The organism is Paenibacillus sp. J31R120 (genome assembly GCF_056269225.1).
This window is the reverse complement of record NZ_JBWDNN010000016.1, coordinates 1-53,437: the sequence shown is the minus strand read 5'-3', so window position 1 is coordinate 53,437 and position 53,437 is coordinate 1. Positions and strand designations below refer to the sequence as shown.

32 protein-coding genes, 12 tRNA genes and 1 rRNA gene are annotated in these 53,437 nt (G+C 50.2%); 9 read left to right on the top strand and 36 right to left on the bottom strand.

The window, feature by feature from the left end:
* The coding region (locus tag AC0YNW_RS29100; protein ID WP_475834799.1) for an immunoglobulin-like domain-containing protein at nt 1-4,962 on the bottom strand (4,962 nt) is incomplete at its 3' end.
* Nucleotides 4,963-5,543: 581 nt separating this feature from the next.
* A complete protein-coding gene (locus AC0YNW_RS29095) occupies nt 5,544-6,530 on the bottom strand; it encodes an aldo/keto reductase (RefSeq protein WP_475834798.1) in 987 nt (328 codons plus the stop codon).
* A 113-nt stretch (nt 6,531-6,643) separates the two neighbouring features.
* Here AC0YNW_RS29095 and pdxR point away from each other — a divergent pair, with 113 nt between their 5' ends.
* Nucleotides 6,644-8,053 carry a MocR-like pyridoxine biosynthesis transcription factor PdxR gene (pdxR, locus tag AC0YNW_RS29090; RefSeq protein WP_475834797.1) on the top strand — a complete coding sequence of 470 codons (1,410 nt, stop codon included), beginning with the start codon at nt 6,644-6,646 and terminating at the stop codon, nt 8,051-8,053.
* Nucleotides 8,054-8,118: 65 nt separating this feature from the next.
* On the opposite strand, the gene AC0YNW_RS29085 is transcribed toward pdxR, so the two are convergent.
* The 4 genes from AC0YNW_RS29085 to AC0YNW_RS29070 all read right to left on the bottom strand — a co-directional run bounded on the left by AC0YNW_RS29085 (nt 8,119) and on the right by AC0YNW_RS29070 (nt 18,904).
* A complete protein-coding gene (locus AC0YNW_RS29085) occupies nt 8,119-12,243 on the bottom strand; it encodes a DUF4855 domain-containing protein (RefSeq protein ID WP_475834796.1) in 4,125 nt (1,374 codons plus the stop codon).
* Between the two features lie 29 nt (nt 12,244-12,272).
* On the bottom strand, nt 12,273-16,589 hold the full coding sequence (locus tag AC0YNW_RS29080; protein WP_475834795.1) for an S-layer homology domain-containing protein: 4,317 nt from the start codon (nt 16,587-16,589) through the stop codon (nt 12,273-12,275).
* Between the two features lie 299 nt (nt 16,590-16,888).
* Nucleotides 16,889-18,064 carry an MFS transporter gene (locus tag AC0YNW_RS29075; RefSeq protein ID WP_387470624.1) on the bottom strand — a complete coding sequence of 392 codons (1,176 nt, stop codon included), beginning with the start codon at nt 18,062-18,064 and terminating at the stop codon, nt 16,889-16,891.
* A gap of 21 nt (nt 18,065-18,085) precedes the next feature.
* Nucleotides 18,086-18,904, bottom strand: coding sequence for a MerR family transcriptional regulator (locus AC0YNW_RS29070; RefSeq protein WP_475834794.1), 819 nt, complete (start codon nt 18,902-18,904; stop codon nt 18,086-18,088).
* Nucleotides 18,905-19,151: 247 nt separating this feature from the next.
* On the opposite strand from AC0YNW_RS29070, the gene AC0YNW_RS29065 reads away from it, so the two are divergent.
* A complete protein-coding gene (locus tag AC0YNW_RS29065; protein ID WP_475834793.1) occupies nt 19,152-20,768 on the top strand; it encodes an AraC family transcriptional regulator in 1,617 nt (538 codons plus the stop codon).
* 133 nt (nt 20,769-20,901) lie between these two features.
* On the top strand, nt 20,902-21,828 hold the full coding sequence (locus AC0YNW_RS29060; protein WP_475834792.1) for an ABC transporter substrate-binding protein: 927 nt from the start codon (nt 20,902-20,904) through the stop codon (nt 21,826-21,828).
* A gap of 75 nt (nt 21,829-21,903) precedes the next feature.
* Here AC0YNW_RS29060 and AC0YNW_RS29055 read toward each other — a convergent pair whose 3' ends face one another.
* The 3 genes from AC0YNW_RS29055 to AC0YNW_RS29045 all read right to left on the bottom strand — a co-directional run bounded on the left by AC0YNW_RS29055 (nt 21,904) and on the right by AC0YNW_RS29045 (nt 25,197).
* Entirely contained in the window at nt 21,904-22,986 is a 1,083-nt protein-coding gene (locus AC0YNW_RS29055; protein ID WP_475834791.1) for an efflux RND transporter periplasmic adaptor subunit, read from the bottom strand.
* A gap of 139 nt (nt 22,987-23,125) precedes the next feature.
* Complete coding sequence (locus AC0YNW_RS29050; RefSeq protein ID WP_475834790.1) at nt 23,126-24,487, bottom strand: ABC transporter permease; 1,362 nt, start codon at nt 24,485-24,487, stop codon at nt 23,126-23,128.
* The gene (locus tag AC0YNW_RS29045; RefSeq protein ID WP_475834789.1) at nt 24,484-25,197 is read right to left on the bottom strand and encodes an ABC transporter ATP-binding protein; all 714 of its coding nucleotides are present in this window, start codon (nt 25,195-25,197) and stop codon (nt 24,484-24,486) included. Before AC0YNW_RS29045 ends, AC0YNW_RS29050 begins: the two co-directional genes overlap by 4 nt.
* A 427-nt stretch (nt 25,198-25,624) precedes the next feature.
* On the opposite strand from AC0YNW_RS29045, the gene AC0YNW_RS29040 reads away from it, so the two are divergent.
* From AC0YNW_RS29040 to AC0YNW_RS29030, 3 genes are all read left to right on the top strand, one after another.
* Nucleotides 25,625-27,229: an AraC family transcriptional regulator gene (locus AC0YNW_RS29040; protein ID WP_475834788.1), complete on the top strand. Its 1,605-nt coding sequence runs from the start codon at nt 25,625-25,627 to the stop codon at nt 27,227-27,229.
* Nucleotides 27,230-27,327: 98 nt separating this feature from the next.
* Nucleotides 27,328-28,296, top strand: coding sequence for an ABC transporter substrate-binding protein (locus tag AC0YNW_RS29035; protein ID WP_475834787.1), 969 nt, complete (start codon nt 27,328-27,330; stop codon nt 28,294-28,296).
* Nucleotides 28,297-29,343 (top strand): NAD(P)/FAD-dependent oxidoreductase, encoded by a 1,047-nt coding sequence (locus tag AC0YNW_RS29030; RefSeq protein ID WP_475834786.1) that lies wholly within the window; start codon nt 28,297-28,299, stop codon nt 29,341-29,343.
* Between the two features lie 83 nt (nt 29,344-29,426).
* Here AC0YNW_RS29030 and AC0YNW_RS29025 read toward each other — a convergent pair whose 3' ends face one another.
* The 3 genes from AC0YNW_RS29025 to AC0YNW_RS29015 form a co-directional block, all read right to left on the bottom strand.
* Nucleotides 29,427-30,806 carry a hypothetical protein gene (locus tag AC0YNW_RS29025; RefSeq protein WP_475834785.1) on the bottom strand — a complete coding sequence of 460 codons (1,380 nt, stop codon included), beginning with the start codon at nt 30,804-30,806 and terminating at the stop codon, nt 29,427-29,429.
* Nucleotides 30,803-31,384: a sigma-70 family RNA polymerase sigma factor gene (locus tag AC0YNW_RS29020; RefSeq protein WP_475834784.1), complete on the bottom strand. Its 582-nt coding sequence runs from the start codon at nt 31,382-31,384 to the stop codon at nt 30,803-30,805. The genes AC0YNW_RS29025 and AC0YNW_RS29020 overlap by 4 nt, the downstream gene beginning before the upstream one ends.
* Nucleotides 31,385-32,021: 637 nt before the next feature.
* On the bottom strand, nt 32,022-32,519 hold the full coding sequence (locus AC0YNW_RS29015; protein WP_475834783.1) for a MarR family transcriptional regulator: 498 nt from the start codon (nt 32,517-32,519) through the stop codon (nt 32,022-32,024).
* Between the two features lie 183 nt (nt 32,520-32,702).
* Here AC0YNW_RS29015 and AC0YNW_RS29010 point away from each other — a divergent pair, with 183 nt between their 5' ends.
* Nucleotides 32,703-34,145 carry a DHA2 family efflux MFS transporter permease subunit gene (locus AC0YNW_RS29010; protein ID WP_475834782.1) on the top strand — a complete coding sequence of 481 codons (1,443 nt, stop codon included), beginning with the start codon at nt 32,703-32,705 and terminating at the stop codon, nt 34,143-34,145.
* 492 nt (nt 34,146-34,637) lie between these two features.
* Here the strand turns inward: AC0YNW_RS29010 and glmS are convergent, their stop codons facing one another.
* Nucleotides 34,638-36,470 carry a glutamine--fructose-6-phosphate transaminase (isomerizing) gene (gene glmS / locus AC0YNW_RS29005; protein WP_475834781.1) on the bottom strand — a complete coding sequence of 611 codons (1,833 nt, stop codon included), beginning with the start codon at nt 36,468-36,470 and terminating at the stop codon, nt 34,638-34,640.
* A 133-nt stretch (nt 36,471-36,603) separates the two neighbouring features.
* Nucleotides 36,604-36,918 carry a hypothetical protein gene (locus AC0YNW_RS29000; protein WP_475834780.1) on the bottom strand — a complete coding sequence of 105 codons (315 nt, stop codon included), beginning with the start codon at nt 36,916-36,918 and terminating at the stop codon, nt 36,604-36,606.
* Nucleotides 36,919-37,307: 389 nt separating this feature from the next.
* Between AC0YNW_RS29000 and AC0YNW_RS28995 the strand changes: the two genes are divergently transcribed.
* Nucleotides 37,308-38,480 (top strand): NAD(P)/FAD-dependent oxidoreductase, encoded by a 1,173-nt coding sequence (locus tag AC0YNW_RS28995; protein WP_475834779.1) that lies wholly within the window; start codon nt 37,308-37,310, stop codon nt 38,478-38,480.
* Between the two features lie 136 nt (nt 38,481-38,616).
* On the opposite strand, the gene glmM is transcribed toward AC0YNW_RS28995, so the two are convergent.
* The 12 genes from glmM to AC0YNW_RS28935 all read right to left on the bottom strand — a co-directional run bounded on the left by glmM (nt 38,617) and on the right by AC0YNW_RS28935 (nt 49,939).
* Entirely contained in the window at nt 38,617-39,957 is a 1,341-nt protein-coding gene (gene glmM / locus AC0YNW_RS28990; protein WP_475834778.1) for a phosphoglucosamine mutase, read from the bottom strand.
* Between the two features lie 64 nt (nt 39,958-40,021).
* Nucleotides 40,022-41,503, bottom strand: a complete 1,482-nt coding sequence (locus AC0YNW_RS28985) for a CdaR family protein (protein WP_475834777.1) — start codon at nt 41,501-41,503, stop codon at nt 40,022-40,024.
* Between the two features lies 1 nt (nt 41,504).
* Nucleotides 41,505-42,338 carry a diadenylate cyclase CdaA gene (gene cdaA, locus AC0YNW_RS28980; RefSeq protein WP_387470586.1) on the bottom strand — a complete coding sequence of 278 codons (834 nt, stop codon included), beginning with the start codon at nt 42,336-42,338 and terminating at the stop codon, nt 41,505-41,507.
* A 173-nt stretch (nt 42,339-42,511) separates the two neighbouring features.
* Complete coding sequence (locus AC0YNW_RS28975) at nt 42,512-43,153, bottom strand: zf-HC2 domain-containing protein (RefSeq protein ID WP_387470584.1); 642 nt, start codon at nt 43,151-43,153, stop codon at nt 42,512-42,514.
* Nucleotides 43,154-43,337: 184 nt separating this feature from the next.
* Nucleotides 43,338-43,904: an RNA polymerase sigma factor SigW gene (gene sigW / locus AC0YNW_RS28970; RefSeq protein ID WP_119802405.1), complete on the bottom strand. Its 567-nt coding sequence runs from the start codon at nt 43,902-43,904 to the stop codon at nt 43,338-43,340.
* A 345-nt stretch (nt 43,905-44,249) separates the two neighbouring features.
* Nucleotides 44,250-45,308, bottom strand: a complete 1,059-nt coding sequence (locus AC0YNW_RS28965) for a S1C family serine protease (RefSeq protein WP_475834776.1) — start codon at nt 45,306-45,308, stop codon at nt 44,250-44,252.
* 170 nt (nt 45,309-45,478) lie between these two features.
* A complete protein-coding gene (gene ppc / locus AC0YNW_RS28960) occupies nt 45,479-48,283 on the bottom strand; it encodes a phosphoenolpyruvate carboxylase (RefSeq protein WP_475834775.1) in 2,805 nt (934 codons plus the stop codon).
* Nucleotides 48,284-48,546: 263 nt separating this feature from the next.
* A tRNA-Gly gene (locus tag AC0YNW_RS28955) sits at nt 48,547-48,620 on the bottom strand.
* An 11-nt stretch (nt 48,621-48,631) separates the two neighbouring features.
* A tRNA-Pro gene (locus AC0YNW_RS28950) sits at nt 48,632-48,708 on the bottom strand.
* A gap of 26 nt (nt 48,709-48,734) precedes the next feature.
* A tRNA-Arg gene (locus tag AC0YNW_RS28945) sits at nt 48,735-48,811 on the bottom strand.
* Nucleotides 48,812-48,819: 8 nt separating this feature from the next.
* Nucleotides 48,820-48,894 (bottom strand) — tRNA-Gly (locus AC0YNW_RS28940).
* Between the two features lie 187 nt (nt 48,895-49,081).
* Nucleotides 49,082-49,939 (bottom strand): ABC transporter ATP-binding protein, encoded by an 858-nt coding sequence (locus AC0YNW_RS28935; RefSeq protein WP_475834774.1) that lies wholly within the window; start codon nt 49,937-49,939, stop codon nt 49,082-49,084.
* Between the two features lie 225 nt (nt 49,940-50,164).
* Between AC0YNW_RS28935 and AC0YNW_RS28930 the strand changes: the two genes are divergently transcribed.
* Nucleotides 50,165-50,560, top strand: coding sequence for a DUF2203 family protein (locus AC0YNW_RS28930; protein WP_475834773.1), 396 nt, complete (start codon nt 50,165-50,167; stop codon nt 50,558-50,560).
* Nucleotides 50,561-50,615: 55 nt separating this feature from the next.
* Here AC0YNW_RS28930 and AC0YNW_RS28925 read toward each other — a convergent pair.
* The 10 genes from AC0YNW_RS28925 to AC0YNW_RS28880 all read right to left on the bottom strand — a co-directional run.
* Nucleotides 50,616-50,698 (bottom strand) — tRNA-Leu (locus tag AC0YNW_RS28925).
* Between the two features lie 132 nt (nt 50,699-50,830).
* The gene (locus tag AC0YNW_RS28920) at nt 50,831-52,168 is read right to left on the bottom strand and encodes a hemolysin family protein (RefSeq protein WP_475834772.1); all 1,338 of its coding nucleotides are present in this window, start codon (nt 52,166-52,168) and stop codon (nt 50,831-50,833) included.
* Nucleotides 52,169-52,480: 312 nt separating this feature from the next.
* Nucleotides 52,481-52,563 (bottom strand) — tRNA-Leu (locus AC0YNW_RS28915).
* Nucleotides 52,564-52,587: 24 nt separating this feature from the next.
* Nucleotides 52,588-52,663, bottom strand: a tRNA-Lys gene (locus AC0YNW_RS28910).
* A 9-nt stretch (nt 52,664-52,672) separates the two neighbouring features.
* A tRNA-Gln gene (locus AC0YNW_RS28905) sits at nt 52,673-52,747 on the bottom strand.
* An 11-nt stretch (nt 52,748-52,758) separates the two neighbouring features.
* Nucleotides 52,759-52,834: transfer RNA gene (locus tag AC0YNW_RS28900), tRNA-Val, on the bottom strand.
* A 4-nt stretch (nt 52,835-52,838) separates the two neighbouring features.
* Nucleotides 52,839-52,913: transfer RNA gene (locus AC0YNW_RS28895), tRNA-Glu, on the bottom strand.
* A 66-nt stretch (nt 52,914-52,979) separates the two neighbouring features.
* A tRNA-Thr gene (locus AC0YNW_RS28890) sits at nt 52,980-53,055 on the bottom strand.
* Between the two features lie 5 nt (nt 53,056-53,060).
* Nucleotides 53,061-53,136: transfer RNA gene (locus AC0YNW_RS28885), tRNA-Asn, on the bottom strand.
* 190 nt (nt 53,137-53,326) lie between these two features.
* Nucleotides 53,327-53,437, bottom strand: a 23S ribosomal RNA gene (locus AC0YNW_RS28880); the annotation flags it as partial.

The following is a 53,437-nucleotide window of genomic DNA, read 5'->3' as shown; positions in this document are numbered from 1 at the left end:
AGTCAAGTTTTGGGTCACACTTTCATCATTGTCGCCATTGCCATAGTTAAGCTCCAAAGCCGCTTTAGCTTGGGCTACAGCTTCGGCATCGGTATTGGACTCCGGCTGTGCCTTCACCGTAACGGTGAACGTCTTCATTTCCGTTTCACTGCCCTTCGTAATCGTTGCCGTGAGCGTTACCGTTTTATCCCCTGCTGTTGCAGATGGACGGCTAACGGTCCCGTCATTCGCAATGACGATCGGATCGCTGGATGACCAGCTGACTGTAGTGCCGCTTGCTCCCGTTGCAGGCAGAGTCAGGTTTTGGGTTACACTCTCCGTGCTGTCTCCACCCTTAAAGCTGAGCTCCAAAGCTGCTTTGGCTTGGGCTACAGCTTCGGCATCAGACTCTGGCTGCGCCTTCACCGTAACGGTGAATATCTTCGTTTCGGTCTCGCTGCCTTTCGTAATCGTTGCCGTGAGCGTTACCGTTTTATCCCCTGCTGCTGCAGATGGGCGACTAACGGTGCCGTCATTCGCAATCAAGGTCGAGTCATTGGATGACCAGCTGATTGTGGTGCCGCTTGCTCCCGCCACCGGCAGAGTCAGGTTTTGGGTTACACTCTCCGTGCTGTCTCCACCCTTAAAGCTGAGTTCCAAAGCTGCTTTGGCTTGGGCTACAGCTTCGGCATCGGTATCGGATTCCGGCTGTACCTTTACCCTAACGGTAAATGTCTTCGTTTCGGTTTCGCTGCCCTTCGTAATCGTTGCCGTGAGCGTTACCGTTTTATCTCCTGCTGCTACAGAAGGACGGCTGACGGCTCCGTCATTCGCAATGACGGTCGAGTCACTGGATGACCAGCTGATCGTGGTGCCGCTTGCTCCCGCCACCGGCAGAGTCAAGTTTTGGGTCACACTTTCATCATTGTCGCCATTGCCATAGTTAAGCTCCAAAGCCACTTTAGCTTGGGCTACAGCTTCGGCATCGGTATTGGACTCCGGCTGTGCTTTCACCGTAACGGTGAACGTCTTCGTTTCCGTTTCACTGCGCTTCGTAATCGTTGCCGTGAGCGTTACCGTTTTATCCCCTGCTGTTGCAGATGGACGGCTAACGGTCCCGTCATTCGCAATGACGATCGGATCGCTGGATGACCAGTTGATCGTGGTGTCGCTTGTTCCCGTTGCAGGCAAGGTTAGGTTCTGAGTCACACTCTCCGTGCTGTCTCCACTTTTAAAGCTGAGTTCCAAGGCCGCTTTAGCTTGCGCTACAGCCTCAGCATCAGACTCCGGCTGTGCCTTCACCGTAACGGTGAATGTCTTCGTTTCGGTCTCGCTGCCTTTCGTAATCGTTGCCGTGAGCGTTACCGTTTTATCCCCTGCTGCTGCAGATGGGCGGCTAACGGTGCCGTCATTCGCAATGACGGTCGGATCGCTGGACGACCAGCTGATCGTGGTGCCGCTTGCTCCTATTGCAGGCAAGGTCAGATTCTGAGTCACACTTTCATCATTGTCGCCATTGCCATAGCTGAGTTCCAAAGCTGCTTTAGCTTGTGCTACAGCTTCGGCATCGGTATTGGATTCCGGCTGTGCTTTCACCGTAACGGTGAATGTCTTCGTTTCGGTCTCGCTGCCTTTCGTAATCGTTGCCGTGAGCGTTACCGTTTTGTCCCCTGCTGATGCAGATGGACGGCTGACGGTTCCGTCATTCGCTATGACGATCGGATCGCTGGACGACCAACTGATCGTGGCGCCACTTCCTCCCGTTGCAGGCAGAGTCAAGTTTTGGGTCACATTCTCAGTGCTATCTCCGCTCTTAAAGCTAAGTTCCAAAGCTGCCTTGGCGTTTGCCACTGCTTCAGCATCGGACTCCGGCTGTGCTTTCACACTAACGGCAAATGTCTTCGTTTCGGTTTCGCTGCCCTTCGTGATCGTTGCCGTGAGCGTTACCGTTTTGTCCCCTGCTGTTGCAGATGGACGGCTGACGGTTCCGTCATTTGCAATAACGGTCGGGGCGCTGGACGACCAACTGATCGTGGTGCCACTTGCTCCCGTTACAGGCAGAGTCAAGTTTTGGGTCACATTCTCAGTGCTATCTCCGCTCTTAAAGCTTAGTTCCAATGCTGCCTTGGCGTTCGCCACTGCTTCAGCATCGGACTCTGGCTGTGCCTTCACCGTAACGGTGAACGTCTTCGTTTCCGTTTCGCTGCCCTTCGTGATCGTTGCCGTGAGCGTTACCGTTTGATCCCCTGCTGTTGCAGTTGGACGACTAACGGTGCCGTCATTCGCTAGGACAGTCGGATCGCTGGACGACCAGCTGATCGTGGTGTCGCTTGCTCCCGCTACAGGCAGTGTTAAGTTTTGGGTCACACTTTCATCATTGTCGCCATTGCCATAGCTAAGCTCCAAGGCCGCTTTAGCATTCACCACTGCTTCAGCATCTGATTCTCCCTGTGCTTTCACCGTAACGGTGAACGTCTTCGTTTCGCTCTCGCTGCCTTTCGTAATCGTTGCGGTGAGCGTTACCGTTTTGTCCCCTTCTGTTGTAGATGGACGGCTGACGGTTCCATCATTCGCTATGACGGTCGGATCGCTGGACGACCAGCTGATCGTGGTGCCGTTTGTTCCCGTTACAGGCAAGTTCAGGTTCTGAGTAACGCTCTCGTGATTATCTTCGTCCTCATAACCGAGTTCCAATACCGTTTTAGCGTTCTCCACAGCTTTGTCATCGGTTACATCCCATTTCGCATACAACACAATATGTCCTGCATCCATTTCGACCGTACTTTCGGGAGCATAGTCTGCGCCAGTGGCGTCTGCCTTCGTGTTCCAACCACCGAATATATATCCTGGGTTTTCCAGTTCACCGCTATTCCCCTGGATTGTGATCGTATCGCCATTTTTGTAGGTTAAATTATCCGTAGGAGCGCTTCCCGCTGTAGCGCTGTTCGCATCATATGTCACCGTATATTTGAATGATTTGAGCGACGGATAACTTCCTGCATTCATTCCCCAAACGGTACTAAAATTCCAAAAACCAGCCGTGTATGTCGACTTGTTCTGCATTTCTGCCGTTGTCTGAGCTGTTCCTTTGCCCGTATCACTTTGACCGGTGGAATCCTTATCGTAGAAACTATTTAAGACCGTTGAAGAATTTGACCCTACGAGTCCTCCAGCATTATTAGAAGCCGTCACTTTTCCATTAGCATAACTTCTTACAATTGTTGAGTAGTTATTGCCAACTAGACCGCCAACTCTTATGGAACCAGTAACTGTACTGCTGGAATAACTTTCGCTAATTGTGCTTCGATTCGTCCCGACTAGCCCGCCAGCATTGGAATTGTTAGCTTTGACCTGTCCACTGGTGTAACTGTTGCTAATCGTGCCGTAGTTGAACCCTACTAAACCACCGACATCATTATTTCCAACAACATCTATATGTTCCAGGGCGACATTGCGAATCGTTTTATAGTTGTAACCGAACAACCCCACATTGGAATCAGATGGGCGATTGATCTTCAACCCTTTGATCGTATGACCTGCCCCATCAAAGCCGCCGTTAAAAACGTTGAGGCCATCTTTCCCGATCGGCTCCCAGTTGGAATAGCCGCTTAAATCAATGTCATTGCCTAACTTATAATAAGCGTCCAAATCATCACGGACTTTATTAAGTTGGTCTGCCGTCTTCACTATGAACGGATCTGCCGACGTTCCCATGCCTTCAAATATATTACTTTTTTCCCACATCACATACAGGGTGATGTCCTGGGAACCTGTATCTACTGCTTCGCCTGCAACATAAGCCTTTCCGCTGCCATCTGCTTTCGTATTCCATCCAACGAAATGATAGGCTGTTTTTTTCAAGTTGCCGCTATTTTCTTCAGCTATAGCCGTTTCATTTACTCGATAGTCTGGAACATCGCCTGGAATCTTTCCTTTCGTGGCTCCATTGGCGTCGTAAAGGACCCGGTAGTACGGTTCCGTTTGAAATTCACGTAAAAACGGGTATTCTCCTGCGAAAATCCCCCATACGACGTTAAAATCCCATGTATTGAAAGTCGATTTCTTCTGCATTTCGGTCGTTGTTTTAGGAGTTCCCTTGTCGCTGTCGACTTGGCCTGTTGTACTTCTATCATAAAAGCTGGAAGAAACCGTCGTGCTCGTATTAAGCCCCACCAACCCGCCTTTGGAAGAAGTACCGCTCACTTCTCCGATTGCGTAGCTGTTCGTAATTCTGGCTTGTCCGCCAGTCTGTCCATTCCAAGTCATGCTATAGCCCGTTAAACCGCCTGCACAACAGTCTGTGGATGTCACCTTGCCGCTAGCGTAGCTATTGGTAATTGTGGAATTAACGTTGCGTCCGATCAGTCCGCCAATTTGACTCGACCCCGACTTGTTATTACTGCTGACTTGCACATTGGCATAACTGCCTTCGGTGCTGCCCCCTTGTTCTTGTCTTCCAATGAGACCGCCTACTTCTTTATAGCCTGTCACCGTTCCTGTTACAATGCTGCTATATACTTTACTGGTGAGGCTTGTCCCAACCAAGCCGCCTACGCTCTCATTGCCGTTCACATTCACATTAGTTAATTTAACATTGCGGATTGTGGCCTTGGATATATACCCAAAAAGACCGGCATTATTCGAGCTTGTCTGAACAGTTAAATTCGAAATCGTATGCCCAGCCCCATCGAACACGCCTTGGAAGGCATAATAGGCATTCGTCTTTCCGATCGGGTCCCAATTAGCATAGCTGCTCAAATCGATGTCATTGCCCAGTTTATAATGAGCTTGTAATGGTCCCAAGTTATTGTAATCAAAAATACTGGCAAGATCAGCTCCCGTTGTGACAATGTACGGATCTGCTGCTGTCCCCGAGCCAGCCATCGTAAGCTCTGCTGCATGGGCAGTATTCATGCCGGGAAAAGGTTGAACGATAGAAATAACCATGAATAAAATAAGTCCAACTATTAAACTGCGTTTCATATTTTACCTCCCGTTTTTCTTGAGTGTCTGAGATATCCGCATCACTTGAAGCATTGCTGATTTATATAAGGATAAAAGGCTTCACCGTCCCCGTGAACGTAACCAGTGAACTGTACCTGTGAGCGGATTTAATCGAATTATGTAAAATGCATAATAATTAAATAAGGCGGCTCCTCCTTCCGACAGGATTAGATAGCATTCAACATTGTTTTCATTGCGTTACTCTATTTCATCGTTTGTTGCATCATTTGTTTCCCCCACGATAGCAGAAGCGTCTCTCAAAAATCTCTCGAACTGTCGAGAATTGTCGGGAGATGATGTTTTTTCGAGAGTCTCGCACGATCGTTCATGACTTTAACTAAGGTGTTTAACCGCTTCTTCCAGCAAGCAGCGCAATAGAACCTCCGATTTATCAATCAAAATAACCCCTCTCAGCGGGCAGTCATAAGCTGCCATGCTAATAGGGGCGAAGGGCTCTTAAGTGCAATGCGTTTTTGTCTACTTGCCGCAACAAATAACAGCAGCACCCAGGTCAATGCCCTAGACTACTGCTGCTTAATGAAGTAAATAATCTACTATATTCAATATTTTTCAGCATTCAATATTTTCGCTATTTCCTCCATTTGCTCTCGGGACAACGGCCCACGGGCAATGGCTCCCGCTAACTCCTCTACTTGTGTCCTGGTCTTGAAGCCCGGGATCGGAATGTTAGCGCTGCTTCTTCCCCATAGCCATGCGAGCGCGCCTTGTACCAGCGTACGATTATCGCTGGTCAGAATTTCTCTAACAGCCTCAAGCTTGTTCAAAAACGCAGGTACCGGCTTTCCTTCTTTGAAATAAGTGACCCATTCATGGCGGCTGCCCCTTACATCGGTATCCGGCAGCTTTGAATCCGGATTGAACTTGCCGCTTAGAAGCCCCATAGCCAGCGGCGAATTGTTAATGCTCGTTAAGCCGTAACGCTCGCAGACTGAGACCATCTCGGCATCGCCGCGTAGGACGTTTAATGGATGCTGGATAGCCGCCCCCTCCGATTGCAAAGCGAATTGTTCCGCTCTCGCCGCATCCCACGTACTCCAGCCGTAGGAACGGATCATTCCCTCCTCGCGCAGCCGGTTCAGCGTCTCAATCGCAGAATTCATCTCCTCTTGGCTTAATCCGCCGACATGAATTTGATAGAGATCGATATAATCCGTTTCGAGACGCCGCAGCGACCGCTCGCAAGCCTGTCTGATATAAGCGGGCGACACATCGTGGCGTCCAAATACTTCCTTCGTTGCCTCGTTATTCGTATAACCGAATTTCGTCGCAATGACAACCTCGTTCCGTCTCTCTTTCACCGCTTGGCCAAGTACCTGCTCGCTATGTCCCACCCCGTATGCGTCAGCCGTATCGAAAAAGTTGATACCCATCGCTATGGCGGCCTGGATCGCCTCAATCGATTCCTTATCATTCACCTCTCCCCAGCCATCGGGGATTCCATCTAACGTAAATTGACCTCCAATCGCCCAGCAACCCAGACCAAGCGGACTTACCTCAATATTTGTTTTCCCTAATGTTTTGTTCATTGTCATTTCCTCCCTATTCGGATTGGCTTGACTTCATTATAATGAGGGAAATGGCTCTCGATGAGGTCCAATTGAATCGGAATTTGAGGAACCAATGATGGGAGAATCGGTGTATGTATGGCATAATGATCGACAAAAGCTCCGCGTTATCCGCAACAAGACAGCTATGCATGCAATTACGGGCCTTGATTGAAACTGGTCAGCTGACAGAGGGCACGCGCTTGTTGCCCACCCGTACGCTGGCGAAAGAATGGGGAATTGCCCGCAATGTCGTCATTGAAGTATACGAACAGCTGACAGCTGAAGGTTATTTGGAATGCCGCGTCGGTTCGGGCACTTATGTAGCTGAAGGAATCATGCTGGCTCCTAGAGATAGGGCAAGTATCGTGACTTCTGAAGTCCCAGTCTCGAGCACGGCACACGCTGGACGCTCGGATATCATCGATTTTGCGACCGGTATTCCGGATTTGGAATTGTTTCCGAGAACGGCATGGGCGAAATATGTGAGAAACGCAGCCGAATCGATTGCGGATGCAGAGCCAGGCTACGGGGATATTCGGGGAGACTGGAATTTACGTTGTGCGATCCGAGACTATGTATTCCGGGCCAAGGGCATACAGTGCTTGCCTGAGCAGATATTTATTTGCTCGGGCGCCTCGGAGGGGCTTATGCTGACAGCCTTAACTCTATCTTCAGACTTTCATTCTATCTATATGGAGAATCCGACCATCGAATTTACAAGGGATATCTTCGAGCAGTCCCGCTACAAGCTTGTCCCTGTAGAGGTAGATGGGAACGGCATGAAGATGGAATCTCTCAATCGGTTTGCGCCCGGTCACTTGGCTCTGCTAACGCCCTCGCATCAGTTTCCTACCGGAAGCTTGTTATCGATTCAGCGCAGGCAGAGGGCGATCCGGCTGGCGGAAGATGCCGATTCCTATCTGATCGAAGACGATTATGACAGCGAATTCCGGCTAAGAGGCATTCCTGTTCCGCCTCTGCAGACGTTGTCTCCATCCCGTGTCATCTATGTCGGTACGTTCAGCAAGACCTTGTCGCCAAGTCTGCGCATCGGCTTTCTAATTGTACCTCCCGCCCTGATGGACAGGTTTGCCGATAGGAAAGCCAAACTCAATATGTTCACCCCGCTTCTCATTCAAAAAGCATTGGGCCAGTTCATTCAAGACGGCCAATTGGACCGCCATATTCATGCAATGAAGAAGGTATACCGAAAACGGAGAGCGTTGTTGAGGGAACGTCTCCATGATGTTTTAGGGGATGAAATATCGATTCTGGGCGACGAGGCCGGCATGCATGTTATGGTTCAATTTCATTCCAAGCGACTTGCGCTTCTTCCTTGGGGAGATACAGCCCCTTATGGATTTCTGATTGAGTGCTCCGTTGATTATTGTTGGTCTGACCGACCAGATGAAACGGGAATTGTGCTTGGCTACGGCAATCTGAGCGCCCAGAAGATCGAGGAAGGCATGCGTCGGATACAGAAGTTTGTGGGTGAAAATTAAGAACAGGCTGCGTTGGCAGCCTGCTCTCTGCTATGAATAGCTATTTAAAATAAAGGCTCCTGCGTCTATCCCTCCTGCTGCCCCTCGATCAACTGAAGAGCGCGATACAGGAATGTCGCCGCTTCCGCTCTGCTGGTCGTACTCTTCGGCATCATGTAGCCGTTGGAGCCCGTAACCAGCCCATGCTTGAGCATCGTTGCCACGCTGTCCGCAGCGTATGGCGCGATCTGACTCGCATCACGGTAACCCTCAAGCGTTGAACCGGATGCAGACGGCTTGATTGCCCCCGTCGATAGCAGCGCTCGGGTCAGCATAACCATAGCGTCCTGGCGGCTGATCGGCTCACGAGGGGCGAAGTTGACCCCATTCACTCCCGAAACGATGCCGAGCTGCTTGGCGATGGACACCGCATCGTAGTAATAATCCTTCGGTTGCACATCAGCGAATGTCGAGGTAATCTCGGCGCGCAGGTTAAGCATGTTCACCAGCATCAGGATAAAATCAGCTCGCGTTACCTGATTGGCGGGGCTAAAGGTACCGTTTTCAATCGAGGTACCTTGGACGATGCCTCTCTCGGCCAGCTTCTCAATCGCCTCACGCGCCCATTCATGCTTGCCAAGATCAGTGAACGCAACTGGCTTCGCGCCGCCGATGGCATAGACGCCGACATGATCGATGGAGAACCGCAGCACACCTTTGTCTTTATCATACGACACACCTTTGATTGCAGTCGCGCGGTCGCCCGTCAACTCGTAGGCTTGCAGCTCAGACGCTTGCTCTCCCGCCTTGAGCGAATACGGAATCGCAATCGGGATTGGCGCCTCCGAATTGCTCCAAGAGAGAGCCTCCCCATCCAGTTGCAGAGCAACTTGCACGATCGGCCTATTTCCAATCCGTCCCGCCGCTTCGTTGCCGCGATACTCGCCCGCATGATCGCTTATTGTAACGAGCAACTTCCCGGCATTCGCCTTGATTCCAGCTAGCATATCTCCGGTCAAAACAAACTGGGCGTACGGTGTGGCGATATGCAGAATCAGATTAGGCTGGTCCGTCAGATTAGCCGCAGGAAGCTCCAGCGCATAGCTGCCAGCCGCATTCGACGGCTTCAATTCAAGATGAACATGCTTGTCGCCGTTGCTGTCTGCCGCTGCCCTCTGAATGGCGGCATTCAGATCCGACGCTCCGACCGAAGCCTTGGCCTTTTTGCCGTTAAGCATCGGGACGAGCACGGCTTTGACTGAACCGTCCGCTTGCAAGCTAAACGGATCCGGCGCCGTACCCCCTTCACCACTACCTCCGCCATTGGAAGGCGGCTTGCGATATTCGAAAGCGGTCAGCTCAGGAGTCGTCATATCATCCGTTTCAAGCTCAACCTTATACATTCCTTGCGCTTCTCCGGTCAGCTTGAAGGCGATCCGGAAGCTTCCGTCATCCTCGGTGTCCGTCTGGCCGGTATATTGGATCTTGCCGCTCGGGTCGAGCACTTTGACATACACATGCTCCTTCTTCCCGTTCATGACCAATCCGTCGATCGTGACATTTTTCGAAGTGACATCTACGGCAGCTCGAATACCGTCCAACGTCTTGATCTCTTGCTGCAGGGCAAGATCGTACACGCCGAATTCGTAGAAGGAATAACCGTAGAACGTTGCCCGATTCAGTCCCTCAAACTTGATATATCTTGCCGTCGTTGCCGGGAAAACCAGCGTGTTCTTGCCGTCCGCCGCTTTAACCACGCCATTGTCGCCGACGTTCAAGGGACGCCACGTCTGATTATCATCTGAGACGCTCATACGGTATTGGTCCGCGCGTGCATATTCCCAATCGATGCGGATCGTATCGAAGGTTTGCTGGCCCTCCAGATCGACCTGGAACCAAGACGTATCGCGCACTTCACTCGCCCAACGCGTGGCCGGTGCGCCATCTAGCGCCTTCCCAGGCTCCAGACCAGCCGCTTCCGTCGAGGACGCCTCTGCTTGTTTATCTTGTGCGATGCTTCCAATCTCGTAATACACGCCTTCCTTCAGCGCCGTATAAGCGCCTTCCGACACAAACTCAAGGCTTTTCGCCTCTTCCAGCTTCGCATTGAATGCCTGCAAATAGCGCTTGGCTTGCTCAGGATCGCTCTCTTGCGTACGCTCCATCATGATCAAGGCGTTGCGCATAGCGCGGTTCGTGTCGGCATCACTCAGCTGATTGTTTTCCGCGTACTTGTCAACCAGGGCTAACAGGCCGTCTGCGCCCAAGCGAGCCTCTATTACATATTTAACTGTCTTGGATGTGGCAGCCGCCACCGTTAACTCCAGCACATGCTTGCCCGGCTTGCCCGTCAGATCCATCACAGTTCCTTCGATATAAGGTTTGCCGTCATACTTGGCCGTTACTTTGACGATCCCGCTGTCGTCATCTCCCGGAATGGTCCAGGTGAAGGCCGCTTGGGTCGTATCGGGCACGATCGTATGCTCCGAGATCGGCTGCCCGTTCATGAGCGCTACAACATCAGGCGGAGCAGCGTCTTGCTTCTCATAAGTGCCTTTCACGAATTGATATAGCCAATCGTAGAGGACGCGGGTAGCAGGGTCCTCGCTTTTCGCCGCGCTGTAAACGGCGTTGTTGCCTTGATAGTAAGCTTTATACCCTTGCTGCATCAGCCCTGTATCCACGCCGCTGTTCAAGTAATCGATGAACCGCTCGCGGAAGACGGCGTCGTTGATCATCCGGTCATCGAACTCCAGCTCCAGCGACATGCCGTACCGTTTCGCCATATCCGCTGTATCTTCCAGACGCGAGAGTTCCATTTTCTCGAAGAAATAGTTCGGCTGCAGAGATACGGCATCGATGCCGACATCCTTCCACATGAACTTCTTATAGGCCAAAGAGTGAGGAATCCAGAACATCTTCAGGTCAGCGTTATGAACGATGTCGCTCGCCCTCTTGACCATCTCCGGGCCTGTGACATGCGTACTGATTTGTTCCTCCAGCCAATACATGCCGACGAGCTCCAGGTTCGAGTAGCCCGCAGCCGCCCATCTGGCCTCTACTTCATCGGTCCACCACTGAATCGCTTTGGCCCGGTTGTCCAGCGATGCGGCATCACCGACTGCGCTAACATCGAAGTTCAGACTTTCACCGTCAATGCTGCCGAAATCGGACTGATATTCGCCCGGATCGGGAATCATCAGAACAACCTTCGTCTTACGGTCGGGCTCGCCAAGCTTCGCGCCTACCTCGACCGTCGCCTCGTTCAACGCGCTCATATCGCCGCCGGCGTTAAACGTTTTATTCAAATACCATTCCCATTCCTCTTTTCTGGCTTTGCCGGCTGCGTCCGTCGCTCCAAAGCCTCTGCCGTTCTCCGACGTCAAACCCAGATACAGCACGCCGTCGAACAGCCAATCAACAGGCTCCCCCTGCTTGTTCACATAGCTGATATTAGGGATAACCCGTTCCTTCGTCCAAGTTCCTGTGCCGTCCGCGTAATGCCCGTTATACAGCAAGCCCAAGTTCTCAATCCCGCCAGTAGCATCCCCAGGCTGCTGAAGGCCGTAAGGATCAGGCTGCACTGTCTGAGCTCCGTCGATCAAGCCGTCCGCGCCGGTAATCGTCACCTCGTCGATCATGCTCCATGCCTTCGGATGCACGGAGAACACCACTTTCACATACTGAGCGTACACAAGCCCTTCGGTATAATCGCCACGCCCCACAACTCCGGTCTCCGGACTGCCGTCCCATGTATACGTCTCGATGTTGGTCTGATCGCCCCATAGCAACTGTGTCGCATTATGGGACAATACGCCCCAGTTCACCCCATCGTCCGATACGTAGAATGAAACGGTGAGCGGTACGAGCGTTTCGTTGTTCGGCCAATCGTGCAGGAAACGCGCGTTCACTTCCTGGATCGTCTTTTGCTCGCCTAGATCAAACACAACCGAACGGGATTTTTTGTAGCGGTGGCCCACCCAGTTGCCGCTGTTACGCGACGGGTCAGCAGCATTGCCGTCCGTCAGCTTCGTCCCGTCATCCGGGAAAGCGTCCTCCGGCTGATCCGACCATGTGTACGTTTTCCCTTGAGCCAGATTATAGAACTCGGTGCCTTCTCCGCCCGGCTCCTCCGCATACACGGATGAGATCAACGATAACAGCATGACGTGGACAAGCAGCAAAGCAGTCAATACTCGTCTTGTTTTCACCTTAGCTCACTCTCTCTTTCTATAAGAAATTAGTTCTGGTCCTGCGCCTGCAACTCTTCAAGCGCATCGAGCATGTTCAGAATGACGACCACAGCTTCAGCCCGCGTCGCCGAGGCGGCCGGCGCAAACCGGTTGTCCCCGCGCCCGCTCATCACTCCCGCTTCCTGTGCAGCTGCCACATACGGATTCGCCCAAGCCGGAATTTGGTCTGCGTCCGTGTATGAAAGCTCCGAACCTTCCATAGGCGTGAGGCCCAACCCGCGAACGATCATCGCTGCCAGCTCCGCGCGGCTGATTGAAGCCTTCGGACGGAAGGTCCCATCCGCATAGCCGCTAATCAGGCCGAATTCCAAACCTTGTGCAATATACGGCTTCGCCCAAGCTTGAATCGAGTCTGCGTCCATAAAGTCGAGTGAGCTGTCCCCTCCTTGCAGCTTCAACACTTTGACCAGCATGACGACGAATTCGTCCCTGCTGACCGTCTTATCCGGCTTGAACGACCCGTCCGTATAGCCCGCCACGAATCCAAGCTCGGCGGCCCGCTTGATCGACGCTTCTGCCCAGTGGCTCGCAATATCATTCAGCCGGACCGTTGTCGATCCTCCAGACTCCCCGCCATTGCCGCTGCCGTTTTCATTACCATTGCCATTGCCTGGATCTCCACCTCCCGAATTCGAACCGCCGTTTTGGCCTTCTTCCGGATCTGGAGTTACTGGAGTCGGAACCCATCCACCGCCGCCAGAGCTGGACAGCGCTTTGATTTTGATCTTGAACGTTTTCTCTGCCGAAGCTTCTCCCTTGCTGATCGTCGCGGTCAGCACAACCTCCATGTCGCCTGCCCCGCCTGACGGACGCTTCAACAACTGTCCGTTGGCATTCAGATAGTCGGGCTTCGAGCTGCTCCATACGATGCGCGTGCCCAGCTGTCCTTTCTGCGGAAGATAGAGATTGGAGGCTATGCTTCCGTTCACATTCAGCTCAATCAGGCCCATCACGTCTTCGATCGTTAGACGATCGCGTGCAACGCTCAGCCCGGCATATGCCTGCTCGGCTTCAGGGCGTGACAGCTGTGCGGTCTGAATAGCCGCAATCGCTTGGCCCATCGCTTGCTGAAGCTGTGCCCAGCCCTCTGGTGAGTAGTTGCCCTCTACGAGCTTATCGCCCTCGATAGCCGTCAACAGGTCGATAATCGGCCGTATATTGCCGAGCTTATATTCCTCGCCGTACACTTCAAATTCCTCAAAGGAATAGCCGAATATGGTGGCCCTGGACACGCCTTCGAACTTCACGTATCTGGCCGGCGTACTCTGGAAGGTGGTCACGACACGTCCCGGCTTGCCGTTAATCTCGCCGTTGTTGTCCTTCACAACGTTCGTCCACTTCTCTTTGTCCTCGGACACGAGAATGCGGTATTTCGAACCGTAAGCCGCTTGCCACAAAATCGATACGGCATCGATGTTCTTCACTTCACCCAGATCCACCATGAACCAGGTATCGTCCACCCAATCGCTGGACCATCTGGTATCCCCTCTGCCGTCCACCGCTTTGTCCGCCGTGTAGGAAGAGGATTCCGGCTGCGAGGATTCTGCTTGCTTATGCAAGGCCAGATTCCCATGCAAGTCGATGTAGGTGTTTCTTACGACAAATTCGTCAATCAAGCCTTTGAAGGCGTTCGTTGAACTGCCGATTTTGGCGACCGGAAAAACGAACGTTTCCAGCTTGGAGCCGTCTTTTAGCGTAGCCGTATACTCGCTGCCGTTAATGAAGATGGACGTCCCCGTGTCGTCGCCGGTCATAATCACATGCGTCCAGCGGTCGGTCGGCAGCTTGTAATTAAATTCACTGACGTAATTTTCTTTTGTGATGGCAATTTTGCCGCTGCCCCCGATGTTGTATTTCAGCCCTCCATCCGGGGACTCCAGCAGCACGGCCCCCTGCGGATTGTCAGCATCCGGCTTGATCCACATGGACATCGTCCATCCGAACCCGAGCGTGCGAAGCGGCGTTTCCACATAGCTGGCCCCGCCTTTCAGCCTCACTGCTTGCCCGAAGATTCCCTTCTCCGTGCTTGCATTCACCGCGTTGCCGTCAAAGCCGTTGCCCGAACGATCCGCGAAGCCTTCGTCGAAGGTATAATCCAGCACGATATGGCGATCATTGCCGACTTGAAGCTTGTGCGACAGATGAACACCCGGCGGGTCAGCGTATCCGGCGGCATCCGCCTGGAAGCTTTCGAAGTTCCGGTCAATTCGATTGCCTCTCCACAGCTTCTCCGCCAACGCTTGCATGGAAGGCAAGATGCGCTGATGCGAGTCCGCCATGGAGACGCCCTTCTCTACGGACACATCGTTCCAGAGCGCGAACATGCCGCCTTTCACCTGTGGGTGCGCATATGGAAGCTTTGTCTCCAGCCAATCATTAGGCTCCCATTCGTTGTAGATGAAATCGTAATTTAGATAGTTGCGGTACAGCTGCGGAACGATATAGAGCAAATTCGTGTTAGTGTTGATAATGTCGTAGCCGAGCTCAACGGCCTGCTGAGCGCTTCCGTAAGGCTCATACCAGATGTCCATTGTCGCATTGCTGCTGACCGGCGTCGTACCGTCGTATGCAGACAGGCTGCCCCACAGACGGGCGCGTTTGCCTTTGCTGTTAATGTGGTTAAGGAGCATGTCCGCGTACCTGCGGAACGCCTCCTTGTCATCACCGAAATATTCATCCGTGCCTACGTGTACGTCCGGGCCGACGAAGGTCGGATTGCTGCCATCCAAATATTCGTCAAAGAGCTCCTTGATGAAGTCGATCGTCTCTGGACGATTGATATCCAGCTGATTGTTGCTGCCCAGCCGGGAATCGTAGGCGATGAACGCGCCAGAATGGCCCGGCGTATCGATCTCCGGTACGACGTTTACGCCGTATTCCATCCCAAGCAGCTGCAGCTCTCTGAATTGCTGCTTCGTGTAGAAGCCGTCCTTGCTCGTAATGCCCGGGAATTTCTCGCTCTCCAGACGGAAGTAGCCGACATCGCCGACATCATCGTTTAAGTGAATCTGAAACCGGTTCATCTTATAGTAGGACATCAGCTTGACATAGTCCTGCAGGAACTCGATCGTATAGAACTTGCGAGCTACATCGAGCATGAAGCCTCGGTCTGGATATTTTGGATAGTCGCGCGATTGCCCCTTGGGCATCGATTTATGATCGGCAGCGTGGCCAAGCAGCTGCAAGATCGTTCTCGTGCCGAACATGACTCCTGTCTGATCGGAAGCAGCGACAGTAGCATACTCGCCGATATTCAGCTCATACCCCTCAGTCCCGAGTCCCGCTTGCGCGTCATCCAACGCCAAGTAGATATCTCCTGCCCCAGGAGAGCCAACTGTTACTGTCAGCGGCAGCTTCGTTAAATCTAACAGGTCCTGCTGCAAAATGTCGGCCGTCCCCCGCAGAACCGCCTCATCCTCCTCACGAATGACGATTTTGGATTTGTTCGTCAAGCGGAATTCACCAGTTGCGCCCAGCCACTCTCGCAAAGATGGAATGACGCGCGGCTCCGGATTCCGGTCGCTCGTCTGCTTATAGAGACCTGGCACAGTGACAAGCGCATTATCCGTTAGGAGATATGCCGGATCGCTGTCACTCTGGATTTGCAGCAGCAGCTGAACTTGAGTATCGACAAGCGGCGCATGAATATTGCCCTGCGCGTCGATCACCGGCAAGCTGTCTGTGTTCACCAGCGACAGCGTATAACCATCCGGTACAGAAGGCAGGTTCAACTGAGTGTCACCTTCGGAGACGACGATGCCCTTTTTGGCCTCCTCCATGATTGGCTGCAACTGCGGTCTGCCTTTGTATACCTCGAATTCCCAGAAGGAGTATCCGTAATAGATACCCTCAATAGGACGTCGCGTCACTCCTTTGAACTTGACGTATTGCGCCAGTGTCGGCTCGAAATCGATCGTATCAAGGGCTGGTCCGCGGGCGACGAGCACGCGGTTGTCCGCGAATACGTTCCTCCAGGTTACCGCATCGTCAGACACGAGAACTTGATATTGTTCCGCCGGAGTCTGCCAGTTGATGATTACTCTTCCGATTTCTACAGGCTCGCCCAGATCAACGTAGAACCACTGGTCGTCCGTTCTTTCCGATGACCAGCGGCTTGCATTCTGGTTGCCGCCGTCGACCGCTTTCTCCGGCCCAAAAAAATCCACTTCATTCGACGACGAATAAGCCATCTTCCCTAAAGCCAAATTCCCTGTTGCGGCGCTGGACCTCTCCGAAGGAGCGGCAATCATTATGAAAGCGGTAACAAAAAGTGTTAGAAAAATAATCCCATGCCGTAAACGCACTATAATACCTCCCCGTTGTACTTGCACGAATGAATCAAGCTTGTCGCATTGCCTTTCATGCTTATTAGCTGCAGCAACTTCATTATAAGTAGGGTGGCATTCAAGCATCGATATACTTATGTTTACATTCGATATACAAATGTGGACATTTCCCCTCTTCACTCCACTTTCACAGCTTGAAATCGGCAGGTCATCCTTAAAATGTAATTGGGCAAAGCCGCAATCTATTGCTGGAGCCGATGGTTTCTTAAAAATGAAAATCCCAATGAACAAATCGTTCATCGGGACTGGTTGTGAATTTATTTTGTGACAATAAGAGCTCCGGCCCTGCTGCTGCTTTTTTTAAACAGCAAGATGGCAAGAAGTAAAGCTATGCTTACAGCGGCAAAACCCAGCCAATTCAAATACAGGACAGACGAACGAGTGATGACAAGCCCGCCTAATCCAGATCCCAGCGCAAATCCAAATTGGATGAATGAGGTATTTACGCTAAGGGCAATGTCCGGATTCCGAGGCGCCAGAGTAACCAGATAGAGTTGCTGGGCAGGGGAAATGCTCCACGTTGCTAACATAAAAATCATGATAACCAAGATTAATACAAAGAGATTCACACCCGCTAGAGCGAATAAAAGAAGAGTCGCCCCTTGCAATAGGAGCCCGAGACAAATGGTGAATTTCGATCCCTTTGCATCTGCCAATTGTCCGCCGACTCTTGATCCGACAAAGCTGCAAATTCCCGCCAGGAATAGAACACCGCTAATTTCGGTTATCGAAAGAGAGGAGGTCGCTTGCAAGTAAGGCGTAATATAAGTGAACAGTGTAGAATAGCCGCCGACATAAAATAAAGTAATGGCCAAGGCGATCAGAATGGTTGAATTCCTTAACATAGAGAGTTGCATTCTAAGGGTAACCTTTTCTTCTTCTTTGATTGCCGGAACCTTTTTATAGATGATAAGTAAAGGAAGAACGCTTAATATACCAATTAAAATAAATAGGACTCTCCATCCAAACAGCTCACTAAAAAACGTGCCAATGGGAACACCAAGCACTAGCGAGCTGCTAAGCCCCATCAATATCATACCGATGGCATTGCCCCTTTTTTCTTTTTCAACAAGTCGTGTCGCTACTGCCATGGCTACTACGGTAGTCATTCCTCCGCTAGCCCCTTGAATAATCCGTACCCATAGTACGGTTTCATAAGCAAGATCTGCAAGCATAAGTCCGTTGCTCGCAATAAACACACTAAGGGTGGTCATCAGCAGCTTCTTGCGATCTGCATTAATCGTTAATGCGATTAATATTGGAGCGATAATAGCCGCTGAGAGAGCGAACACCGTCACCATTAACCCCGCTTCGGAAGTCGAAACTCCTAGGTCCAAAGCGATCATTTCTATGACTCCCGTAATAATGTATTCAATGGTTCCGATCAGAAAAACAGCCAGCGCCAGAACATAGATGATCCATTTATTTTTCAATTCCCCCGACTCCTTCTCCGGTTATCTATTTATAATTGGAATTTGTATTTCCATGAATTGCGCATCTTGCTCTGGAGATAATGGCAAATAGATTTCCCTGCTATATTCATTTTCCTTGATCTGATAGTTATTTTTTTCTATCCAAGTAGCTAAATAAACACAGGCCGTACCAGCAAAGTGAGAGTTTGAATGAAAAGCCAATGTAGCCATCATCGGCTCAGGAGGAAGGGTCCGCATTTGAAAGGAGTCTGGCAATAATAGCGGATCACAGGTTAAAAAATATCCGACTTCAAACTCAAACTCATCTTCTTTTCCGTCTATTTCTTTCCACAACACCACCTGCGGGCCTTCAGTCAATTGGCGAAGCTCCTTTGTTAGTAACTGGTTAAACTTATAGAACAAATTTGGAATGTCCTCTTCTCTCCCGCATGCCTTCTGAAAAAGAAACAGCCTGGCGCCTTCTGATTTGAATCTGACTTCTTGTCCGCTTTCGACCTGCCCCTCTTTTTCGATAAGCTGCATACGCTCCTCAATCCTGGCGAGCTTGGCTTGTTCCGTGTCGATGATTTGCTGGATTTCGCTTCTTTTCAGCTTAAACATCCCTTGAATATTCTCCAAAGTGATTTCTTCCTGGAGCAGCTGCGTAATTTGCGGCAATGTGAAGCCCAATTCCTTATACATCAAGATTCGGTTGAGCTCCAGTAGCTGATCTGCGGAATAGTAACGATAGCCAGTATCGTGATCCACCTTTCTCGGCTTTAATATGCCGATCTGGTCATAATAGCGCAATGTTTTTAAGGAGATCCTGCTTAGCCTGGAAAATTCACTGATTTTAAACAAAATATCAACTCCAATCTATAACATAAGGCCAGTATATAGTTTCCCCTGCAGGGGAAAGTCAAGGATGTGCGATTTATTCAAAAAAGTTTTCTCATACCGATTGTAGCACTAGCTATGGCCAAGCTGTCTTTTAGCGGACAAAAAGGTAATCGGAGCTGAAGACACAAACAGGAACTAGTGGACACCCCTATTAATAATGATTATCATTATTAATTATGTGAACAATAAAATCGTCAGGAGCCCTATCATGCAAATAAACTCGTATTGTTATCATTTGACGGGAATGGACCGACTGGAGAATGACCATGAACTGCCTATTTCGTTCTGCTCCGAGCGGTATTCGCTGATTCTGATATTAAGCGGCAAGGGGCAAATCACGATTGGTCACGATACCGCAGCCCTCGGTCCGCGGAAGCTTTACTGGTGCAAACCGGGTGAAGAAATCGCAGTCCAGCCGGCATCGCGGCAGTCCGTATATCTGTATCGAATTTTATTTGATATTATCCGATTGCCCATGGGCAAGGCAGGAATAGCCGAACAAGGCGACAACCCTGTTTTGGCGTGGGAAAAACGCGAATTGACGCTCTCCGATCCCGGCAAATCATTCCGGGTCGCTTACGATATGTATATCCATAGCTGCAAAGAAGCTTCAGAGGTAAAGGGAAGTTCTTTCAAGGTGCAGTCCTTGTTTTACGAATTGTTGGACATGATCGCTAGCTGTCATTCAGACGAAGGCATCCCGAATGCGAGGATGGAAGACATTGTTGCCTATGTGCGCGCGCATTATGCCGACGATCTGCCGCGGAACAAGCTTGCATCCATGGCCGGCGTGCATCCCGATCATTTCTCCAGATTGTTCCGGAAAACAACGGGCAGCAGTTATGTCGACTTTGTCGCCAATACTCGTATTTCCAGAGCGAAAGAACGGCTGCTGGCTACGAAAGAAAGCTTGATGGAGATCGCGCGGAAAGTCGGATATAAGGATGAATTTTATTTCAGCCGCAAATTCAAGCAGAAAGTCGGAACCGCGCCTACGATATATCTGAGGAAACCAAAAAGCATTTTCTCGCTCGCGTGCAACTACACGGCCGGGCTGCTTGTCGTCGGATATATCCCTCCGATTGGAAGCTTGACTCCCTGGATCAGTCAGCGCTATGGCACTGTGCTTCGTCCCGGGACGTTCAAGCCGATTTACTGGGATACATGTGACATTCGCCGTTTGAAAGAAGAACCGCGCCCAGACGTCATCTTGTGCCACGATAAGCAGTATGATGCGGAGCAGCTGGAGCTGCTTCGCGAGATCTCCCCTACGCTGCCTATTCCGATCGGGAGCATGGACTGGCGGGAGCAGTTCATGACGGTGGCCGAACTGGTGTGTGAAGCCGTGAAAGCCCGTCATTGGCTGGAACGTTACGATGCTTGGATCGATACGACTGAGCAACGCTTGACCCGCCATATGGATCCCCGTGCGACCGTTCTGATTCTGGAGGTGTGGGCCGACGAGCTAATGGTGTTTGGTGATTCGTACGGCAGGGCCGGGCATATTGTGTACCAGTCGTTCGGCATGTCGCCACCGAAAAACGTCAAAGAGGGCGTTATGGCAGGAGCCGGCTACCAATATATCGGAAAGGAGCAGCTATCCGAGTACGACGCCGATTATCTGTTTCTGATCGTTCACGAAGACCGGGCGAGCCGGCACACAGCCGACCAGCTGCAGAAGAGCGAGCAATGGCGTGCGCTTAAGGCGGTCAAAAACGGCCGCGCTTACGAGTTCGACGGAGGCATGTTCTACGGTTATGACCCCGCTTCGACCGAGGCGCAGCTGCTGCAGATCGAAAGCCGCCTATCAGATTCCTCCAAATAAGTGGATCAGAATCGTTCATGTACAGTTCGATAAAAGATTGGTATCCTATTGTTGATAATGATTCTCATTATCTGGCATAAACCAATAGAGAGAATTCGTTAACTAACCTTGAAACGGAGTGGAGTCAGGACTTATGGAACGTATTCGTTCATTCTTCCTTGTTGCTTTATGCGCAATCGCGTTTGCTGCGCTTATGAGCGCTTGCGCAAGCGGCAACAAGGATAACAAGCAGGAATCGGGGCAAAAGACGGTCGTCGACGACGCCGGTAATCAGGTCGTAATACCTGCCCATCCGCAGCGTATCGTTGCGCCCTATTTGGAAGATCCGATGGTCGTGCTCGGCATCAAGCCGATTGCCCAGATTTTATACGGCAATGTCGAACAGAATTATTTGAAGGACCAGCTATCGGATGTGGAGATTATCGATACGACCGATGGCGGGCTTCCGCTGGAGAAGCTGGTCGAGTTGTCCCCCGACTTGATTATTGTAGGTAAGGGGATGGCGGCCGAAGGCGCGTACGAACAATACGCGAAAATTGCACCGACCTATGTGATCGACAATCTGGGCAAAAACTGGCGGGAAACGTTGCTTGATCTAGCCGATCTGCTCGATAAAAAGCAGACTGCGACGAAGAAGCTCGAGGCCTACGATCAACAAGTGGAACAGGCGAAGGAGAAAATCCGGCAGAAGGTCGAGAACAAGACGGCGGCGATTGTCGTGCTATCGGAGAAAGAATTTTATACGATGGGACATGTGCAGGGCGGCAGGCTGTTGTTCGACGAGGTTGGCGTTCAGCCTCATCGTCTGACGCCGTCGCAAGAAGAGTGGAATACCTTGTCCCTAGAGAAGCTGCACGAGCTGGATGCCGACTACATTTTCATCATAAAGACGGAACGCTATCAGACCTCGGAGCTCGAAAGAAGCTCGCTGTGGACGAGCCTCCCTGCTGTCCGGGAAGGTCGAACGTACGAGGTCGAATCCGGTATCTGGCAATATTCCGGCTTAATTTGCAACGAGCTGGGATTGGCCGACATCGTGCAAGCCATCTCGGCAGAATGACCGGTTGACGGTATACAGGGAAGAACCTGACAGCTATCTGTCAGGTTCTTCTGAAATCAATGGGATAATCGGCACTTATTGCAGGGAGACCGTATCGCCATCCTTCAAGCCTTCAATCACCTCGGTTTTATCCGTCGTCTCCAGGCCTGTCTTGATATCTCTGCGCTCGTATTGGCCCGATCCGTTATCCAGCATGACATAGGCAGAGGACTGATCGCGCATGATGGCTATCGACGGCAGCGCCAATACATTTTCCTTGCGGCTGGTCTCAATATCGCCAGTGAGCGAAAGCCCGGCAATCAGATACTCGCTTGGCTCAAGGGAAATGATAACCTCAAACTGCGCTGCTTTATTCAGGCTGTCCTGATCGGTTCCCGTCTTGGCAAATTTGGAGACATGCTTCACGGTCCCGGTCAGCGGCACATCCTTCATCGCACTCATTGTCACTTTCACATTCATGTCCGGCTTGATCCGGAATACATCCTGCTCTCCGACGAGGGCGGTAAATTGCAGCTTGTTCAGATCGACAATCTTGCCAATATATTGATTGTCGCTAAGCGCTTGCGGCTTGTTCGCTGCCGAATCGAACAAGAAGATGCCCGCAGCCGAAGCGCGGAATTCGGAATCCTTCAGCTTCAGCTTTTTCTGCTGCAGCTCCTGACGCTGTATCGAGCTGCGCACGCCCTCCAATTCCTTCGTCAGCCGCACAATCTCCCGATTGGCGAGTAATTTCTTGCGGTCCTCGATCGTCACTTCAACTCCAGCCGCCTCGGTATCGAGCTCCGCTATATAAGACTGCAGCTGAGCTTCCAGCTCGGATTTGCGAAGCTCCGCCTCTTCACGTGTAATCTGGTTCTGCAGCTCAGTTTGGTCCAGTCTGAACAGCACATCGCCTTTGTCCAACTGCTGGCCGTCCTCGATCTTCCATTCCGTTACCTTGGAGCTGAACGGAGCATAGACCGGCGTCTCCTGCTCATACAGCGATTTCCCCTTGACCCGTATCGTGTGGGCAAGCGTCTCTTTCGTAACCTGGAATGTGATAGCACCGGATTCCATTCCCAGGTCGACGATCGGGGCAGGCTTCGACATGAAATACAACCCAAAGCTGATTCCGGCAAGAATGATGGCGATAATGATCCATTTTATTTTTTTCTTCACTTTCCCTGCTCTCCTTCTCTCATCCCGCTTAGAATTGGCAGCTGCAAAGCTGTGTAAGCCTATGAGTGCAGCCCGTATCCCCTCTGTATCCACCGTCCCGGCAGGGCATCTTATGCCGTGCCGGACGGATATCGAGTCTCTAATCTCGCTTAATGGCGGTTAAAGCATCGGTCCGCGATGCGCTGAGCGCCGGATAGATGCCCGATATAATGCCTGTCATGATCGCAAAGGCCAGTCCGACCGGAATGGCTGTATACGGAATAAAAATCGATATGTCCGTCTCCCCGTTGTTCAATGACAGAATGAGCGCGTTGATTCCCCATACAATCCAGTAGGAAAACATAATGCCTAGCAGCCCTCCCAGCAACCCTAGCAGGGCTGCTTCCACAATAAACATATTGCGAATCTGGGACAAATTGGCTCCCAGCACCTTCATAATGCCGATCTGCCGGCGGCGCTGGTAAGTTGACATCGTCATAGCGACAATAATAGAGATCGAGGCGATAATCAAAATAAAGACGCCCGCACCGATCGCAATCGCCTTGAACACGGCGAATTGCTCTTCCAGCTGCTCCTTCTGCAGCAGATTCGACTGCGTCGACACGGTAAGCCGCTGTAGCTGCTCCTCGACCTTCTTTACGTTTTGCTCCGCGTCCACCTTCACCTTAACCGAGTTGTATGTAGTTGTGCTGTTCTGGACCGAAGCAGGTATCAGCTCCTTGCGCAGCTGCTCGGCCGTTTCAATCGAGATGTAAATCTTGCGGTCCTGGGCGATGGAGGTATCACTGAGGCTCTTGGGCTTCTTCAGCACGCCTACTACCTGTAAGGGAGCGCTCGTAAGCAGCTTTCCATTTTCGTCATACTTCAACAGCTGAATCTGAGTCTGGTACACGGCCGTCGGTATGACCATCATATTGCGGTATTGCTCCTGTGCGCTTCGATCATTGGCTGATCGTTCCATCGCTTCATACAGCTTGCCTCTGGTCTCCTCGTCCATCAAGCCCATCGTGGCCCCATAACTGAGCACTACTGAATTTGTATCGACGCCGTCGGCCTTGCCCTGCGCAAAGGTCTCGCCGAAGTTCTCCAGCCGGGTCAGATCAGTAGCGACCACCTCGGAGTAGCCCTTCTTGCCGTCCGCTGTCGTCATTTCCAAATAATCAAATGTCTGATAGGGCGCAACAGCCGTCACATGCTTCATATTGCGCATAACCTCGAGCTTCTGATCCGTCAGCAGCCCGCGGTTTTTCGCCTCATCGCTGACCTGATCGGGGTCGCTCTGGCCCGGCAAGGCGCCGGAATTGGGCATGACCGTGATCTCATCCATTTTCAGAAAGCTGTTCAGCTCGGATTCGACAATCTGCTGCGTCGATTCGCCGATGCTCATCGCCAATATAATGGCGGCACAGCCGATGGACAAGCCAGCTGCGCACAGCATGGTCACGACCTTGCGCCGCCGCACCTGATCCCAAGACAGCCTTGTCAGATCGCTGATTCTCAAGCTTGTACCTCCTCTGCTTCCGCTTGGGCCTCGCCAGCCGGCATTGACGTCTCGAGCTGTCCGTCCCGCAGCGTTATGATCTTCTGCGTTTGCTGCGCCACCTCGCGCTCATGCGTGACAATAATGAAGGTGGTGTTCATCGTCTGGTTAAGCCGCTTGAGGATCGTCAAAATTTCTTCCTCCGTTTTCGTATCCAGGTTCCCGGTCGGCTCATCAGCGAAGATAACCGAAGGCTCGGTAATCAGCGACCGGGCGATGCTGACCCGCTGCTGCTGTCCGCCCGACAGCTGGGACGGGAACATCTCGGCCTTGTCCGGGATACCGACCTGCTCGAGCAACTGCAGCGCCTTTTGCTTGCGGACGGAGGGGCGGGTAGAATGAAAAACAAGCGGCATCTCGATATTTTCACGCACCGTCAAGTTCGGCAGCAGCTCATAAGCTTGAAATATAAAGCCGATATGCCTGCGGCGGAACTCGGCCAGCTTGTTTTCGTTCATCTTGACAATGTTATGATCGGCGATGTAAATTTCGCCTTCGGTCGGCTTCATCAGCCCCGCCATCAGATTGAGCAGGGTCGACTTTCCTGAGCCCGAGCTGCCCAGCAGCGCAATCATCTCGCCCTTGCGGACGTGAAAACTGATGTTCTGCAGAACAAGCGTGGTCTCGCTGCCATTCTTGAAAGCATGGGACAAGCCCTCTACACGAAGCAAGTTCTCCACTCCTTTATATGAATCTCTCTAGCGTAATCGGCTAACGCCGCCTTTGAACGGCAACTACGTTTCGCGTAGAAATATAAGCCTTGTATAAGAGTGAAGCTTATACAAGGCTTATATCTCAATAAATAGACGATACATCCGGCGTCAGCCCCTGCGTTTATACGAAAAAAATTTCCGCAATATGCCAGTCCAGTTGCTACGCCTATTTTACCAGAAAAAGCATCCCGCGGACCGACAAAAAGCCCCCCTATAGTTTCATCGGTTAAACACCGGTTTTTTCCAATATATACTATAAGGGGTGCACTACAATCACAGGGAGGCTTTATTTCCTTCTTTTCTACATTTTGAACTTGTCGATTTATGCCGTTTGCTGTGACTTTCCGTAGTATACTTTTATCACAACAAACTAAAGGAGTAATAAATGCTTGATTCTAATCCTAATTGGCTGGCACATTGCACAGAAATAAAAGATTTAGCCAAATCATTATTTCAAAAATTAACGATACATCTTGATCGTGCGGCTCTCTTATTGATTACGGATGGCCAGACCACTCTATCCATTAATGGGCACAATGAGCATATTGTATTTGGACATTTAATTGCCCTTGAAAGCGGTGCGGTTATCCAGCTTACACATACAAACCGTCTTGATTGTTCAGGCTATTTAATTAGCTTTGAGCTGTATGATACAGAAATGAAATCAACCTGTGATTGGTCTATCGGTACCACGAATGGTTACTACATTCAACGAGTGCCTGAAACGTTCATCGCAAATATTCGCCTATCGCTCGTTACAAACACAGACCATCCCCACATCACCATTAAACAGTTTATTTTATACAGCTTGTTGAAAGAATTACAGCAAGAGCGACCAACAGATGAATTCACACTGGAACAAAGAATTGAACATACTCTTATCTATATGCAACAGAAATATAACCAAATGATAACAAGAGATGAACTGGCAGCTATCGCTGGATATAGCCCATGGTACTATTCGAGAAAGTTCATTGAGTTATATGATAAAACGCCGATAGCTTATTTAATTCATTATCGTATTTTCCGCGCACAAGAAATGCTATTAACAACAGATGATTTATCACAAAATATCGCCAAAAAAGTTGGTTTTGATGATGTGCAATACTTTAGTCGGCAGTTCAAGCACATTGTTGGCCGCCCGCCTAAGCAATTCAAAAAGACCGTTGGTGAATATCGTATTTGCTTTCTCTCACCTGCACACGCAGAAATTGCGATTGCATTAGGTGTTGTACCTCATTGTGTTACTGTGACTAGTTCCCTGACTCCCAAGTATCAGAAGATTCTTTTTCATGAAGTTGGCACAACCCTTTTAGAAATGCCTCAATATGTGATTCAACAAGACATAATTGTACAACAACGGCCCGATTTAATTATCGGCGTCGACTTAACAGAAGAGACAAAACAACATTTCCAAACGATCGCCCCTGTTATCACTGGGCTGACTTATGATTTAAATTCACTCATTCGTTATTTTGGGCAATTGTTTAATAAAGAGAATGAAGCTGCACAAATCATTCACGAACTTAAGACTCATGCAGATGTTCTAAAAAATAAAATACAGCATCATATTGCAAAGGATGCTACTGTACTTTACTTGCGTGTGGAGGAGCTCGGTTACCGCTATATTGGTGAATCTTCTAGCGACTCGGCTATCCTGTTATATCAGGAACTCGGCTTGCAAATGCCTGAAATATTGCGCGGAAATGATAATAGTTTCAACATATGTTCCCTGCAACAATTAGCGGAAGCCAATCCTGCTTATTTGTTTATTGAAAAACGCATAATGGATTATTATTCTGCCGACCTTAGCTTAGCTGCTTTACAAAAAAGTGAGCAGTGGGCAAATTTGAATGCTGTGAAAAATAAGCGTGTTTTTTATGTGGATACGGGTTTATGGATTAACAATTGCAGTGTGTTTGGCAAAAGGAAAATGATGCAACAGATTGAACAATCGATTTTAGATCGTGTTGGCCCCAAAGCACAATAATCCAATTTTTAAGGCACTTTACGCTATAGCAGGCACCCGCATTACCTGTTATTATCTGATAGTGATAATCATTATCAAATAATAAGGAGCTGTCATTCATGCAAAAAACGACGCAATATATACTGATTATGTTAGTGGCTTTAACATTAGTTGCTTGCTCAAGCACTAACAAAGAAAGCGGAAATGAGGCAAAAGAAAAAAGTGAGCTTGCAACGCGTGTTGTAAAAGATGCCTACGGTGAGGTCACGATCCCTGCCGAACCTAAAAATATGTTAGTCCTTCGTTCTAACTATGCTGAAAACTTAATTAAAATCGGCGTAATTCCTCAAATGGTGACAATCATTGAAGAAATTGAACCTGAGTATCGCTTTAAATTATTTAATGACAACAATGTTAAGATCATTCCGACTAAGCAATATGAGGAGAATTTTGAAGTTATTCTTGAAGCAGCGCCAGATGTCATTATTGCTGAAGGCCCAGCTATCGATGCTGTAGCCTACGAGGGTTTAAGTAAAATTGCCCCTACTGTTGCTGTTGATGCCGGCGTTGCCATACAGGATTTCGTTCCAGTGCTTGGTAAACTGTTCGATAAAGAGAAAGAAGCTAAACTTGCTCTCGAGAATTTTAGAGAAAAAATAGAAGACACCAAAGAGAAACTGCACAATGCTATAGGTGACGAAAAAATTCTCGTAATACGTGTAGAACAAAAGCAATATCGTGTGCTAGGCACCGAAAAGGGCAGCCCTGGCAGTGACATGCTATACACTCAACTTGGATTAAATATTCCAACTAAGTTGAAAGATCATAATGATTGGTTCACGCCCATTTCCTTAGAAGTTTTACCTGAGCTTGACGCCGACCATATTTTTGTCGAACAACGTCAAATGCAAAACTATAGCAGTGAACAATCCATGAAAGATTTAGAGAATAGTCCGATGTGGCAAGCCATGGATGCTGTGAAAGCAGGCAATGTCTACCCATTAAAAACAGCAGATTACGTTGTAGGTGAAGGTTTAGTTGGCTCTCCGCTATTCCTTGATTATTTAGTTGAAAAGTTGGTGCCCTAAATGGAACAAGAAATCTTTGATGTCATTATTATCGGTGGCGGCCCAGCTGGCATGTATGCTGCCTTTTACAGCGGCATGCGTGAAATGAAAACAAAAATAATCGAAGTCAAACATGAATTAGGCGGGTTTATGCGCACCTATCCTGAGAAATTAGTTTGGGATGTCGGCGGCATTGAGCCTGTTCGCTGTGAAGATATTATTCACTCCTCAATCAAGCAAGCGATGACATTCAATCCAACTATCGTATTTGGTCAAGAAGTTGTTGGCATGGAAAAACGCGATGACGGCATTTTCGTCTTAACCGCTAGAACAGGCGAAAAACATTATACGAAAACGATTATTATAGCTACAGGACGCGGCATTACACGCATTCAGAAACTAACGGTTGAAGGCGCTGACCGTTATGAACTCAACAACCTTCACTATACGGTAACGAACATTAATAAGTTTAAAGATAAACGTGTACTCATTTCTGGCGGAGGCGACTCAGCTGTAGATTGGGCTATTGAGATGGCTCCTATCGCCAAAGAAGTGTACGTCGTTCATAGACGGGATGACTTTAGTGCCTTTGAATCGTCTGTCACGCGCATGAAGTCTATCGCAACCACCTTTGTTCCTTATACGATTTCTCGTTTACATGGCAACGGTAATAAAATCGAACATGTCACCTTACAGCATGTTGATTCAAAGGAAACGACCAAAATTGAAGTAGATGAAGTGCTTGTCAATCACGGATTTGACCGACACTTTGGCGGTGCCATTATGGATTGGGGCTTAGCCTCTGAGGAATGGGGCATTTCCGTTACACCCAAAATGGGCACAAGCATGCCAGGCATCTTTGGCGCAGGAGATTGTGTTACGAATGACGGGAAAATAAGACTGATTGCAGGCGCCTATAACGATGCTGTCCTCACTGTAAATAGCGCCAAATTATACCTTGATCCTACAGCATCAAAGATGGCTGGCGTTTCTTCGCACAATGACCGCTTTGCTGAAAAAAATGACGCGTTACAGCAAAAGAATAAAGGTCTAACTGCACATAGATGATAGTATCTTCCCTGTAACTAGGGAAAAGATTGAGTGAAAAGCCGAGGACCATCAGGGGGATACCCGATGGTCCTCGGTGGCATTTATTCAAAGTTTAGAGGCAGTTTCCACGGCCCTTTGATCAAATAATGCGGCTCCACCATCGAAAACCGAAGCGTCGATTGACCAGGCTTCGTTTCCAGCTTGAGCGTCTTCATCATAGCGAAGGTCTTATCGACGTTCTCCCAACTGAACGAATCATTGAATTTCGAGCCTGGATATCGAATCAAAAAGTATTGCAACATTCTCGGCTTCGAGAGATCGAACTGTACATCGACGTCTAGATCGACGGTCGTGTCGCTAGTACGCTTAATGCCGGTGAAGCGGACAGGGAAGCCACCGACCTCAGCCGGAATGTCGATGATACGTTCAACGCCAATATCCGGGAGCGGTACCGAAACTTCTTTGGATATAGCTTCCCGATCGGACACCTCGATGAAAGGTATGACAACCGTATAGGGCTGTACCCCGCCTTCTGGCGTTTCTCTAAATTGAAAATCAGACGGATTTGTTAACGTATCGGACTCGACTATACCTGTTCTTATGCCATTCGTGTCCTCGACGTACAAGCCAGTATCCTTCACAAGCGGGGATACCCCGTAGGAGTGCACGGTAAGGCTTTGTTGTGGAAGCGAAGAGATAAGTTGAACGCGGACGATCCCCTCATCGAGTTTAGTCGGGAATGCTGTAATCTTTACCTCCTGTTGCACGGCGCTCGAACCGAGATGTTCAAGATCGTCGGCCGTTTTCGGCGGTACTAGCATTATTGGACCAATCGTCGTACCGTTGATGTACAATGTGATCGTGTTGGCCACCGGTACATTTATCCCTTTTACAGGGATATAATGGCCGTACCAGTCTCCAGAAGAGGCTCTCATAGAAGACGTGAATGTGTATGTGCGACCGTTAATTTCTGCTTTAAATTCCTTTACCTCTGGTGTCTGCAAGCCATGCAGCGAAATCGTCGCCGTGTTCGGCTGCAAGACGATGCCATCGACAGTCAGCTTTCCGACGCCAATCTCCTGCACGTAAGGCTTCTCCAACACATAGGTCCGTTGTGTAGGATCTCCTTCCTGAACGATGCCAAAGCCGGGGAGGAATTGAAGCAACCTCTTCAGCTCGGCCTGCACGGAAGGGGTGGAACCTACCTGAACCGCAACAAGCAGAGCAATGACTACGGCTGCCGCTACGGCAATGCGTCGGCGTCGAGGCGAGCGGACAGCGGGCGCAAGAGACGTATCGGCCTCGGCGTCTTCTACATGCAGCTTAGAGATCGTGCGAGCCTTAATGCGCTTAATAGAGGCAGCCTCCTCCTCGGTTAAAGGACGGGATTTGTCCAACGAAGATTCAATCAGTTCCGAATCTGTTTTTTCCGCGTCGAGCTGGTCTATCCAATCAAAAATGATCTTTTCCTCGTCTTTCATGATTTATCCCCTTTCTCAGCATCCGTCAGCCCTAGCTGCTTCTTAAGTGCTGTACGGCACCGATAGAGTCGGCTTTCAATCGCTTTCTTAGTAAGGCCGAACATCGCCGCCAGTTCATCTAGGCTTTCATAATAGAAATACCTTCGCCAAAACAAACTGCGGTCCGGCTCGCTCATCCTTCGAACAAAGTCGATTACCTCTTGAGTCGATTCGCGAGAAAGTGCATGTTGTTCGGTGGAAAGTTGACTTTGTATCGCTTCTACGTCCCGAAGCATCATTCGTTCGCCACCAGGACGCAGCAGTTTACGTCGCAGGTCGAGTGCCTTGTACTTGGCTAGCACGAGCAGCCATGTCCGAAATGAGGCGCGATCTTCATCGTAGCTTTCGATGTTGTGCCATGCCGCCAAAAAAACATCGCTCACGCTTTCTTCCACGTCCTCCTCGCTGCCAGCGCCGGATAACACGCGTGTCACGAGCGCCTGTACGCTCGGACCAAAAACATCGATTGCTTCCTCTAAGGCATGCTTGTCGCGGCTTTTAAATCTTTTAGCCCACATATGGGTCTCTTTTTTAAACATGATAGGAACCTCCGACGTTGTTCTACTGATTACTACGGCGTGATTGACGTCGATCACTCACGGGGCGCAGATATTTTTTTGAAATTGCTGAAATAGCCATCGACATATAGAACTTGCCTAGCTCTAATTCCGTTCCCCTATCCCAAAAAGAAAAGCCGAGCAAAAGTCAGGAAACCATCCTGCAATCGCTCGACTTTAATACGACTATTTATTGCTCAATACTAGTTTAATGTGCACGACACGACTTTTTATTGCATTTCATACATGTTCAATGAAAATGAAGTATTAGACTGAAATTGTTGATTTGATGCGGTTTTTGAGTTGAAAAATCGTCAGGTTTTGAAAAATAAGTTTTAGACTGAACCTTTAATATTGTAGCGGCAGACCAAGACTTGATAAATAAAGTCATAGACTGCCACTGTTGTCATTCAACTAACGTTCCCAGTTAGATTAACGGAAGATTTCATGCTAAATATTTAATCATTGAAGACAAACGTTTCCCTGCTAATATTTTCAGAAATGAACTGATTCGTTATATGAGATAACCCCACACCTTCAAGGCTTCTTTCTTTTTGCGCTCCTGCAAAAGTCTTCTTAATTCGGGACTTACTGATCATACTGACCGGCTAAAAACCCTTTACGCTCTTTCGTCCCCTTTCAAGATATTGTCCATTTGATCGATCATCGTCTGAATAAACTTCAGAGATGCCTGTACCTCCGATTCCGTGAAATTGTCCAGTGCTTGGATAAATCTTTGCGTTATTGCTTCATCCATCTTTGAGTGCAATTCGAATATCTGTTTGCCTTTGGGTGTAAGGCTGAAATACACTTCTTTTTTGTTATCATTCAGCTGGCTTTTCTTAATGAATCCTTCCTCCAGTAACTTGGAGCTGATCTTCGTAACGTTCGCTTTGGACATTTTTAGCTTATCGGCAATAGACTTGTGGTTGATGGGCTCGTTTTGTCCAATGCAGTCAACAATATGAACGCTTGTCATATTGGTCGGAAAAGTATTCAGACCGTATAGTAGCGCGAGTTCGGCATATTCTTCAATTTGTGTATTAAATGTTTGTTCGAACAAGTGCAAATAGTCGTTTAAACGGCTACGCAGCAATCGCTTTAATCCATCAGACATGTCATGAAACTCCTCCACTTTAATGTTCGTATGTGAATAATAATATCAGACACATTAAGAACAATCAATTTTTTAATTATGTGATCATTAAAGAATCCGGGCGAATAAAAAGGAATTGACATAAGATATGTTTTAGATTTATAGTTCACTAGAAAACAATATTAAAGAGAGTTGGGGAAATATATGGACAATACGCAACGCCTCAAGCAAATTCAGGAAGTAAAGCCTTTCACAATCAGGAGTATTCTTCCACAGCTACTGACCCTTGTCCTCGGAGCCTTTATGGTCCTTCTCGACAGTACAGTGATTAACGTCGCAATTCCTAAGTTCGTCGATTATTTCGGCACCGATCTAAAAAAGATCCAATGGACGGTAACGGGATATACGCTTGCGTTGTCCGCAGTTATTCCATTGGCAGGCTGGCTGAGCGACCGTTTTGGCGCCAAACGAATTTTTATCTCAACGATCGCATTATTTACGATCGGCTCGGCACTTTGTTCTTTAGCTCAAACTTCTGAGCAACTTATACTGTTTCGAATCGTTCAGGGGCTTGGAGGAGGTATGGTGATGCCGCTCGCTATGGCTATGGGATTCAAGCTTGCACCTGCAGATAAAAGAGGAACGGTTATGGGCATACTAGGCATTGCAATGTTGATGGGACCCGCGCTCGGACCTGTCGTTTCAGGCTGGTTGATCGAATTTGCTAGCTGGAATTGGATTTTCATCATCAACCTGCCGATCGGGATCTTTGCTATTCTCTTTGGCTTGAAGTTTTTACCAGCATCTGAACGTAGTACGCAGCCTAACTTTGATTATCTCGGAATGATTCTCGCACCGGTAGCTTTTGCAATGCTTGTTTATGGTGTAAGCGAAAGCGGTACTAGTTGGACTTCAACTGGTTCTATAGTTGGTCTTTGCATCGGCGGTGTAGCTCTCATTCTATTTGTCGTCGTGGAATTGATGCAGAAAAAACCTCTGCTGGAGCTTCGTGCGTTTCGTTCTTCGGACTTTACTCGGGGGATTATACTAAATTGGATATTCTTCGTCGTTAACTACGGAGCGATCGTATTGCTTCCTCTATACTTACAGAATATCAAGGGATACACTCCGCTCCACACAGGGCTCATCCAAATGCCAATGGCGATTTTCACAGCCATTGCCATGCCGATCGGCGGAAAGCTGTTCGACAAGATAGGGGCTCGACCATTGGCTATGACCGGACTGACATTTTATGCCACTGGCCTCTTTTTGCTCTCTCAAATACAGTTGGATTCAGGTCCTACTTTTCTATTGGTATCGCTTATCCTGATGGGTTTGGGCGCGGGTTTTACACTTATGCCGCTGAATACACATGTGCTTAACTCTGCACCTCAACATTTAATGAGCCGGGTTACTCCATTAACTACTTCTGCTCAACAAATCGTTATATCATTCGCCATTACCGGCCTGATTAGTTATATGACCTCACGAACAACCGTTCATGTACATAATCTTGAACCGGGGGGCAACACTTTAACAGCCTTTTCCAATGCCTTCGGCGACACATTTCTTCTGATCGCTTGTTTTGCAGTTGCGGGCGTTATTCTAAGTTCGATTCTCCGCAAGCCTAGACAAAGATCGTTATAGCTTTAAAATGAACGAAAGGCGCCCGATAGGGCGCCTTTCTAATTGACCAAGATTTGTCAACTCGTTCGCCGCGACTTCCGAGCGCTGATAATCTAGCCCTTGAAGTATACGAAGAACAGTTTAAATTAACTCCGGACGAGGCAATGAAATTATCAAATGTCGTCTTTTACTATCCTGATTGAAGTAACCTGCCCTTTAGCTTAATGAAGCAGCGGAGTCTGATTTAGGGTGATGTGTATCGATTGACGCCCTCTATTTGCCTCGAAGTATTCAATGAACTAATATGCATCAGAGAGGTATTTACGCACTGTAATCAACACCAGATAGCTTACCTGTTTCTGTGGTTAAAGTTAAGAGGGAAGATATCCTAAGTAAAAAAAGGTTGCTCTGAGCCTCATCTCAGAACAACCTTGAATTTACTGGTTCCAGAGTTTTTTAACTGGTTCCACACTTTTATTTCACCAAACACCAGGACAACTACTCCCCTCTCCCCTACTCCACCGTCACACTCTTCGCCAAATTCCTTGGCTTATCTACGTCGTGCCCTAGCGCCAGGGAAGCGTAATAGGACAGTAATTGCAGCGGTACGACAGCAAGCGCTGGCGTAAGCAGCGGAAGCGTCCTCGGGATGACGAAAGTCTCGTCGACGGACTTCGCGATCTCGTGCTCGGAGCCGCTATTCGCTACGGCCAGCACATGAGCGCCGCGCGCCTTCACTTCCTTAATGTTGCTAAGCGTCTTCTCGTAAAGCGCTTCTTGTGTGACAAGCGCAATCACTGGTACGCCTTCTTCAACAAGAGCAAGCGTGCCATGCTTCAGCTCGCCGGCTGCGTACGCCTCGGAGTGAATATATGAGATCTCCTTAAGCTTCAGCGAGCCCTCTTGCGCGACAGCGTAGTCGACGCCGCGGCCGATGAAGAACAGGCTTCTATGATGAGAGATCGATTCTGCTACTTGCTTCAGCACCGGTGCCTGCTCCAGAATCTGCTCCACTTGCTCGGGCAGCGCGTGAAGCCCGGCGATCAGCTCTTCCACCGTCGCCCGCTCCTGTGAGCCCAATACACCTGCCAGATGCAGGCCGAACAGATAAAACGCGATCAACTGCGACGTGTACGCTTTGGTCGAAGCGACAGCAATTTCCGGTCCTGCCCAGGTAATGATGACATCATCCGCCTCGCGTGCAACGGAGCTGCCGACAACGTTCGTAATCGCCAGCACTCTGGCGCCATTACTTCTGGCTTCACGCAGCGCAGCAAGCGTATCTGCTGTCTCACCCGATTGGCTGACGACAATGACAAGCGTATCTGGCGTAATGATTGGCGAGCGATAGCGGTATTCAGAAGCGACATCCGTCTCCACCGGAATGCGCACGAGCGACTCGATAACCGACTTGCCGACAAGTCCAGCATGATACGCTGTGCCGCAAGCGACAATATGCACCTTGCGAATCGAGCGAATGTAGTCTTCCGACATTGTTAGCTCTTTTAACTGGACAGACTTTCCATCATCCGAGATTCTGCCGCGCATCGTGTCGCGGTATGCTTTCGGTTGTTCGTGGATTTCCTTCAACATGAAATGATCGAATCCGGCTTTCTCCGCTGTAACAATATCCCAGTCGACATGAAATATTTCCTTGGAAATAGTTTCGCCGCCGGTCGTCATCAGTTCGACACCACTCCGTGTCAGTACGGCCATTTCGCCGTCGTTCAATATATACACATTCCGCGTATGCTCCAATATTGCGGGAATATCCGAGCCGATAAAGTTCTCACCTTCGCCAACACCAATGACGAGCGGACTTGCGAAGCGTACCGCAACAAGCCTCTCCGGCTCGTATTCCGTCAATACGCCCAGCGCGAACGCACCGCGCATCCGTGCTACCGCGCGCTGTACCGCTTCGACAATATTGCCGTCGTATTCATCAGCGACAAGATGCGAGATGACCTCCGTATCCGTCTCCGACACGAATACGTGGCCTTTCGCGATCAGCTCATCCTTCAGGTCCAGATAGTTTTCGACAATGCCGTTATGCACGACCGAAAACTTGGCGGAATTATCCGTATGCGGATGGGAATTGACGTCCGATGGCTTGCCGTGCGTCGCCCAGCGCGTATGCCCGATGCCGACAGAGCCTTCCAGCGGCTCACCCTTCAGCTTATCTTCAAGTACAGCCAGACGCCCCTTCGACTTCTTGATCTCGAGCCCATTCGACGTGAAGACGGCAATCCCGGCAGAGTCGTACCCCCGATACTCCAGCTTCTTCAAACCTTCCAGCAAAATATCCTGAGAGCCGCGTTTACCAATATATCCTACGATACCACACATAATTTAATAGACCTCCGTTATCGGTATATTTCCCCCGTCCAACGGATGCCTGCCTATGTGCAGCAAAAGGCAGCTATGAAGTTGTCACATATTCATTCTTATAAGTCCATGCTCAAAGAGAGGCAGCCCTCACTTAGGCGCCTGTCTTCCCTGAACGTCCACTATAACCACTCGAAAAAACGTGTAACTCTCCTGCCCGAGCCAGCCCCACAGGCGGCATCGCAGACATATGGGAGCAAAATTTGCAGCAGCCTGCCGCACGTTTGTACGATCGGTCGCCCGATCGCTTTGCGTTACGGCTTACGGTTGGCTTGCTATATACCGGAAGGTCCCCGCCGAATACTTCGAACACCCTCACCTCGTCAGCTTCCGTATGAATGGTACTCCGCAGCTCTATCTCAAGGCCGCATCCCCATCCATCACCAAAGCTCTGGCGCTTGTGAATCACGTACAACCTCTATCCTCGCTTTCCTTCTTGAATCATACTACCTATCATATTCATTTTACGGAACTCGCGCAACCATTTTCTGAAAACATCGTTCCATCGACGCAGTACCCATTTTTAATAACAGGTATTGTCAATTCCGTCTTTTCTGTGCTACTATTTGATTAAAATAGGTTGTGAAAATAATCACATTATAAAAAGTCACGCATCCTCACTCTGAAGCTATCGCGACTTCTACTTTGTGAATGTTTTCTCAATTGTTCCGATTAACCATTTATTGTCCGTGTACAACCCGCAATCCATTTGTTTTCTTTCACATCTCAGCGATTGTGATTTTTTTCTCATTACATCCTTAAAACCGCAAGGCCCCATTCGATGAAGGAGATGATCGCTTGAAGCAAATTGTCATTTTAGGCGGAGGATACGCAGGATTGCTGTGTGCGCTCACGGTACGGAAGTTTGTCTACGACAATGAAGCTGTCGTCACACTGATCAACCGCACCTCTACCCATCAGCTGATCACCGAGCTTCATCGGCTCGCGGCGGGCAATCTTCCGGAGCAAGCGGTCGCTCTCTCGCTGACCAAGCTGCTGAAGGGCAAGCGGGTTCAGCTTGTGACCGAAGAAGTCACCGGCATCGACAACGAGCAACGCGAAGTTCGAACGAGCGGCGGAGAATACCGCTATGATTATCTCGTGATCGCGATGGGAAGCCAGACGGCATATTACGATATCCCGGGGCTTGAGAAGCACAGCCTGCCGCTGAAGTCGATTCATGAGGCTAACCGGATTAACGCACATGTTAGAGAATCCTTGATGCGCTTCAAGAAGTTCCGCCATCAGGCTGATGCAACCATCGTCGTAGGAGGGGGCGGCCTGAGCGGCATTGAGATGATCGGCGAGCTTGCCGATATGCTCCCGAAGTGGTGCGAAGACTATCAGATACAGCGAGCGGATATTCGGTTGTACGGAATTGAGGCCTCCCCTTCCATCCTTCCGGGATTTCCTGCTGAGCTGGCAGCCAGAGCCGCATCCAGTCTGGAGCGGCGCGGCGCCAAGCTTATCGTCGGAGCTCCGATAACAGCCTTTGACTATCCTGTCGTCCTGCTGAAGGATGGTCAGTCCATTCTGACCCATACTTTGATCTGGACCGGCGGCGTGCAGGGCAATCCCATTGTAGCGGCCTCTAATCTAGAGACGCTGCGCGGTCGCGCCATCGTCAATGCCTGCTTGCAATCCGAATCGCACAAGGATGTCTTCGTTGCGGGTGACAGCGCCATCTGCTACCAGGATAACGGGTTGCCGCTGCCGCCATCCGCCCAGCTCGCCTGGCAGATGGGAGAGGCGGTCGGTTATAACCTATACGCCATCATGAACGGCATGCCGCTTCAGCCCTTCAAGCCAGTCATCTACGGCAAGCTGGCCAGTCTGGGCCGGAAGGACGCTGTGGCCGCTCTAGGCAAAAACGACAGGCCGCTCAAAGGCCTTCCCGCTTCCCTCATGAAGGAAGCCAGCAAAGCCAAGTACTTGACCCATATCCGCGGTCTACAGGCTTATTTGCATTAAGCATCGTTCGTCATGCAGCAGCAGGATAATACCTTCCTACAGCTCCCCCTCTCCCTATTCCAAAAGAAACGCAACAAAGGACAGCCGAGCGAAGCCTTACGCTTCACTCTGCTGTCCTTTTCTTATGTCTATATCCTTAACCTAGTTCACGTTTCACCACATTAGCGATCTGATCCACATAGGCTTCGACCTGATCCTTGTCCGGGCCTTCAGCCATGACACGAATCAGCGATTCTGTACCGGATGGACGCACAAGCACGCGGCCATTGTCGCCCAGCTCTGCTTCCACTTGCTTCACCGCTTCTTCAATCGCGGTGTTGCCGTTATACAAGCTCTTGTCGGCTACACGCACGTTCACCAGCTGCTGCGGGAACTTGCGCATCAGGCCCTTAAGCTCGCCAAGCTTCTTGCCGGAAGCGGCAACCGTCTCTACCAGCTGCAGAGCCGTCAGAATGCCATCGCCTGTCGTAATGTAGTCCAGGAAGATAACATGTCCAGATTGCTCGCCGCCCAGAGTGTAGCCGCCGCGGCGCATCTCTTCCATGACGTAGCGGTCGCCGACAGCCGTCTTAGCCGTCTTCAGACCAATGCTCTCTGTACCTTTGAAGAAGCCGATGTTCGCCATAACGGTCGTAACGATCGTATCCTGAGCCAGCTTGCCTTCCCGCTTCAAGCGGTCGCCAACGATACAGAGGATGTAGTCGCCGTCGACCTCCTCGCCCTTCTCGTCAATGGCGATGAGGCGATCGGCATCGCCGTCGAAGCTAAGTCCGAGATCAGCCCCGTGCTCCAATACCCTCTCGCGCAAATATTCCGGATGCGTCGAACCGACGCCTGCATTAATATTGCGGCCGTCCGGCTCTGCGCCTACCGTCGTCACGTCTGCGCCAAGCTCGCGGAAGATTGCCGGTGCAAGCTCATAAGCAGATCCGTTCGCGCAGTCCAGCACGATTTTGAGACCGGAGAAGTCGCCTTTCACAGTCGTCTTCAGGAATTCCAGATAACGCTGCTTTGCATCCTCATCGATAGTCACCGTGCCGATGTCTCCGCCGACAGGTCGAGGAAGCTCGTCCTTCTCCGCGTCGAGCAATGCCTCAATCTCCAGCTCTGTCTCATCGGATAGCTTGAAGCCGTCGCCCGCGATAAATTTAATGCCGTTATCTTCTACAGGGTTATGCGAAGCGGAAATCATGACGCCGGCATCCGCACCCAGTTCCTTTGTCAAATAAGCAACAGCAGGCGTAGATACAACGCCCAGCCGCACGACACTAGCACCAATCGACAGCAGTCCGGCGATAAGCGCCGCTTCCAGCATTGGACCCGAGATGCGGGTATCCAGACCGATGACAACTTTCGGCTGATTCGCGTCTCTTGTCAGGACGTAGCCACCGCAGCGTCCGATCTTATAAGCCAGCTCAGGCGTAAGCTCTACGTTGGCAACGCCACGCACGCCGTCCGTTCCGAAATATTTCCCCATTTGAATGTTTCCCCTCTATCCCCAATATTGTTACGAACCTTCTTACGAATAACGTATGAACCAGCTATATGGTTGCGCCCTCTTTTTCCCATGATATCAAAGAATTCGACGGAGATCGACGATTTGCGTCCACCAGCGCGTGCTGAATGTCTGTATCCGCGCCTCCTGAACGAGCATTGGCATTGCCAGCCCCGCTTCCGTTATTGCCCGGACTGCCGCCTTCCTGGCCCTCTTCTGGCGGATTGGTCGGCGTACCGCCAACCTCGATATCCTCCGGTTCCTCGCCGCCATTCGACGCCGTCGTATCGATTATCTCGATCGTAGCGCTAAGCGATTGCCCGTCCGCCAGAACAGGCTGTACATATGGAGGAAGCTCAAGCTCCAGTGCGACCGTATGCGTCCCCGGTTCCAGACCGGCGACCTTCGCGACTATAGCGACATCATCCAAAGCAACATCCGCAAGCACGGCTTCCGCCCCGCTAATCTCCAGATCCAGCGTACCGCTCGCAGGCGTTATGATCTGGGTTGTCAGGCCCGGTTCCGTTCCTGTTATCGTAATCGGCACATTGGACAGCTTCCGGGTCGTGGCTACTTCGACGACGATATCCAGATCAATCTCTCCCGGATTGACCGCCTGAATATGATCGACCGGCGGCGCCTTCACCTTAATCGTTCCCGATTGCTTCACTTTCGTCAGATCCAGCACTGCACCGTCATAGATCGAGATCGCATCCAGCTCCTCTTGAGGAGCATAGACCGTTACGAAATCCACACTCGGCTTCACCGATACCAGACTCATCCCTTCTGTCAGCTCTCCTGAATACCGCAGCTGCAACGGAACCTGCTTGAATGGCAGCGTCACCTTTACCTCCACATGAAGGGTAGAAGGCTGTACGATAGCGTTCGGGATTTCTTGGCCTTCCTTGTCATAGACGACAAGCTTCGCTTTTTTGTTCACGACGGTTTTATCCGAGCCAGACACATCCAGCGATGCCGCCACAAGACCTACCTTATCCATATCATCCCTTGGCAGCGTCACCTGGACGGCGCGACCGCCCTCCGACATGATCTCCGGTTCGCCCAGCACAAACCCTGCTGCGTGATCACCTTCTATCATCACCTGAGCATCAAAGGTTTTGGTCACGATCTCCTCAATCTGCACCATGACCCGTCTAGGCGACAGCTCCACTTCCTTGATCCCCCGTGGCAGCTTGAGCGTCAGCGGCAGCTCCTGAAGTCCCGGCTTCGTCACGCCGGACAAGTCAATATTGACGACATAATCCGCGTTCGTCGCAGCGCGCAGGTTCGATATCTTCCCCTCTACTACGAGTCTGGCTACAGTCGGTTCCATAGCCGTAAGCACGTACTTCTCCTCATCCAGGCCAATGGGAACGATTGTAGCCGCCTCGATAATCTTCGTATCGATGCTGGAGGTTATCGACTGAGGCGATGTCTCCGGGTCTATATGTACAACTGCGAACAACAGTATCCCTAACAATACAGAGATGATTTTCAGCGCAGTAGGATGACTTAGCCATTTATCCATGTCATTCTCCCTTCCGCTTCCATAACGCGGCGAAGCCGCGCTTCTCCTTGTCCTTGCCGTTCGTATTCGTCGTCAATTCTTCGAACAGCTTGGAGATAAGCGATTCTTCGTTGATATCCCGGACGATCATGCCGTTAATCGAGAGTGAGACTTGTCCCGTTTCCTCTGATACGGTAACGGACAGCGCATCGCTAACCTCGCTGACTCCGATGGCGGCGCGATGCCTCGTGCCAAGCTCTTTGCTGATAAAAGGATTCTCCGACAGCGGCAAATAACAGCCCGCCGCCATAATCTGATTGCCGCGAATGATGACGGCTCCGTCATGCAGCGGAGAATTCGGTGTAAAGATATTCATGAGGAGCTCCGACGTAATGCGTGATTCCATCGGGATGCCCGACTCGATCAGCTCCGTCACCCCCGTCTTCCGTTCGAAGACGATCAGCGCGCCGATCTTCCGCTTCGACATATGCTGCACAGCCCGGATAACCTCTTCCAATTGCTCGCTAAGCGCATTTCGCTCCAGCGAAGAGGTCCGGGAGAACAGATTGCCCCGTCCAAGCTGCTCCAGCGCCCGCCTCAGCTCCGGCTGGAAGATGATAACGACGGTAATAATCCCCCATGTGAACATCTGGTTCATCAGCCATTTCAGCGTGTACAGATTGAACCACGTACTAATCGCCCATGTCGCAACAAGGACGAATATGCCCTTCAGAAGCTGCACCGCCCGCGTACCGCGAACGAGCAAAATCAATTTATAAATAATATAGCTAACGATGCCGACATCGATAATATCCTTCAGCCAATCCTGCCATGTCGAATCTGTCAAGTAGCTCATACGCCAACCCCCAACTGCAGACCACATCAGTATGTCTATAATCGCGTTTCAACTTTATTGTTTTCTATATCGGGGATTGGAAATCCTTTATTTTAAAATTATTTTCAGAAATCTTTTCAAAAACGTTGTAGAAAAAAAGCTTCCCTTGTACAAAAGGGAAGCCGCTATGCTTGTCAATGAGGAATTACACCGCCGAATGCGGACGTAACCTTATACCAAAACCAGTCTAAAGCCTGGTCAATTGTGCGGCTTTGTCCCGCGATATGTCCGGTCGAAGCGAGTACCATGGAGCCGTCGATCACGGTCACATTGCCGTCAACAGAGCCCTGCACTTCCACCCTGCCATTCTCAACAGTCAGATTGCCCGTCACCTTCACACCCTCCGGCACAATCACCGTATTGCCGTTAATGACGACATGCTGCAAGTCTTCGCCTGATACGACCATCTTGGCGTCCTGATCCCAGGAGGAGAAGAAGCTGCCCAGCATGACCAGCAAAAATACAGCCGCAGCGGTCAGTCCCGGATAACGGTACAGGATGCGCATGAAGCGATTGCGCTCGTTGCTCTTCGGTTTCGGCAACTGCGCCATAATGCGATTCTTCAGATCAGCCGATGCGGAACTGTCGAGCTGCGAAGCCGGCTTGACCGATTCCCAGGCAGCGAATGCCGCTGCATCGGCCTTCTCCAGCTGTTCGAGCCGCTCGCTGCAAGCGGAACACGACTTCAAATGCGTTTTTAATTCGGTTATTTCATCACGTGGCAGCTCGCCGTCCAAATAGTCATGGATTTTGACGATGGCGACTTTGCATTCCATAGCAGCCATTCCTTTCTTCAATTGCTCGATTATGCGAATGTCATCCCGCTTCGGTCGGGAAGTTTAATTACCTGCTTACGCCCTAATGATTCTGCTCCCCCAGTTCCCCTGAGGCTAAGCATGATCTCGTTATAGGATACGTATCAGAAAGAGGGATGTTTCAAAAAAATAAAATTGCTTCGGCTTATAATCGATGCTCCAGCTTTTTGCGAAGAAATTCTCGACCTCTATGGACGCGGGTTTTGATCGTTGTAACCGGCATATCGAGAATATCGCCCACTTCCTGCAGCGATAGATCCTGTATATATCTCAGCATCATAACGGATTTGTACTTCGGCGGCAGCGACTCCATCGCCTGATGGATAATCCGCTGCGTATCGGACAGGATCAGCTCCGACTCCGGCGTCCGGTTATCGCTTGGAATCATGGAATAACCATCGAGGCCGTCATACTCCTGCGATTCGGCATCCAGCGAGTAAGTAGGCTTCCGCTTGCGAAGACGGTCAATGCATAAATTCGTAGCGATCCGATAAATCCAGGTTGAAAACTTCAGCGTCTCATCAAACCTCTCCAGGTTTTTATAAACGCGCAAAAAGGTATCCTGAACGACATCCTCGGCTTCTTGCCTGTTGTTCAGCATACGGTAAGCCATATGATAGAGCTTGTCCTGATATAGGTCCACAAGCTCAGCGAACGCTTGCTGGTCGCCCTTCAGCGCGAGCCTCGCAAGCCTATTCTCCAACACGTTCACCTTGTCATTTCCTCCAAACGTTACGATCGTCCATTCCGACCGCCATAAGAGCGGACGCCTGAAACGATACCTCTACCACCCATGTATCATCTATTCCAATCGGTAACCACTTACAAGGGACATGCAATAAGAATCCTTCTAGAAAAATGGTAATCGACATGAACCCAAAATGCAAGACCAATACGTAAGCGAATAGTCCGATTAGACCGGATTATCGAGTTTGACAAGGGAACACGGTCACCCTCTTCTTTTCAGAGTGGAAATATCTAACTATACAGGAAGTCGATCATAAGAAAAAGAGGGCACTAATCAGCTCGCCGCTGCAGCGCCCTCTCTCTCATTGCCTTACAAGGTATTCGTCTTCAGCTTCTCCAGCACATCCAGAATCGTCGTTGTTGGAATCGCAAAACCGATACCTTGCGCCTCAGCGTTCACCGCTGTGTTCATGCCGATTACCTCGCCCTTCGCATTCAGCAGCGGGCCGCCAGAGTTGCCGGGGTTAATCGATGCGTCCGTCTGAAGCAAATGCTCATACGTATGCTCTCCCTGCTCGTCTTTAATCGTAATCGGACGTTCCTTTGCACTTAGCACGCCCATTGTCAACGTATGGTCGAATCCGTATGGATTGCCGATTGCCAGCACCCAGTCGCCGATTCGCGTCTCATTGGAGTCTCCCAGCTTCAGGGCCGGGAATGTCCCGCCAGTGGGATGCTTCACCTTCAGCACCGCCAAGTCCAGGTCATAGCTGGTCCCCAGCACTTCCGCCGTGAGCGGTTCGTCATATCCCTGTACCTGCACCTTCACTTCAGATGCGCCGGAGACAACATGCTCATTGGTTAAGATCAGCCCTTCCTTGTCGAAGAAGAAGCCGGTACCGGAGCCGCTCAGCACCAGAGACCCTTGCTCATTCTGTGGAGCTGCTGAGTTGCCATTTCGGTCAGGAGAGCCTTGTCCGCGAAAAAACTGCTCCAGCCACGGGTCCATCGCCATGCCGCCTTGCTGCTGTCCCTTGCCGTAGTTCTCGATCTTCACCACGGCCGGACTAGCCTGCTCATAGATGGCTGCCATATCGTCTTTCGTATTCATAGACGCGGTAGTGAGCCCCGCATCTTGTCCATTTCCTCCACTCACCTGCATACCGGCTGTGCCGCTCCCGCCCAGCAAGCCGCCCGTGAACAAGTTGTTCTTATCCGCTGTGTACGTAAAGCCGCCAATGACCAGTGCGCCTGTCAGAAACGCCGCAAATAGCGGAAGCGCCGCATTCTTCTTCTTTTTTCGGCTAGGCCGGCCTTGATTCACTTCCCTATAGTAAGCTTCGAATTGAGGGGCAGCCAATTGTCTTCCCGTATCCGCATCCGCATCATAACCGCTTGCCTGCTGGTTGTAATTGTTCTCTTCGTTCATATTCGTCATCCTCTCTCATGAACTGTTGAGCTTCATAGGACTATCATGAGGGATGCACCTTAAACCAATCTTAAGAGGGACTAAAAGCTACATAAATATATGCGCGCACCAAAAAAACCTCCTCCCCGGTACCGAACCGGGAGAGGAGGTTGGAACTAGCTATATAGACATTAGCCCGTATTGCGAAGACCGGCTGCAATTCCGTTGATGGTGAGCAGCACTTCACGCAGCAGCTCTTGATCGTCTTCATCGTTCGCGCGCAGGTCGCGAAGCTCCGTCAGCAACTGCACTTGCATATAGCTGAGCGGATCGACATACGGATTGCGGAGACGGATCGACTCTTGGATAACCGGTACGTTGTCCAAAATCTCGTCTTGCCCCGTAATGCTCAGAATGAGGTTGGAGGTCAGTTCGTATTCCGCTTCGATCTGTGAGAAGATGCGATCGCGAATGCTTTGCTCCTTGATCATATTCGCATATTCCTTCGCGATAACCAGATCAGCCTTCGCCAGCGCCATCTGCAAGTTGTCGATGAGCGAGCGGAAGAACGGGAATTGCTCGTACATGGTCTTCAGCGTAGTCAGCTTCTCTGCGTCGTCGCCGACGTATTGCTGCAGCGCCGTACCAGCTGCATACCATGCCGGCAGCAAGTAGCGGCTTTGCGTCCAGGCGAATACCCATGGAATCGCGCGCAGATCCTCGAAGCGGTCGCTATTCTTGCGCTTCGAAGGACGGGAGCCAATGTTCAGCTCGCCAACCTCAGGCAGCGGTGTAGACTCCTTGAAGAAGGTCAGGAAGTCCGGGTCACGGAAGATCAGATCCTGATACTTATTCAGCGCCGTCTCCGAGATCGAACGGGAAATCGCATCCCACTCCGCTTCTGCTGCTGGCTCCTGCTGCGGATACTTCGCGAGTCTCGCGGAAGTAATCAGCGCCCAAGTCGCCTGCTCCAGGCTTCGATACGCGATGCCCTGCATCGAGTAACGGGAGGACAATACTTCACCCTGCTCCGTAATCTTAATGCCGCCGCCTACTGTATGAGGCGGTTGTGCCAGAATACTGCGGTTCAGCGGCATGCCGCCGCGACCCAGCGCTCCGCCGCGTCCATGGAAGAACTTCAGCTTCACGTCGTATTCTTTGCCCGCAGCCGTAATTTCCTTGAGAGCTACTCGCAGCTCCCAGTTCGCTGTAACCACGCCGCCGTCCTTGTTGCTGTCGGAGTAGCCGAGCATGATCTCATGCATGTTGCCTCTTGCTTCGACTGCTTTACGGTAGACCGGAATCTCGAACAGCTCCTTCATGATACCAGGAGCGGCATGCAGATCGTCGATCGTCTCGAAGAGCGGTACGGATTGCAGCGTGCAGCGGATCGTACCGTCGGCTTCCTTGCGGAACAAGCCAACTTCCTTCGCGAATACCATAACCTCCAGCATATCGCTGGCGGCTTGCGTCATACTGATCAGATAGCTTGTAATACAGTTCTCACCGAACTCCTGTTGCGCCCGGAAGATCGTCTGATACACATCCAGACACTCGCGAGTGGATTCGGAATAATCCAGATAGCCCGATGTCAGCGGACGCGGATCATTCAGCAGCTGGTGAAGCAGCTTCGTCTTCTCCTCTTCCGAGAGGGAAGCGTAATCCTCCACGATATGCATCTTCGCCAGAATCTCAGCCATGGCGTTCTCATGCTCTTGACTATGCTGGCGAACATCTAGCGCCATCAGATGGAAGCCGAACAGCTCCACCTGGCGGACAAGCTTCGCCAGGTCCGTATCGGCCACATAATCGGCATAGTGATGACGCAAGCTGCGGTCAATCACTAGCAGATCTTCACGAAGCTCCCTCGGATGATTGTAGCGGTTTGCTGTGCCCTTGAGCGACTCATCGCGCGTATTGGCCAGCTTCTCCAGCATGTAGGCCAGCTTGATGCGGTACGGCTCTGTAGCAATGCGCCAAGGGTCTACGCACTTCAGCTCGACACGCTCGCGGTCGGACTGAATCGATTGCTGCAATTCGTCCGTAATCGTCACCAGGTTCGTGCTGAAGCTCAGCAGATCCGTCAGATCATTCAGCTTTTCTTCATACTTGTTGAGCGCCAGCTGACGATGCAGCTGAAGCGTCTCCCATGTCACCTTGGCGGTAACGGACGGATTCCCGTCGCGGTCTCCGCCGATCCAGGAGCCGAACCGCAAGAAGTCAGGCACATGCCAGCGGTTCTCCGGATAGTACTTGCTGAGGCAGCGCTCCAGCTCTTCGTACACGCTTGGAAGCACCTCGAATAGCGTCTCGTCAAAGTAGTACAAGCCGTTGCGCACTTCATCGATAACGGTAGGCTTGCGGTCGCGCAGTTCATCCGTCTGCCACAAGGTCAGAACCTCATTAAGCAGCTTCTCCTTCAGCTTCTCGCGCTCGCGGAAGGTCAGCGTTGGATTGTCCAATTGCATGACGTCCTCCGCAATGCGCTTGTGAATATCAAGCACCACACGGCGTGTTGCTTCCGTCGGATGCGCTGTCATGACCAGCTCCAGAGAGATGCCGCTCAGAATGTCGCTTACATCCTCTACGCCAATCTGACGCTCCTTCAGATCCTGAATCGCGCTCTCGATGGAGCCGCGCTGCACGCTCTCGCCCGCAGATACTTCATAGTCACGCTTTCTTCTGATACGGTGGTTCTGTTCGGCAATGTTAACTAGCTGGAAGTAAATCGCGAAAGCGCGAATGACCTGATGCCGAATCTCCGGACTTAGGGAAGATACCGTGGACTTGAATTGCTCGAACAGTTCAGGTATAAATTCCGCGCGAAGCGCTTTGCTTTGTTCCCGAATTTGCTCAACTATCTCAAGCAGTTCGCGTCCGCCTTGGTGAACGAGAACCTCTCCAAGAATGTTGCCCAGGAAACGTACATCTCGTCTGAGCAAATTATTCGTTTGTGTTCGACTAGTCGCTGTTGATGATACAGATTGTTCCGACATACCGTTCCTCCTACAAATCTGTGCAGCAAACCCACTTTGAAAGCATCCGCTCAATCCATACGCACATGCCTATTTCAACTTCGAAGGTTACTCTCACTTTAATGGCGTAATCACTTCTACTATCATACTACAAAACGACACGCCGTTGAAGTCCCGCAGCGTAATCTGTCGCCTTATTCTGACGACTTTCATGATTTACCACAGAAAAGCGCAATAGTATAAAAAAATCCCCCTGCATCGCAGAGGGAGTCGGTTGTGATTACTGGAGCGGGTGATGGGAATCGAACCCACGCTATTAGCTTGGAAGGCTAAAGTTCTACCATTGAACTACACCCGCAAAAAGAATGATGGTCGGGACGACACGATTTGAACATGCGACCCCCTGGTCCCAAACCAGGTGCTCTACCAAGCTGAGCTACGTCCCGAAATGTTAATTCATTCTAAGTAAAGATGGCGCGGCCTAAGAGATTCGAACTCCTGACCTTTTGATTCGTAGTCAAACGCTCTATCCAGCTGAGCTAAGGCCGCAAAAAATATGGAGCGGAAGACGGGAATCGAACCCGCGACCCTCGCCTTGGCAAGGCGATGCTCTACCGCTGAGCCACTTCCGCACATTAGTTGTATCGTCGCATTCATCAATTACCGTCGCGGCGACAAGTAATAATATATCATCTTCCGAAATGAATTGCAACTCCTTTTTCAAAAAAAATATGCTGGTACAAGAAAAGCCGCATTCCTCAAAGGAATACGGCTTTATCATCCAATTATTGCATGTAAAAACAATCCATTCGGGTTCGCCTAAGCGCCTGCTGCCGTGAGCTCTTCCCGCTCTTCACGGATCTCCTGCTTGATGACACGATCTGCCACTGGCGGTGCGGCCAGAGCGAACGGAAGACATAGCGGAAGTCCTGTGCGCGGGTCCGGCACGATATCGGCCTCGATATTGAATACCTCCCGCATAATTTCGGGTGTAATAACCTCGACAGGAGACCCCTCGCCTTTGACCTCCCCGGACTTAATCGCAATCATATGATGGGCATAACGAGCCGCATGATTCAAATCATGGACAACCATAACAACGGTCCGGTTATTCATCTCATTAAGCTTCTGAAGCAGATGGAGTACCTCCAGCTGATGCGCCATATCCAAGAATGTCGTAGGCTCATCCAGGAACAGAATATCCGTCTCCTGCGCCAAAGCCATCGCAATCCAAGCACGCTGGCGCTGACCGCCGGACAATTGGTCAACCGGACGATCTGCAAAGTCAGCCATGCCGGTAGCTTCAACCGCCCACTTCACGATTGCGCGGTCTTCCTTGCTTAGCGAACCAAAGCCCTTCTGGTACGGGAAACGCCCGTAAGCAACCAGCTCAGACACCGTGAGACCGTCTGGAGCTGTAGGATTCTGAGGCAAGATAGCAAGCTGCTTCGCTACTTCCTTGGTCGATTGCTTATGGATGGATTTGCCGTCCAATAGCACGCTGCCCTTGGAAGGATTCATAATACGTGCCATTGTCTTAAGTATAGTTGATTTCCCCGAGCCATTTGCGCCAACAAGCGCTGTAATCTTCCCTTGGGGAATAGAAATATTTAAATTTTGAACGATCTTGCGTTCCTCATAAGAAATATCAAGTCCTGAAGTCGTTAACCGAATCATGCCATGCACGCTCCTTCCGCCATCACTGAGCTCACATGCATCTTTCAGTGATAACGATTATCATTACTATTGATGATAATCGTTCTCAGACAAAATGTCAATGGCATTCTTCATCCATCCTTCACGCTGGAGGAAAATATAGTGAATCGTTAAGAATGGAAGGTTGATAGATTTGATCTGAGGTCATCGGATTTAGTACACTGTGAGCAAGGGAGTGGATGAACCATGATGAACAAAAGATATACGCTCGAGGAAGCCAACGCACTGCTTCCTACCATCAAGCAAGAGCTACGACAGCTTCAACGCATGGCAGAAGAGCTGGAGGATCACTACATCGCTTATCGCAAGGTCAAAGCAATAGATCAGAATGGCCAGAACGACGATTTATTTGAAATGGAAAGCAGACTGGATTTCATGCAAGTAGAGCTGAACTTATATATGGAGAACTTCTCCCGTAAGGGTGTGCTTCTCAAAATGATCCATCCCGGACTGGTCGACTTTCCGGCTATTCTGGACGGCGAGGAAATTCTGCTCTGTTGGCAGGAGGGCGAGCCGCATATTACGCATTACCACGGCTGGACGGAAGGGTTTATGGGAAGAAAACCTCATCCTGAGGCTTAAAATGCAACCCTATAACAAACAAAAGACCCTTCTGCTCGAAGGGTCTTCTCATGTATGGTGCGCGTAGAGGGACTTGAACCCCCACGGTCGCCCGCTAGATCCTAAGTCTAGTGCGTCTGCCAATTCCGCCATACGCGCGTGGGTAACTCTAGAATTAGATCATACACCATTTTCGATCAAATTGCAACCTGTTTGGACCAAAAAAGCCCGGCCTTCCTATCGAAAGCCGGGCTAGTCCATTATCAGTTCGAATACGCTTGGTTATCGCGCTTAATCACGTTCTGCCGCTTCTTCCTCTGCTTCCGATCTTGCATTCAAAACAAGGGAAGCATGCAGAATCTGATGGTTGTCCATCTCGATAATACTCCATTGGTGCTTGCCGTGATAGATCGGCACCGGTTCATCATCCAAGGATATCAGCTGGACTTGCAGCCAGCCGCCAATGGTGTCGACATTATAATCATTATCGAATTTGATTCCGAATTGTTCCTCAATGTCGCTTAGCAGCACCCTGCCGCTGAACACATACTCATTGTCGGAAACTTTCATAATATCGGGCTTCTCATCCGCATCGAACTCATCGCGAATCTCGCCAACGATCTCCTCCAATATATCCTCCATCGTGATAATACCGGCTGTACCGCCGTATTCATCGATGATGAGGGAGATATGAACGCCTTGCTTCTGCATCTTCAGAAGAACATCCTGCAGCGGCGCGGTCTCATGGATCGCTTCCATATCGTGAATCAAGTCTTTCAGAGGCGTTGGACGATTCAACACCAGATTCGTAACCAATTCCTTCGCATTCAGAAATCCGATAATTTTATCCTTATCGCCATCCTGGGTGACAGGGTAGCGCGTATATCGATTCTCGTCAATAATGCTCAATATCTCATCATTACTCATCTTCTCGTCAATGGCAACGACCTGAAGTCGCGGTACCATTACATCTTTCGCCACGCGTTGGTCGAAGGCGAAGATGTTTTGCATATACGAAAGCTCTGTCTGATTAATCTCGCCGCTTTGGAAACTTTGCGTCATAATGATCTTCAGCTCTTCCTCGGAGTGGGCCTGTTCATGACCGGCAGGCTGTACGCCGAAGATGCGGAGAAACACACGCGCAGATCCATTAAGCAACCAAATCAATGGAAACAGAATCTTACCGAACAAGACGAGCGGTCTGGCAAGTAATAGTGTCATCCGTTCTGCATACTGGATTGCCAATGTCTTAGGCGCAAGTTCGCCAAAAACAACGTGCAGGAATGTCATTAACGACAAGGCTAATGCATAAGAGATCGGTGTCGCCCAAGCGTCCGAAACGCCCCAATCATGGAATAGCGGGTGTAGCAGCTTCTCAATCGTCGGTTCACCTAGCGCACCAAGTCCCAGTGCTGTGACGGTAATACCGAGCTGACAGGCAGACAAGTAGTAATCCAGGTTCGATACCAGCTTCTTCGCTGCGAGCGCTGTCTTGTTGCCTTCCGCAATCAACTGATCAATACGGGACATTCTGACCTTAACGACGGCAAATTCCGATCCGACAAAAAATGCAGTAAACACAATTAATAATAATACCAGTAACAAATTGATGACTATGGCTACGTCCAACTAGTTCCCTCAGCTGAGGGATTCACCTCCGTGTAATTTAAAATACTTTCCCTATAGCTATACGTCGATCTGAACTTCACGTTTCAATAATTTTCAGACTTCTCCACTGCTTTATTATGCTATTATTCAGAGCGGTTAATTCTCACTGTCTTCCCATCTCTTATAGATCGCCCTGTTCATGTAATTCCTGGGGCTACATCATTCCGAAACGACGCTCACCTCCACGTCTATACAGCTTTATACCCTGTCTACTTCCCGTTCAAACGTATCAAACAGCAAAAAACCCTTCTGTTCGAAGGGTTTTCTCATGGATGGTGCGCGTAGAGGGACTTGAACCCCCACGGTCGCCCGCTAGATCCTAAGTCTAGTGCGTCTGCCAATTCCGCCATACGCGCGTGGGTCTTGCCGGGTAAATAAACTGGTGAGCCATGTAGGACTCGAACCTACGACACCCTGATTAAAAGTCAGGTGCTCTACCAACTGAGCTAATGGCTCTTAATAAAATGGCTGGGGATTCAGGGATCGAACCTGAGAATGACGGAGTCAAAGTCCGTTGCCTTACCGCTTGGCTAATCCCCAGCGTTACGGTATGGTGGAGGATGACGGGATCGAACCGCCGACCCTCTGCTTGTAAGGCAGATGCTCTCCCAGCTGAGCTAATCCTCCATGATGGTGACCCGTAGGGGATTCGAACCCCTGTTACCTCCGTGAAAGGGAGGTGTCTTAACCCCTTGACCAACGGGCCTAAATAATAATTACCGTTAAGTATAGCTTGTCCGCTGCATGATATCAGATATCCTCAAAGAAGATCTGGAGCTCTCAACCGGGATCGAACCGGTGACCTCATCCTTACCATGGATGCACTCTACCTACTGAGCTATGAGAGCAAGTATGGCTCCCCGAACAGGACTCGAACCTGTGACAACTCGATTAACAGTCGAGTGCTCTACCAACTGAGCTATCAGGGAACATTGCACATTCGCATAAAAATGTGTCCAAGAGCTTCAATTGCTTTAAGACAAGACAATTCAAAGTGTTTTGCACCTTGAAAACTGGATACGAAAGTAATTGCTGATTGTACTTTAGCATGCTCCTCGATCTCCAGACTCGCACCCTAAGCCTATGCTTACGATGTCCGCCTTTCCTTCGGAAAGCGTTTAGGATAAGCCCTCGACCGATTAGTATTCGTCAGCTCCACACATTGCTGTGCTTCCACCCCGAACCTATCAACCTCGTCGTCTTCAAGGGGTCTTACTAATTGGGAAATCT

Bases quoted from the DNA above. Each gene is read 5' to 3' on its own strand.
- AC0YNW_RS29095 (WP_475834798.1), bottom strand. From the start codon at position 6,530: ATGAACAAAACATTAGGGAAAACAAATATTGAGGTAAGTCCGCTTGGT.
- pdxR (WP_475834797.1), top strand. From the start codon at position 6,644: ATGTATGGCATAATGATCGACAAAAGCTCCGCGTTATCCGCAACAAGA.
- AC0YNW_RS29065 (WP_475834793.1), top strand. From the start codon at position 19,152: ATGCAAATAAACTCGTATTGTTATCATTTGACGGGAATGGACCGACTG.
- AC0YNW_RS29060 (WP_475834792.1), top strand. From the start codon at position 20,902: ATGGAACGTATTCGTTCATTCTTCCTTGTTGCTTTATGCGCAATCGCG.
- AC0YNW_RS29040 (WP_475834788.1), top strand. From the start codon at position 25,625: ATGCTTGATTCTAATCCTAATTGGCTGGCACATTGCACAGAAATAAAA.
- AC0YNW_RS29035 (WP_475834787.1), top strand. From the start codon at position 27,328: ATGCAAAAAACGACGCAATATATACTGATTATGTTAGTGGCTTTAACA.
- AC0YNW_RS29030 (WP_475834786.1), top strand. From the start codon at position 28,297: ATGGAACAAGAAATCTTTGATGTCATTATTATCGGTGGCGGCCCAGCT.
- AC0YNW_RS29025 (WP_475834785.1), bottom strand. From the start codon at position 30,806: ATGAAAGACGAGGAAAAGATCATTTTTGATTGGATAGACCAGCTCGAC.
- AC0YNW_RS29020 (WP_475834784.1), bottom strand. From the start codon at position 31,384: ATGTTTAAAAAAGAGACCCATATGTGGGCTAAAAGATTTAAAAGCCGC.
- AC0YNW_RS29015 (WP_475834783.1), bottom strand. From the start codon at position 32,519: ATGTCTGATGGATTAAAGCGATTGCTGCGTAGCCGTTTAAACGACTAT.
- AC0YNW_RS29010 (WP_475834782.1), top strand. From the start codon at position 32,703: ATGGACAATACGCAACGCCTCAAGCAAATTCAGGAAGTAAAGCCTTTC.
- glmS (WP_475834781.1), bottom strand. From the start codon at position 36,470: ATGTGTGGTATCGTAGGATATATTGGTAAACGCGGCTCTCAGGATATT.
- glmM (WP_475834778.1), bottom strand. From the start codon at position 39,957: ATGGGGAAATATTTCGGAACGGACGGCGTGCGTGGCGTTGCCAACGTA.
- AC0YNW_RS28985 (WP_475834777.1), bottom strand. From the start codon at position 41,503: ATGGATAAATGGCTAAGTCATCCTACTGCGCTGAAAATCATCTCTGTA.
- cdaA (WP_387470586.1), bottom strand. From the start codon at position 42,338: ATGAGCTACTTGACAGATTCGACATGGCAGGATTGGCTGAAGGATATT.
- AC0YNW_RS28975 (WP_387470584.1), bottom strand. From the start codon at position 43,153: ATGGAATGCAAAGTCGCCATCGTCAAAATCCATGACTATTTGGACGGC.
- AC0YNW_RS28965 (WP_475834776.1), bottom strand. From the start codon at position 45,308: ATGAACGAAGAGAACAATTACAACCAGCAGGCAAGCGGTTATGATGCG.
- ppc (WP_475834775.1), bottom strand. From the start codon at position 48,283: ATGTCGGAACAATCTGTATCATCAACAGCGACTAGTCGAACACAAACG.
- AC0YNW_RS28935 (WP_475834774.1), bottom strand. From the start codon at position 49,939: ATGATTCGGTTAACGACTTCAGGACTTGATATTTCTTATGAGGAACGC.
- AC0YNW_RS28930 (WP_475834773.1), top strand. From the start codon at position 50,165: ATGATGAACAAAAGATATACGCTCGAGGAAGCCAACGCACTGCTTCCT.